Origin of the sequence: Mycoplasma bradburyae (assembly GCF_024339025.1) — a bacterium.
GTDB lineage: Bacteria > Bacillota_I > Bacilli_A > Mycoplasmatales > Mycoplasmoidaceae > Mycoplasmoides > Mycoplasmoides bradburyae.
In genome coordinates this window covers 1-57,671 of sequence record NZ_CP101415.1, presented here as the reverse complement: position 1 = coordinate 57,671, position 57,671 = coordinate 1, and the positions used below count along the sequence as shown (strand labels likewise).

41 protein-coding genes and 1 pseudogene (1 of these 42 running past the window's edge) are annotated in these 57,671 nt (G+C 28.7%); 4 read left to right on the top strand and 38 right to left on the bottom strand.

All coding sequences use genetic code 4. The features are described from left to right. The 26 genes from pstA to NMG77_RS00080 form a co-directional block, all read right to left on the bottom strand. A protein-coding gene (gene pstA, locus NMG77_RS00205) for a phosphate ABC transporter permease PstA (RefSeq protein WP_255045862.1) crosses the window boundary here: on the bottom strand, window positions 1-1,590 show its 5' portion. The gene continues 366 nt to the left of window position 1, outside the view; only the first 1,590 of its 1,956 coding nucleotides appear in the window; the start codon lies at window positions 1,588-1,590; its stop codon lies beyond the left edge, outside the window. After that, on the bottom strand, window positions 1,590-2,684 hold the full coding sequence (locus NMG77_RS00200; protein WP_255045861.1) for a substrate-binding domain-containing protein: 1,095 nt from the start codon (window positions 2,682-2,684) through the stop codon (window positions 1,590-1,592). Before NMG77_RS00200 ends, pstA begins: the two co-directional genes overlap by 1 nt. Window positions 2,685-2,793: 109 nt before the next feature. Then, window positions 2,794-4,785: an excinuclease ABC subunit UvrB gene (gene uvrB, locus NMG77_RS00195; protein ID WP_255034703.1), complete on the bottom strand. Its 1,992-nt coding sequence runs from the start codon at window positions 4,783-4,785 to the stop codon at window positions 2,794-2,796. A 112-nt stretch (window positions 4,786-4,897) separates the two neighbouring features. Beyond that, complete coding sequence (locus NMG77_RS00190) at window positions 4,898-5,866, bottom strand: DHH family phosphoesterase (RefSeq protein WP_255045860.1); 969 nt, start codon at window positions 5,864-5,866, stop codon at window positions 4,898-4,900. Window positions 5,867-6,054: 188 nt separating this feature from the next. Next, window positions 6,055-7,032: a carbohydrate ABC transporter permease gene (locus tag NMG77_RS00185; RefSeq protein ID WP_255034701.1), complete on the bottom strand. Its 978-nt coding sequence runs from the start codon at window positions 7,030-7,032 to the stop codon at window positions 6,055-6,057. Then, window positions 7,007-7,996, bottom strand: a complete 990-nt coding sequence (locus NMG77_RS00180; protein ID WP_255034700.1) for a carbohydrate ABC transporter permease — start codon at window positions 7,994-7,996, stop codon at window positions 7,007-7,009. Before NMG77_RS00180 ends, NMG77_RS00185 begins: the two co-directional genes overlap by 26 nt. Window positions 7,997-7,998: 2 nt before the next feature. Then, complete coding sequence (locus tag NMG77_RS00175) at window positions 7,999-9,735, bottom strand: ATP-binding cassette domain-containing protein (RefSeq protein WP_255034699.1); 1,737 nt, start codon at window positions 9,733-9,735, stop codon at window positions 7,999-8,001. A gap of 69 nt (window positions 9,736-9,804) precedes the next feature. Beyond that, window positions 9,805-10,632, bottom strand: a complete 828-nt coding sequence (locus NMG77_RS00170) for a thermonuclease family protein (protein WP_255045859.1) — start codon at window positions 10,630-10,632, stop codon at window positions 9,805-9,807. 90 nt (window positions 10,633-10,722) lie between these two features. Beyond that, window positions 10,723-13,176 carry a P68 family surface lipoprotein gene (locus tag NMG77_RS00165; RefSeq protein WP_255045858.1) on the bottom strand — a complete coding sequence of 818 codons (2,454 nt, stop codon included), beginning with the start codon at window positions 13,174-13,176 and terminating at the stop codon, window positions 10,723-10,725. A 273-nt stretch (window positions 13,177-13,449) separates the two neighbouring features. Then, on the bottom strand, window positions 13,450-16,023 hold the full coding sequence (secA, locus tag NMG77_RS00160) for a preprotein translocase subunit SecA (RefSeq protein ID WP_255045857.1): 2,574 nt from the start codon (window positions 16,021-16,023) through the stop codon (window positions 13,450-13,452). Next, window positions 16,013-18,007 carry a transketolase-like TK C-terminal-containing protein gene (locus tag NMG77_RS00155; RefSeq protein WP_255034695.1) on the bottom strand — a complete coding sequence of 665 codons (1,995 nt, stop codon included), beginning with the start codon at window positions 18,005-18,007 and terminating at the stop codon, window positions 16,013-16,015. The genes secA and NMG77_RS00155 overlap by 11 nt, the downstream gene beginning before the upstream one ends. 63 nt (window positions 18,008-18,070) lie before the next feature. Beyond that, a complete protein-coding gene (locus NMG77_RS00150) occupies window positions 18,071-18,337 on the bottom strand; it encodes an HPr family phosphocarrier protein (protein WP_255034694.1) in 267 nt (88 codons plus the stop codon). Window positions 18,338-18,386: 49 nt separating this feature from the next. Next, a complete protein-coding gene (locus NMG77_RS00145; protein WP_255045856.1) occupies window positions 18,387-19,292 on the bottom strand; it encodes a hypothetical protein in 906 nt (301 codons plus the stop codon). Next, entirely contained in the window at window positions 19,282-19,911 is a 630-nt protein-coding gene (locus NMG77_RS00140; RefSeq protein WP_255045854.1) for a DAK2 domain-containing protein, read from the bottom strand. Before NMG77_RS00140 ends, NMG77_RS00145 begins: the two co-directional genes overlap by 11 nt. Before the next feature lie 47 nt (window positions 19,912-19,958). Continuing rightward, window positions 19,959-22,238, bottom strand: coding sequence for an ATP-dependent zinc metalloprotease FtsH (gene ftsH / locus NMG77_RS00135; protein WP_255045853.1), 2,280 nt, complete (start codon window positions 22,236-22,238; stop codon window positions 19,959-19,961). 30 nt (window positions 22,239-22,268) lie between these two features. Next, a complete protein-coding gene (hpt, locus tag NMG77_RS00130) occupies window positions 22,269-22,808 on the bottom strand; it encodes a hypoxanthine phosphoribosyltransferase (protein WP_255034690.1) in 540 nt (179 codons plus the stop codon). Between the two features lie 14 nt (window positions 22,809-22,822). Beyond that, on the bottom strand, window positions 22,823-23,290 hold the full coding sequence (gene ispF, locus NMG77_RS00125) for a 2-C-methyl-D-erythritol 2,4-cyclodiphosphate synthase (RefSeq protein WP_255034689.1): 468 nt from the start codon (window positions 23,288-23,290) through the stop codon (window positions 22,823-22,825). A gap of 268 nt (window positions 23,291-23,558) precedes the next feature. Further along, on the bottom strand, window positions 23,559-24,428 hold the full coding sequence (locus NMG77_RS00120; protein ID WP_255034687.1) for a hypothetical protein: 870 nt from the start codon (window positions 24,426-24,428) through the stop codon (window positions 23,559-23,561). A gap of 192 nt (window positions 24,429-24,620) precedes the next feature. Beyond that, entirely contained in the window at window positions 24,621-26,114 is a 1,494-nt protein-coding gene (locus NMG77_RS00115) for an ABC transporter ATP-binding protein (RefSeq protein WP_255045852.1), read from the bottom strand. Window positions 26,115-26,434: 320 nt separating this feature from the next. After that, window positions 26,435-27,061: a hypothetical protein gene (locus NMG77_RS00110; protein WP_255045851.1), complete on the bottom strand. Its 627-nt coding sequence runs from the start codon at window positions 27,059-27,061 to the stop codon at window positions 26,435-26,437. A gap of 355 nt (window positions 27,062-27,416) precedes the next feature. Next, on the bottom strand, window positions 27,417-27,986 hold the full coding sequence (locus NMG77_RS00105) for a hypothetical protein (RefSeq protein WP_255045850.1): 570 nt from the start codon (window positions 27,984-27,986) through the stop codon (window positions 27,417-27,419). 431 nt (window positions 27,987-28,417) lie between these two features. Then, on the bottom strand, window positions 28,418-29,035 hold the full coding sequence (locus NMG77_RS00100) for a hypothetical protein (RefSeq protein WP_255045849.1): 618 nt from the start codon (window positions 29,033-29,035) through the stop codon (window positions 28,418-28,420). Between the two features lie 211 nt (window positions 29,036-29,246). Beyond that, the gene (locus tag NMG77_RS00095) at window positions 29,247-29,756 is read right to left on the bottom strand and encodes a hypothetical protein (protein WP_255045848.1); all 510 of its coding nucleotides are present in this window, start codon (window positions 29,754-29,756) and stop codon (window positions 29,247-29,249) included. A 73-nt stretch (window positions 29,757-29,829) separates the two neighbouring features. Further along, window positions 29,830-33,915: an ABC transporter permease gene (locus NMG77_RS00090; protein WP_255045847.1), complete on the bottom strand. Its 4,086-nt coding sequence runs from the start codon at window positions 33,913-33,915 to the stop codon at window positions 29,830-29,832. A 195-nt stretch (window positions 33,916-34,110) separates the two neighbouring features. After that, window positions 34,111-36,387 (bottom strand): MSC_0775 family lipoprotein, encoded by a 2,277-nt coding sequence (locus NMG77_RS00085; RefSeq protein ID WP_255045846.1) that lies wholly within the window; start codon window positions 36,385-36,387, stop codon window positions 34,111-34,113. Next, window positions 36,374-37,240, bottom strand: a complete 867-nt coding sequence (locus NMG77_RS00080; RefSeq protein WP_255045845.1) for an MAG4940 family membrane protein — start codon at window positions 37,238-37,240, stop codon at window positions 36,374-36,376. Before NMG77_RS00080 ends, NMG77_RS00085 begins: the two co-directional genes overlap by 14 nt. A 317-nt stretch (window positions 37,241-37,557) precedes the next feature. Here NMG77_RS00080 and NMG77_RS00075 point away from each other — a divergent pair, with 317 nt between their 5' ends. Continuing rightward, window positions 37,558-39,258, top strand: a complete 1,701-nt coding sequence (locus NMG77_RS00075; RefSeq protein WP_255034675.1) for a ribonuclease J — start codon at window positions 37,558-37,560, stop codon at window positions 39,256-39,258. On the opposite strand, the gene NMG77_RS00070 is transcribed toward NMG77_RS00075, so the two are convergent. Then, on the bottom strand, window positions 39,255-40,082 hold the full coding sequence (locus tag NMG77_RS00070; RefSeq protein ID WP_255034674.1) for an adenine nucleotide alpha hydrolase family protein: 828 nt from the start codon (window positions 40,080-40,082) through the stop codon (window positions 39,255-39,257). The two genes, NMG77_RS00075 and NMG77_RS00070, sit on opposite strands and share 4 nt — an antisense overlap. A gap of 119 nt (window positions 40,083-40,201) precedes the next feature. Between NMG77_RS00070 and NMG77_RS00065 the strand changes: the two genes are divergently transcribed. From NMG77_RS00065 to NMG77_RS00055, 3 genes are all read left to right on the top strand, one after another. After that, window positions 40,202-40,702, top strand: coding sequence for a ferritin-like domain-containing protein (locus NMG77_RS00065; protein ID WP_255034673.1), 501 nt, complete (start codon window positions 40,202-40,204; stop codon window positions 40,700-40,702). 1,229 nt (window positions 40,703-41,931) lie between these two features. Continuing rightward, window positions 41,932-43,977: an MIP family Ig-specific serine endopeptidase gene (locus NMG77_RS00060; RefSeq protein WP_255045844.1), complete on the top strand. Its 2,046-nt coding sequence runs from the start codon at window positions 41,932-41,934 to the stop codon at window positions 43,975-43,977. A 222-nt stretch (window positions 43,978-44,199) separates the two neighbouring features. After that, the gene (locus NMG77_RS00055) at window positions 44,200-46,413 is read left to right on the top strand and encodes an MIP family Ig-specific serine endopeptidase (protein WP_255045843.1); all 2,214 of its coding nucleotides are present in this window, start codon (window positions 44,200-44,202) and stop codon (window positions 46,411-46,413) included. Window positions 46,414-46,509: 96 nt separating this feature from the next. On the opposite strand, the gene NMG77_RS00050 is transcribed toward NMG77_RS00055, so the two are convergent. The 11 genes and pseudogenes from NMG77_RS00050 to NMG77_RS00005 all read right to left on the bottom strand — a co-directional run bounded on the left by NMG77_RS00050 (window position 46,510) and on the right by NMG77_RS00005 (window position 57,658). Continuing rightward, window positions 46,510-47,643: an MnuA family membrane nuclease gene (locus NMG77_RS00050; RefSeq protein WP_255045842.1), complete on the bottom strand. Its 1,134-nt coding sequence runs from the start codon at window positions 47,641-47,643 to the stop codon at window positions 46,510-46,512. A gap of 27 nt (window positions 47,644-47,670) precedes the next feature. Beyond that, window positions 47,671-49,320 carry an arginine--tRNA ligase gene (gene argS, locus NMG77_RS00045; protein WP_255045841.1) on the bottom strand — a complete coding sequence of 550 codons (1,650 nt, stop codon included), beginning with the start codon at window positions 49,318-49,320 and terminating at the stop codon, window positions 47,671-47,673. 25 nt (window positions 49,321-49,345) lie between these two features. Then, complete coding sequence (locus NMG77_RS00040) at window positions 49,346-50,065, bottom strand: GHMP family kinase ATP-binding protein (protein ID WP_255045840.1); 720 nt, start codon at window positions 50,063-50,065, stop codon at window positions 49,346-49,348. Then, window positions 50,049-50,846, bottom strand: coding sequence for a 16S rRNA (adenine(1518)-N(6)/adenine(1519)-N(6))-dimethyltransferase RsmA (gene rsmA / locus NMG77_RS00035; RefSeq protein WP_255034667.1), 798 nt, complete (start codon window positions 50,844-50,846; stop codon window positions 50,049-50,051). Before rsmA ends, NMG77_RS00040 begins: the two co-directional genes overlap by 17 nt. Then, a complete protein-coding gene (gene yidC / locus NMG77_RS00030; protein WP_255034666.1) occupies window positions 50,839-51,990 on the bottom strand; it encodes a membrane protein insertase YidC in 1,152 nt (383 codons plus the stop codon). Before yidC ends, rsmA begins: the two co-directional genes overlap by 8 nt. Continuing rightward, window positions 51,990-52,343: a ribonuclease P protein component gene (rnpA, locus tag NMG77_RS00025; RefSeq protein ID WP_255034665.1), complete on the bottom strand. Its 354-nt coding sequence runs from the start codon at window positions 52,341-52,343 to the stop codon at window positions 51,990-51,992. The genes yidC and rnpA overlap by 1 nt, the downstream gene beginning before the upstream one ends. A gap of 7 nt (window positions 52,344-52,350) precedes the next feature. Then, the gene (gene rpmH / locus NMG77_RS00020) at window positions 52,351-52,500 is read right to left on the bottom strand and encodes a 50S ribosomal protein L34 (RefSeq protein ID WP_255034664.1); all 150 of its coding nucleotides are present in this window, start codon (window positions 52,498-52,500) and stop codon (window positions 52,351-52,353) included. 85 nt (window positions 52,501-52,585) lie between these two features. Continuing rightward, window positions 52,586-53,266, bottom strand: a complete 681-nt coding sequence (locus tag NMG77_RS03885; protein ID WP_392391118.1) for an ABC transporter ATP-binding protein — start codon at window positions 53,264-53,266, stop codon at window positions 52,586-52,588. Between the two features lie 276 nt (window positions 53,267-53,542). Next, a pseudogene (locus NMG77_RS03880) lies at window positions 53,543-54,403 on the bottom strand (ABC transporter transmembrane domain-containing protein); the annotation flags it as partial. 76 nt (window positions 54,404-54,479) lie between these two features. Next, window positions 54,480-56,195: an ABC transporter ATP-binding protein gene (locus tag NMG77_RS00010; RefSeq protein ID WP_255045838.1), complete on the bottom strand. Its 1,716-nt coding sequence runs from the start codon at window positions 56,193-56,195 to the stop codon at window positions 54,480-54,482. A 77-nt stretch (window positions 56,196-56,272) separates the two neighbouring features. Then, window positions 56,273-57,658 carry a DnaA ATPase domain-containing protein gene (locus NMG77_RS00005; RefSeq protein WP_255045837.1) on the bottom strand — a complete coding sequence of 462 codons (1,386 nt, stop codon included), beginning with the start codon at window positions 57,656-57,658 and terminating at the stop codon, window positions 56,273-56,275. Window positions 57,659-57,671 lie beyond the last annotated feature (13 nt).

The following is a 57,671-nucleotide window of genomic DNA, read 5'->3' as shown; positions in this document are numbered from 1 at the left end:
TAATATTGTTTGTGATCTTGAGATACCTAAAGCATATGACGCTTCTCTTATCGAATTAGGAACGGATGATAGTGCTTGTTGTAACATTCTAATAAATGAAGGTATTATAACAAGAGATATTGTAAGAATTCCAGCGAAAATCGAATTCGAACTCTTACCACCAATTGCTAGTCCTAATGTTTGAATAAAGAAGGTTAAACCAAAAATACCAAATAATATTGATGGTGTGGAACCTAAAGCATCAATGAAGAATAAAATAATTCTTTTAACTTTTTTGTTTTTTGCATATTCATTAATATAAATAGCTACAAATAAGGATACAGGGAATGAAATCAATATTCCAAAAAATATTATTACTAAGGTATTTATTGTAGCTCTACCTGTAGAGTTAGCTTCGAATGAAGTTATGGTTTGTTCTGGACTAAATATAGCGATAAACCCGTGATAGAAAGTATAAATAATTATTCAAACAATGAAACTAATACAAATACCTATACATAAAAACTCTATAGCTAATTTTCATCCATCATAAATTTTTATTTTAATGTTGTTCTTATGTAATTTAAAAAAACTATCCCATCTTTTGTTTAGGCTTATGAAGTAAATAAATGATTTACTTATTCTATAAGGGATAAATAAAATAACATTAGCTAAAAAGGTTTCAATTTTTATGACTCATGGGTATTTCTTTTTGGTTGAACTTCGATTAATAAATAAAACAAAAATGTTAATTATTATCGTAAAAATGAATAAAACTATACCAAATAGATATAAAACACTCCTAAGATTTTCTGAACCATTTTCAGCAAAAAAGTTATATGAAATTATTGCTCCAATTGTTTTAAGACCTGATTGAATAAATTCACTAAAATTTGAATTACTTATTATGTTGTAATTTTGAGATGTTAATATGAAATTTAATGCCATTGATTCACTAATGGCTCTAGATAAAGCTGTTAACAACGATACATAAATACCGTTTTTTGCTTCTTTCTTAAAAATTTTATAAATTGATTTGGTTTTAGTTGTACCTAATGCTATAGATGCTGATAATAAATTTATATCAACACTTTCCAACGAATTATAGCTCATCGCCACTATCGTAGGAATAATCATAAATGTAAGCATTATTATAGCAGTTATTAGGTTTCAAGATGTTTTTGTTTTAAAAATAAATTGAACTAAAAAACCTAAAGAATTTGCGGCAAAAAGACCAAAAACCACTGAAGGAATACCAGCAAGAATATTGATAATTATTCTGAATATTTTAGTTAATTTTTTCTTTAGCCTAAATTTTATAAAAATGGCTGTATTAATGCCGATAGGAGAAGCTATTAATAACGATAAAAATGTAACAAATAATGTAACGCTTAGCGGAGCTCAAACACCGGCTTTTTCTTGAACTAGATTAAAATCAAGTTTAAAAATACTTGATCCGTATGATTGTCATCCAGGGATAGATTTATAAAATATAAATGAAAAAATTCCAACAAAAATAAAAGCAAATAATCAAGCAGTTGTAAACGCAATAATTTGAAATGTTTTGCTTCTAATATTCTTAAATTGATTAAATTTAAATGTATCTGTCATTAGAACTCAACCCCAAACCTAATAGGATTAAAAGAATAATCACTTGTTCAAAATAAATCTTCATTAGCATCTAACAATTCATTTATAGTTTTATTTTTAAGAGATTTATCAATCAAAAACATTTGTTTGATTTCATTATCAGATAGATGTATTAAACCTTGACTTTTATATACTTCATCTACCTTTTCTTTTATAGAATAATTTGAAGAAAACACGGTAAATTTGATAAATTCTTTAATTGATTTTAATTTTTCCTCATTATTATTTTTTAATGAAAAAACAATGTTATAAGGTCTAGTTCATTTATACGATGAATCTCTTACCGATTCTATAGTAGGAGTAACAACTTTATCGTTTATTTTATAGTTAAGAACTTCAAATCCATCCTTATGAATTGCATCTATATTATTAAGAATAAACCCTAAAGATAGATATGTCATAGAACCTACTTTTCTAGCATTTGTCTTAAAAAAATTATAGGTTTCAACATTCGATTCACCTGTAGTAATCGTATTTGACCCATAATCTATTAACCCTTTTAAGGTCTCAAAAGTAGTTTTATCAAGTTCATTATCTTTTATCAAACCTGAATTATGCAAAAAAGCTTCAGCAGTCCCTGAAACAGATGCTGCTCCAGATCTAGCAAACGGTATAACGCTAAAATCTTCTTTAATATTATTTCCAAAGTAAAAGTTTGATAAAGATACATTATTGTGTCCAGCAAATGCTTCATATATTTTCGATATATTATTAGCATCTACATAAAAGTTTTTTGCATCTAAATTATCAGGTTTTTTGTATATTATTGCGATTGCGTCTTTAGCAAGTGTTACAGTTTTTATTTCTTTTTCTTTTCAATCTTTAGAAAGCTTTTTACTAGATAAAACTTGTTCTCTAGGACTTCTAGAAACATTCCCTATATTTGCGGTATCATCTAGAACGCTTGTTATTCCCGATGTAGATCCACCTGCTTGTACTGATATTTCAACTGGTTCATACTTAGCATATAATGCCGATAATGCATCGATAAAAGGTTGAACCGATGATGAACCCCTTGTATTAATAACAACAAAATTTAATGAACAAGAACTCATTAAATAAGATAGTGAAACAACTGAAAAAAATACCGATATTTTCTTCCTAATAAGAGGTTTCATTTTTAGTTATAATTCCATAAGGAATTTTAACAAAAAACAATATTATTTATTTATTATTCTTATTTAATTGATTTGTTTCTAATTCAATAATTAAGTCTCTAAGACTTGCTGCTTCTTCATAGTTCTGATTTTTCGCAGCTTCTAGCATATCTTTTCGCAATTCATCAATCATTTTAATGAATTTATCACCCTTAGCTTTAGTTTTACGAATTGTTTCTTCAATTTGTTTGTGAGATGCTTTGTTTTTTAAATCATCATATATAGGTTTAACAATAGTTTTAGGTGTGATTTTATGTTTTTTATTAAATTCTATTTGAATTTCTCTTCTTCTATTAGTTTCATCTATTGCTATCTTCATAGCATTAGTCATTTCATCGGCATACATAATAACACGACCGTTTTCATTTCTTGCTGCTCTACCTATTGTTTGAATTAAAGCTTTATCACTTCTAAAATAACCAGGTTTATCTGCATCAAAAATACAAACTAAAGAAACTTCAGGAATATCTAATCCTTCACGCAACAAGTTAATCCCGATAACACAATCGTATTTTCCTCTTCTAAGATCGTTAAGAATTAATGATCTTTCTAGTGTTTTTAATTCGTTATGAATATAAGCACACTTAAAATTACGTTCTTTTAAATATTCCGTTAAATCTTCAGCCATCTTAATTGTCGTAACAGTTATAAATGTTCGTTCATTTTTGCTTTTTTGGTTTCTTAATTCATTCATTAAATCAGTAATTTGATCCAGTCTTGAACGAACTTCAATTGTTGGATCTAATAATCCAGTAGGTCTAACAATTTGTTCAATAATTTCATTATCAGATAATTCTATTTCTTCTTGATTTGGTGTAGCTGAAACAAAAATTACTTGGTCAGCTTTAGAACTAAATTCGTCATAATTTAATGGTCGATTTTCTAAGGCTGAAGGAAGTCTAAATCCATATTCAACTAATGTTGTTTTTCTAGATTTATCAGTATTATACATCCCTTTTACTTGAGGGACTGAAATATGGGATTCATCGATCACCATTAATCAATCATCACCAAAAAAATCAAATAGAGTTCAAGGCGTTGAACCTTTTTCTCTTAATTCTAAATGGAATGCATAGTTTTCTATTCCATTACAAAAACCGAATTCTTTAATTGAGTCTATATCATGTTCTGTTCTTTGTTCTATTCTTTGAGCTTCAATTAATTTTTGATCTTTCTTAAATTCTTGAATTCTAAACATTAATTCGTCTTGAATTCTTTTGATTGCAGTATCTCTTCTATCAAAATTAAGAATGTATTCATTAGCAGGACCTAGAACATAGGAATTGTATTTCTCAATAACTGTTGAATCTACAGGATGAATTTTAGCAATTTCTTCTAATTCATCACCAAAGAAACTTAATCTAATTACATGATCATTTACATAACCAGGGAATATCTCAACGACATCGCCTCTAACTCTAAATGTTCCTGGTGATCTTGCATCAGGGTTATATACATAATTTAAACGAACTAAATTTTCTTTAAGATCACCTATTTTTACCGTATTATTTACTTTTAAAATGATTCGGTAAAGATCAAAATCTGCTGGGTTAGCAGCAGGATAAATACAAGCAACCGAAGCAACCACAATTACATCATTTCTGGTTGTCAATGAATTCAACGAGGCGAGCCGCAACATTTCAATTTCATCATTTGTAACTGAACTTTTTTCAATATACATATCTGATCTAGGAATGTATGCTTCAGGTTGATAAAAATCAAAGTATGAAACGAAATATTCAACTGCATTATTAGGGAATAGTTCTTTAAATTCTAAATATAATTGCGCAGCTAAAGTTTTATTATGAGCTAGTATTAGTGTCTTTTTTTGTGTTTTTTCAATTACATTGGCGATTGTAAAAGTTTTTCCTGTTCCTGTTGCACCTAATAGTGTTTGATATTTTTTCTTGTTTTTAACACCTTCAACTAGTTTTTTAATTGCTTCTGGTTGATGACCGGCAGGTTTATTTTTTGAAACTAATTTAAATTTCTTTTCCACGTTTCGATATTTTAATTTTCTTTATTAAGAACTAAAAAATATTATAAATTACCGTTATTTTTTACGTAAATTAAGTAAATAAAAATGATAAGCAAAACGCTTATCATTTGTTTTATTTAACTAAAAATTCTTTTATTTGATCCGAACAATCATTAACAACTTTTTCGATATTTTCCTTACCTTCAATGATAGCTCCAGAAGCCATTTCGTGACCTCCTCCACCTCATTTAACAGCTACTGTTCTCACTGAAGGTCCATTAGATCTAAATTCTATTCTTCATTTTTGATCATCTTCTTCAATAAAGAATAATCAAACTCTAAAGTTTTCAATGTTAGCTAACATATTCACTCTAGCACATTCTTGCGATGTTCTATTAAGTTCTTTTTGAATTTCTTTAGAACATACAAAATAAATTACATCATCTTTTGTTTGATAGTTAGCATAAACATATTGTTGAAATTTCATATCTTTAAGCGTAACTTTTGTCAGATTTTGATTGATATAAAAGATATCGGCTTGAGCATCTGCTAGAAAACCTGCTAAACGATATGTTCTAGCAGAAGTGTTCTTAAATAAAAATCTACCAGAGTCAGTATAAATCCCTAAATATAAATATCCTGCTGCTTTAGGCGTTACTTTTCATTTAGCGGTGTATGCTATATCAGCTACCTGTTCAGCTGCAGCAATATAACTAGAATCAACAAAGAATGCTTTAGCATCTAAATCATCTTCATTTGGATGGTGGTCAATTCTTAATACAGCATCAAAAAGATTGTCATCTAATAATTGTCTTGATTCGATACGATCTTTGAAGTTAGCATCAACAACAATTCCTAAAACTTTTTTATCATTAAATCATTCTGTACTAATATTATCGTGATTCATTTCTAAAAAAGGAAAACTATCTTTTTTATCACCAACTGCTTTTACAGTTTTATCAGGATAATTTGTTTGAATTAATTCTTTTAAACCAAATTGAGATCCTAAACAATCTCCATCTGGTCTAATATGGTGAAAAATAACAATATGTTCGTATTTTTCAATAATTTTTACTGCTTGTTCTATATTACCTTTAATCATATTTTTTACCTATAAATTTATTATCAAAAAGTTCCATTTTGGAGCGCTGAAATTATTATATACACAGCACCATAAACACATAATCCAACAAATAGAATACCTACTAAAAAAGTAATTATTAATAACAAAAGCTTAATCTTGGATGTGCCTTGTTTTCAAAAATTTAAGATTTTTTTCTTCATATAAAATTACCCTTTAATAGTACTATTACCACGCTTACCTACAGCGTTAATAATTTGTTTTCTAAAAATGAAATAAACAATGAACATTGGAACAATAGCTAAAATTGTAGCTGCCATTCTTAAATTGGATAAGATGATAATCTGACCATCAGGATCGCTATTAGGATCAATTCCTTGACGAATTACTCATAAGTTAATCACATTAAAAAATTTCGATTGACTATCTAGCAATAACAATGGTCATAAATAAGAATTTCACGCCGCAAACGATGTTAAAATCGTTACAGTTCATATTGTCGGTTTTACTAAAGGGATTGCTACTTTGAAAAAGAATTTTGCACCACCACAACCATCAATTAGTGCTGATTCTTTTATTCTTCCAGGAATTGCTTCAAAAGCATTTTTAAACATATATCCCGAAAAAATTGAAGCAACATAAGGTGTTACTAATGATATTAAAATCTTAGGATCAGCACGATCATTTCATTCTAGTAATGTAATTGTTCTGAATTGACCAATTAGTAGAGCTGATTCTGGAAGAATCAAGATTGATAAATAAAATAATCAAACTACTTTTTTGAATTTTCAATTTCTTAAAGAAAAAGCATATCCAAAAGTCATTGTAAAGAATAATCTAAGGATTACTGATAACGCTGTAATAAAAGCTGTTACAAACAATGCTGATCAATAACCACCTTCATTCAATACTCTAGCAAAATTATTAAAATTAAAAGAATCAGGTCATAAAATCGGTTTTCGTTGATCTAATACTTGTTTATCCGGAGCTAGCGCTACTACTAGCATGAAATAAAACGGAAAAATAATAATTAAACCAAAGAATAACAAAATTAACGATTTGAATAAAAAACCTAAGATAATTGTTTTCCAACTAGTATCTTTAATTTCTAAACTAACTCTTTCATAGTTTTTATTAATCTTAATTTTAGAAATCCAGTTTTTAAATTTTAGCTTTAATGCGAACATTTCTAATTTTCACCTTTAAAATAATTGCTTCGAATAAATTAACTGAATTACGTAAAAACGCTCCATACAATGCACCAATAACAAACAACACAAGAGTAGCAGCACCAGCAAGACCATAGTCTGCTGATCTAATATTTTTAAAAATAAATATTAGAACAGTTGATGCACCATTAGCAGTAGCAGCATCTGGATTGTTTGAGAAAATTGCTAATGGAAAGACTTGTAATCCTCCTAGAATTCCTATAGTTAATAAAAAACTTATTGTTTTCTTAATAGAAGGAAGAGTAATTTTAAAAAACTGTTTAATTGGTGTCGCGCTGTCAATTGCTGCTGCCTTATATAATGTTTTATCAACAGATAACATAGCAGTTGATAAAATCAAAACATTGAAAGCTAGATTTCTTCAAACGCCATAAATTAAAATCCCTACTAAAGCTTTATATCCATCAATTTCGCCTGATGATAATCAAGGAATATTCTTGCCAATAATTGAGTTTAAAACACCAGTAGATGAATCTAGGATGTATATGAATGCGATCGAAATAGCAACTGATGAAGTTACATAAGGCAAGAAGAAAATTGTTTGCCAAAATCCTCTAGCTATCTTGTTATAAACAAATACAATTGCCGATGAAATAATTAAAGATATTATTAAACTAAGCGGCAAAGAAATTATTGAGTATAAGAAAGAATTTCTTAAACCGATAACAAAAGGCTTGCTTTCAAATAAGGATACAAAGTTTCCAAAACCAAAACTTTCAGAACTAAGATCAGATATATCTGCTAACGGCTTGAAAGCTTTTTCTATCACCATTAAAAATGGCAATATCGTAAATAAGAAAATAGCGATAAAACTCGGGAATAATAACGATAATGGAATTCATACCGAAACCTTTTTATCTAAGATTCCTAACTCTGTCCTTTTTGCTTTTTGTCTTCTTTTTAATAGTCAATTAAAAAACATAATTAGATCCTGTTTGTTGTTTTAGCATCAAAGTAATGTAACTTATTGGTGTCAATATCAAAATTAATTTGATCACCTAATTGGTAATCATGTTTATCAAGTTTGATATTAATTATTTGATCGTAAAAACGACATTTAGCAATGCTTATCTTACCTAAGTTTTCAATCTGTTCTATTATCCCTTTATTAATTCCATCAGGTTTAATAATCACATTATCATCCCTAAAACCAACACGGATTTCGTCATAATCTTTATCTAAGTTAGATAAAGCTATTTGATTTTCTTTCATAAAGAAAATCTTTTTATCCTTAATTGAACATGTCAAGATATTCATTTCAGGTAAACCCAAGAATTTAGCAACAAATTCATTCTTAGGTTTATTAAATAACTCATTCGGGGTTCCGATTTGTTGGATTAAACCATTAGACATACATACAATTTCATCCGAAATTGACATTGCTTCTTCTTGGTCATGGGTTACAAAAATTGTTGTTATATTTAGATCAGATTGAATCGATCTAATTCATTGTCTTGTTTGAACTCTTAGTTTAGCATCTAAGTTAGATAAAGGTTCATCCATTAATAAAATTTTAGGATGTCTTACGATACTTCTAGCGATCGCTACACGTTGTTGTTGACCACCCGAAAGTTTAGTTGGTAATTTTGCTAAATTCTTCGTGATTTCTACACGATTAGCAACTTCTAAAACCGCTTGGTTGATCGCTTCTTTTAATGAAATATTTTGTTTTTTATTTAGTTCGTATTCAGCTTTTTCGGATTCACTTAATTTATCAATATTTAACGAATATTTTTGAATTAAATTCTCTTTAACTGCTTTGAATTTTGTTAATAATTCACGGTCAATTCTGCGCATTTGAGCTTTTAAATTCTTAACTTCATTAAATTCTAAAGAAGCTTTAACTCGTTGTTTTTCTTGAGATATTTCTTGTTTGTTTGTATTAATTAATTCTCTGTATCTTTGTTTGATTTCAATTACAGTTTTTTTGTATTCTTCTTTTAATTTATTTTGTAACTGTTTATCATTAGTTTTCTTAGCTTGTTTTAATTTTTCAAAGACATCTTTAGATAATCGCGAGATCTCTATATGTTGTTTTACTGGAAGTAATTTTTGAATCGAATTTAATTCCTTAAGTTTTCTATTCAAATTAATTTCCTTGTTATCATAATCAATTCGCATTTGAATTGGAATATAATAACAGTTCTCAGCTGATTTCATTAAAGTATCAATTTCATCAACTGTTGCCCCATTAGATTTCAATACGATGCTATCAGCCCTAGTTTGCCCCATCATCGATTTGAAAATAGCTTTCTTTTTTCATGACTCATCGTTATAAAGCGGAAACGCAATATTTTCATAAACCGTTAAATGAGGATATAGCGCATAGTTTTGAAACACTAATCCTAATTTACGATCTTTAGGACTTTTATCGGTAACATCAATGCCTGAGAAGTATATCTCTCCACTGGTTGGTGTTAATAACCCAGCAATCGCATTTAATGTTGTAGTCTTACCACAACCAGATGGCCCTAAAAAGGTAACTAATTTACCTTTTTTGATTTCAAATGAAATGTTATCCAAAGCTAACGTCTCACCAAAATCAACTACTAAATTGTTAATAACGATTGCCGGTGTTTCGTTTTTATGTTTTGAATATTCTTCTAATTTGTGTTGATAATTATCAATCTGTATTTCTAATGTAGATTTAGATTGTTCCATTTTGCCTTAATAGTTTTATGACTTGTTTATTATTAATTAAAATAATATTTTATAGCTGTCGTGTTTAATTTATTCAAGGAAGTTTCATACGCTTTGAGCGTAATTTTCATCACCTTTTTTAGCGTAAATCTTATAGTTATTCGATTTAGGATTTAGAAAACTCACTCAACTAGTATCAGCTCCTCTAACTTTATAAATAGTTTCAATTGATTTGCTTAAGTTATTATCAGCCGATCAAATATTTCTTTTATTAAGAATTGCGATGTTGGCAGCAATAGCCACTGGCTTAGTAGCCACATATAACTCAGAACTAGTATCAAGCAAATCAGTAGGCGATTTAATAATGGGAATTGCTAGACCATTTAGCACCATTGTTGCACTGAAGCTAATTGCTGTTTTATTTTCTTTATTGAAGTCGTAATAAATTGTACCCACTAAACGGTCATAGCTTTTTGCATTAGCATATCAGAAATAAACATCATTACCTTCTGGTATCGTTTTTTGAGCTAATTCTGTCGCCTTCTTAGCATATGTTAATTCAGGTTCATCTGAAGGAACACGTTCTTTTTCTTGATTAACTTTAGTTTTTTCTGGGGTATCAATACTTTCAATTCTTATCGCATTAATCTGATCAGTTAATTCATCAGAATCATTATTCTCATAGAATTGAATTTCAGGTGTATCTCCGTCCCTTCATTTAAGAAGTTTAGCTTTTTTTAAGTTCTTACTAACTTGTTCATCACTAAACTTGGTAACCCCATATTGCTTATATAAATCATCTCAATAAGTAAGGCTATCAGTAGGATCGTTAGAGCTATTATTAGAAACGATATTAATATTATTACCATTATTACAAGAACTAACGATAGGAGCCATAATTCCTAACAGCCCACTCATTATCAGTATTTTATTGAATCTCATATTTTATGAATATAAAAAAACAAAATAACTAAAATATTTTAGATTATTTAGTTATTTTGTAGTGTTTTAGTTTCGTTTAACGATATCTGGAGAAGCTTTTTTAAGATTATCAAAGAATTTAGCGAAATCAGCTTTTGTTGAGTTAGCTGATACTAAAGTACTATCTATAGTTTTTCTAAAAGTACCACTTCTAAAATCAGGAACATCGTTATAAGGAACGTAATTATTGTCTGATTGAATTGACTTAAATGCATCAATTGCTATTTTTTGATATTCTGTCTTATTATCCTTAACATTAGGATTATTTAAGAATTCATTTGTAGGTAATATATACGAAGCTCGATCAACTATGAAATTTAATGGTGTTCCGGTAAATGCTGGAGTTTCAACTTTACCTTTTTTCATTACAGCAGGAACATTAATGTTACCAGTCTTAATCAATCAATTAATAAATTTCTTGGTTTGGATATCTTCTTTTTCGTTTGAATGGATACCGATTAAACTAGCACCTTGAGTCATAATAATCTCTTTAGCGTTAGCTTGGTCGAATTTCTTAGGAGCAATTCTGATATCAGCTTCTTTAGCTTGCAAGCTTTGTTCTGTAGGTACAATCTTCTTTTCAGCATCAGTATCTAATACGAAGGCTGCTTTATATTTTTTATCATAAAGATTACCAAGTTGGTGAATCTTAGGTTTAACAGCACTATTGAATTTATCTAAATCGAATCCCGTACCGATTCATCCGATTTGAATAGTAGCTTGGTTATCCATAGTTGCAAGAGATGATTCAATAGTTTTTAATCTATTAGATAAAGCCGTTTCAGCAGTGGCTCTATTCATTTCATCTGGAATAGCTTTATTAGTTTCAACTTTCTTCAATTCTTCTGTTAAGCTTTCCTTCTTATAGATAACATAACGTTTTCCTCTATTGTTGAATGCGCCAATAGCTCCTTGATCATATTCAGTTTTAGTAGGAGCATATAAATCACTTGTGAATCTAGGGAATTCATACGAAGCAACTTTCATATCAACATTTTTAAACACTAAGTTGCTACCTTCTTTATCATCTACGAAACTTTGGTAATATCCAGAAGTAGATCCTAGGAAGAATGCTAATTGATGGAATTTTTCTCAGTTAGATGAGTAGTTACCACCATTGTTTAAGAATAAACCATTAGCATCAATTAAAGGTTTAACAACATTAAATGTACTCATTAATGGTGCAGCTCTATTATTATCATTATTTAATAAAGCGTTGAAATCATAAGTTTTACCGTTAGAAGATTTTCTAACAAGGAATTCATTTCAATTACCATTAACTTGAGAAAAACTGTTAGTGTATAAGAAGTTACTTGGTGAGTCGATACCCAAAACCGCTTGAGGATCGATTTGTTGTCTATCATTAGGCGCTTTAAGTTTAGTGCTATATGATTTAGCGATTCTTACAGATAGGTCAATTAATTCTTTAGTAGTATTAAAAACATTAGCATCTAAGGTATAACCTTTTAAACCACCTTCAACTGATTTATATTCACCTCAAAGATTTTTGATGTAGTCAGATGAAACAGTTTCAGCTGCAGCTGGTTGTTCAGTTGTAGCTGCTTCTTTAGCCATAGCAGGTGTTTCAGCGCCAGCAGCTGGAGAAGTTTGAGTCATGTTTTGATCATCTCTAAGATTAGTTGAACGCGCAGTTACACCTGTGCCAGTAGAACCAGAACCACTTTGAGATCCTCCAGTAGAAGCGCCAGACCCAGCAGCACCTGATCCAGATTGACCTTGACCACCAGAAGCCATACCAGCTCCCATATTACCACTAGCTTCAGGAGCTTTTTCCATAGTTTTCTTCATTTCTTTCATCATAGTTTTAGATGAAGAACCTAAGTTGATTTTAGCTTTTTCTTTTCAGCTATCTCATAAAGCTTTAGTTTCAGGATTATCAGCTATCATTAAGTCATTAGCAGCTTTCGCCTGACTTAATAATTGATAAACAACTGGAGCATTAATAACTAATACTTCAGTTGATCTTGTTAAAGGTAAAGAGTAAATAGATCTATCATCGTTACCAGGGATACTGTAGTTTTCTTCTAAGAATTTATCAGAAAAAATAGAAGCGTCCACTGCTTGTTCACCTTTGTTAAGCTTTAAAGCTTGACCGTGACGAACAAGTTGAGCTGTAACATTTGGATAGTTAAATATTAAGTTAAAGAATTGAGTTTTGTCTTTAGAAGCAAGTTTCGTATTAACACTTTCATCACCGCCACCATATCCTCCAGCAATTGAGAATAATTCAACAGGATAATCTCCTTGAGGTTTTTGTTTGTTGTATTGATCTACAATTTCTTCTAGCGCCTTGGCGATTGGACTAGTTGAAGAATATGTATTTGCTAATACTATTTTTCCATCATCATTTTGGTCGAAACCAAGTGTCTTTGTTGAATTAAAACAACTAGCTGCAACAATAGAAGCACTAGCAAATAACCCTAATGCACCTACCATTTTCTTAAAAACTTTTCTTTTCATATTTATTCTATTTATATACGCTACATTATATTGATTTTAATCGTAATATCAACATAAAAAATTTAGCCATCCTTTTATGAACAAAACGCAAGTTAAATTTTTTAGAATTTTCTTTAAATAATTATCAGTTTTATGATATATATTTAATAAGAAGTAAATTAAGGTTTTATCTATTAATATCCTATATATCTAAGTAATAATAATAAATAACCTAGCAACAAATTATGCTAGGTTATTTTTATCTTATGTTTTGGGGTTGAAAAATTTTTTTATTTAGTTATTAGGAGTGTTAGATTTGTTGTTTTCCTTCTTTTCTTGTTGATCAACAAGTTCTATTAGATTATCAGCGCTAATTTCTTTTTCAATAATATTACCAGCTGAATCAGTTACCTGAACAACAACATTTGTATCAACACCTTGGCGTTTTAATTCTTCAAGTTTCTTGATTTCTTCAAGACGCTTAATAGCATCTAATTTACGTTGCTCTTGTTCTGTATTGATATCAACATTTCTTGTTGGATTAACAATCGAACATACAGCTAGAATTACTGACTTAGCAATGTTGTTTAGCATTGAGTCAAACAGTTTTTTACCCTCTTCAACATAAATGTTAAGCGGAGAAGTTTGTTCTAAAGAACGTAATGATACACCTTCACGCAATTTATTCATCTGATCAAGGTGATGAATTCAAGCATCATCAATTTGTTGAATGATGATATCTTTAAAGACATTATTAGCAATAACAGGAGTCATCACATTAATTTTTTTAGTGATCGCTTCTTTTAGCAGCTTTAATAATGTTTCTTTAGCCGCTGTTAATGTTTGGTTATAAAACACTGAAGCAGATACTTCTTCGTCTTGAATTAATTGTTTTTGAACAGCTAATGCTAACTCAACAGGGTTTACCATTGTTTGGTTAGCTTGATCTTTGAATGTATCAACAAAACCTTCTACGAAGTTTTGTGCCATCTTATCAATTACTTCGGCTAAATCATTCGCAATTAAAATCTTATCACGTTGTTTATAGATTAATTCACGTTGATTGGCTAATACATGGTCGTAATCAATAAGGTTTTTACGCATATCAAAGTTTACAGATTCAACTTTCTTTTGCGTCATCGATAAGAATCTTGAAAAGAATTTAGAATCGAAGTAATCTGAAGCAAGTTTTTCTTGAGCTTTGATAATGCGATCTTGCGCAAAGCGTTTGAACAATGGATCAGCAAAACTAATGAAGAAACGACTTTCACCAACGTCACCTTGACGACCACTACGACCACGTAATTGGTTATCAATACGTCTTGATTCATGACGTTCTGTACCAATTACATACAATCCACCAAGTTCTTTAGCACCTTGACCTAATTTAATGTCAGTACCACGACCTGCCATATTAGTTGAAATTGTAACAGAACCTACTTCACCAGCTTTAGCTACAATTTGCGCTTCCCTTGCGTGGTTTTTAGCATTAAGCACTTCGTGCATAATGTTTTTTTCATTTAACATTTGGTGAAGCAATTCGGAATCTTCTACACTTCCTGTACCAACAAGAATCGGTTGGCCTTTTTTATGGATCTTTTCAATTTCATTAACTACCGCTTCTCATTTAGTCTTAAGATTACCAAACATATAGTCTGGGTGATCTTTTCTAATCACTGGACGATTCGTAGGAACCGGCACAACTACCATGTTGTAAATTTTCAAGAATTCTTCAGATTCAGTTAAAGCGGTCCCTGAAACAGCCGCTAACTTCTTATAAAGTCTAAAGAACGATTGGTAAGTAACAGTTGCCACAACAATGTTTTCTGGTTCAATCGGAACCCGTTCTTTAGCTTGTACTGCTTGGTGTAAGCCGCCATTGTAACTACGACCTTCTAAGATTCTTCCTGTAAAGTGGTCAACAATAAGAATCTTATCTTCTCTTACAATGTATTCTTTTCCGTTTTCAAAGATTTTTCTAGCAGTTAGTGCGTTACCAATCTTATGGAATAAATCAGAATTCTCAAGATCAAAAAGGTTTTTTAACTTAAAGTGTTTTTCAGCTTTATCAATCCCTTTTTCAGTTAATGAAGGACTGCGAGATTCTTGATCGATTTTGAAATCTTCATCTGTAAGTTTTTCTACAAATTTATCAGCTTCAAAATAAAGCTTAAAATCCTTCTTAGGTTGACCTGAGATGATTAATGGTGTTCTTGCTTCATCAATAAGAATTGAGTCACCTTCATCGACAATGGCAAAGTGTAACCCACGGATTTTTTTATCCTTGTAGTTTCTTACCATGTTGTCTCTTAAGTAATCAAACCCTAGTTCTGAGTTAGTTGTATAAGTTAGATCGCAGTCGAATGCCTCTTTTTTAAGATGAGGAGCTAAATTAGCTTTGTTACAACCTACTGTAAGATTTAAACGTTTGAAAATCTTAGCAGCTTGTTCAGCATCACGTTCAGCTAAGTATTCATTAACCGTAACAATATGAACACCTTTTTTCTCAAGCATATTTAGGTATGCTGCTAATACTAGAGTAAGGGTTTTACCTTCCCCGGTCATCATTTCACTGAAATCACCTTGGTGAACTACATAAGCACCGATTAATTGCACCAAGTAAGCAAAATTACCAGTTTCACGATAGATCGCTTCACGAATAACAGCAAAAGCTTCTACTAAAATATCATCAGTAGTCTTGTTATTGTTAGTAAGCTCGTTGATAAAATAATCTGTTTTAGCAAATAACTGTTCATCACTTAAAGCGCGCATTTCGTCTTTAAGTAAATCTACTTGTTTAGCAGCTATTGTAGCTCTTTTTAGGATTCTATTTTTTGGTGAAATTAATTTAAATCAATTAATTAGCATTTTTTATTAATTCTTCAATTTCTTCTTGTGTGTATACTTTTTTCAGATTTAGTATGGTAGATACTGATTTTACTAATGATTCTAGATCCATACTGAAGTAAGTAGCCACTTCATTTGGATTTCCTGACATCCCGAAATCATTAACACCAATTACTAAATTAACAAACTCAAATCAAATATTACTTACACCAGATTCAATAACAATGTTCTTACATTTTTTGAACTCTTGTAAAGTATCAAAATCAGCCAGTTTATCTTTTAACTTCTTAACAGAAGGAACTGATATTACATCGATTTCAATTTTTTCTTTTTTGAAGATCTTAGCTAATTTCATAGCTGTATCAGTATCTGATCCTGTTGCTATTAATCTAAGTTTAGGACTCTTTGTTTTGTTAAGGTAGTAATAACCTTGGTCAAATTCTTCAGGATCAACTTTATATTGATTAAATTCACTTCTAGAAGTCGAGATAACAATTGGTTTGTTATTATCTTTATCAAACGCAGTTTTAAGCGCAGTGTATAACTCATAAAAGTTAGCAGGACGATAAACCAATACTTCAGGTATTAATCTTAAAGATGATAGTTGCTCAATAGGTTGGTGAGTTGGACCGTCTTCACCAACATTGAATGAGTCATGTGAAAACACATATAAAGAACTTAAAGAATTAATAGCTCCAAGTCTGATTGCTGGCTTATTGTAATCACTAAAAGCCATAAAGGTTGAACATACAGCTTTAAGACCTTTATGAGCAGTAATTCCATTAACAATACAACCAGCTAAGAATTCTCTTACCCCAACATCAATTAGTTGTTGATCGTAACTATTAATATCAAATCGTTTGTTATTATGGGTTACAACTTTAGTAGAACCTGATAGATCACAATTGACTACTAAAATATTGTCATTTACTTCGGTTAATTTCTTAAAGAATTTTCCAAAAAGATTTCTAGTCGAATCATAGCAATCGACATTGAATTCATTTATTCAACTTTCTTCAAAGATAATTTTCTCATCTTCTACTTGGCTAATGAATTTTTCACGTAACTCAAGGCTTGCTACACCCAAACGTTCAATGAATGCTTTAGAATGTTCTTTACCACGGTTAATCGCAGATTCAAAGTGTTCTTTAACTTCTGAAGAAACTGTAAAAGGTTTGTTTTTATAATCAAATTTAGCTCGAATCTTTTTGATTTCATCACCACTAAATGGTGATCCGTGAGCTTTGTTAGAATCTTCTACAGAACTCGCATAACCCAATTTAGTTTTAACTTCAATAAAAGTTGGTCTGTCAGATTTCTTAGCTTGACTTATCGCTTGAGAAATGGCTTCATAATCATTACCATCTTTAACTAAGATGTAATTTCATTTATATGATTTAACAAGCATCTCAACATCAAAATTAGTTGAATTACTAACTCTACCGTCTAATTGAACATCGTTAGAATCATATAATCAAATTAATTTGTTAAGTTGATATCTACCTGCTACTGCTAGCGCTTCTTGACAAACTCCTTCTTGCATATCGCCATCACCAATTAAGCAGTAAGTGTAATGGTCAATAATATTGTTAAATCTAGCATTAAGGTTAGCTTCAGCCATCGCAAAACCAACTGAAGTAGCCGCTCCCTGACCTAAAGGACCTGTCCCGAAATCAACACCATCTAACATTGTTGATTCTGGGTGCCCAGGAGTTTTAGAAGAGAACTTTCTAAAATTCTTTAAATCTTTTGAATTTAACGACTTATATCCAGCAACATACATTGTTGCATATAATAGAGCACTTCCATGACCAGCACTTAAAATAAAACGATCGCGATTAACATAATTAAGATCAGCTATATCATAGTTTAAGTGATCATGGAATAAAGCATACATCATAGGAGCTGCTGACATCACAATACCAGGGTGTCCAGATTTGGCATTGTTAATCATCTCAATTCCAAGAACGCGAATTGTGTTTATCGATTGTTGTTGTATGTTCATATTAAAAATAAGATTGATCACTATCTCAATCAATCTATGTAAAAAAAATTAAATAAAACTAAATTAAATTAGTTTGTTTTCTTTTAAAACTTTTTCAAGTTCAGCAATCGCTGCTTCTTCATCTTCACCTTCAACAGTGATTTCAATTGGAGTGTTTTGCTTGATTGCTAAAGACATTAAATTAATAATAGACTTAACATCAGCAGTAGCTCCTCCAGTAATCTTAAGCATAACTTTAGATTTGTAGTTAGCCATCTTAGAAGAAAGAACAGTTGCTGTTCTTACGTGTAATCCGAATGGATCAATAATAGTTGCTTTAAAGCTTTTCATAGTTTTGATATATCCTTATTTTAGACCTTATATTAATTATAAGTAATTATTAATTATTTGCTAAATCATTAAAACATTCTCTAAGAGAATATAATAGGTCAGAAACCATTTTTATGTTCTCAATTCGTTGAATAACTAATTCATTATAAATAAGCTCATTCGTATAATCCGAACCATAATAAAGATTAAACAAATTAAAGCTCATTCTTAATAATAAAAATGTTTTTTGGTTTTTATTAACTAAGTTAACATTCATAGTTTCTTTTTTAAAAAGCAAATCATTAAGGATTTGATCTTTAAAAATTTTGTTTAAATCGAAGTTATTATTCTTGCAATACAAAAAGAATTTTTCTTTTTGTTCTTTATGTAAATTATTAGTTAAATATTTAGTAAAACCAAGGGCGTTTGTTTCTTTGTTATTAAGAAGAACAAAATCGTCTCCTGATAAATTTTTTAGTTCTATTCAGTAGTAACAATCATAATTATAAGGATAGTTTAAAGATCTCTTAGGTTTACAGAATTCCAAGCAAGATATTTTTATTTCTTCATTGTTTTCATTTGTTAAATCATATTCTTGATAAAAATCCTTTTGATCAAATTTTTTATCAAGGTTTTCAATCCCATCATCTGATGATTTAATTATCGATTTAATCGTTTGTTTATTTATAAAATCATCTGACGTTTTTTTAATTTTAAGTTTTTTTGTTTTTTTGAGCCCAGTAGCTATCGCGCTAAATGAATACTCGCTATTTAATTTATCTCGAGCTTTGATATGTAATATGTAATGAACTAAGTAGATAATAAAACTCAAAATATAGCATATTACATACATAGCTATTAACACATACTTATAATTTAACAAGAAATAAGTTGATATTAATGGTGTTACTAATAAAAACCAACAGATATAAAGAATAATTCTTTTAAGCTTAGGATTTAAAATTTTAGGTACCATAAATTTTAATTACTCCTTCAAGTACCAAGTAAATAAAAACAGTCCCTGGATCATACATACCAATTGATCGTTTTCCATGATAAGAGGCTCTACCAACTTTAGATTTTAATAATAATGACTTATTAAAATTCTCGTTTAAGATCATTTTAATCTCATACATCAATTCTTTTGTTGGTCGATTTTTATTGCTATAAAGATATTTTAAAACTGGGTATAAGATATCAAAAAAACTTTTACTTCCAATCTTTAGTTTATACTTATTTTTACAATCAAGTAAAGAACGATAAAAACATTCAATAACATTATCCCTTGTTAGTTTAACAGTTTTAATATAACTAGCCGCTTGATATGTTAAATCATATAAGATATCACCCAAAGTGGTTTTAATTGATTCTTTAATATATGTCGAAATAATAATCAATGATTCGTATAGATCGGTATTGTTATCTTCTTGGTTAGCAAATCTAGATATCTTATTGATAAACGGAGTTAATGAATAACCAAAATTACCATTTGACCCTTTTTTATCAATTAGATTTAAGAATTGTTCAGAGTATGTAAAATTATCAATAACACGAATCAATACGTTAATAAAATCAGGAGTAGTTTCCATTTTCATCTATTAAATACAAAAAACAGATTAGTTAAGCTAATCTGTTTAAATTTTTATTCCGCTTTTGGTTGTGATTCTGGTTCTTTTTGTGAATCGGAATCGGTTGGTTTGTTATCTGAATCTTCTTTAGATTCTTCTTTAGGTTTATCAGCTTTTTCTTGTTCTGCTTTTATTTTAAGAATTGCTTCAGGCAATTTTAAATGCTCATGAATATAATCAATATCGTTCTTAACGATAGTTTCTTGAAGTAATAAAGCCTCAACAATTAACTTAAGTTCTTGTTCGTTGTTCTTAATGATTTCATAAGCAACTTTATATTGATTTTCAAGAATCTTAGAAATTTCAACATCAATTCTTCTAGCAGTGTCTTCTGAATAATATTTAGCATTAGGATTAACACCACCTTCAGAAGGTAAGAATTGAGTAATACCTAATTCTGACATACCTAACTGAGTAACCATTGATTTAGCGATATTAGTAGCTTTATAGAAGTCATTAGAAGCACCAGTTGATATAGCATCTTTACCAAAGAAGTATTCTTCTGAAGCTCGACCACCTAAAGCGCCAGCGATCATATTTAATAAATCAGTTTTTTTCTTCAGATTAAGTTCAGCATTTTTAGGAGTTGATAAAGTGTATCCACCTGCTTGACCACGAGGAATAATCGTAATTTTTTGAACTTCGTCAGCACCTTTTAAGTGTAATCCAACTAAAGCATGACCTGCTTCGTGGTGAGCTACTTGATTCTTTTCAAATTCACTGATAACTCTAGATTTTTTCGCAGGACCAGCTATAACACGGTCAATTGCTTCATCAATGTCAGAAATCGTAATACTTGTACGATCAGCTCTAACTGCTAATAAAGTAGCTTCATTTAAAACGTTTTCAAGTTGAGCACCGCTAAATCCAGGAGTTCTTCTAGCGATATCTTGTAAATTAACTTTAGAAGAAATGTTTTTATTTTTAGAGTGAATTTTTAAGATTGCTTCACGTTCTTTAATATCAGGAAGATTTACTTGAATATGGCGATCAAATCTACCTGGACGTAATAACGCATCATCTAATACGTCTAAACGGTTAGTAGCAGCCATTACAATGATTCCAGTTCTGGTACTAAAACCATCCATTTCTGCTAGTAATTGGTTTAGTGTTTGATCAGTAGCTGATCCAGCTGATATTTCATATTTACCACGCTTAGAACCTACTGAATCAATTTCATCAATAAAGATAATACAAGGAGCAGCTTTCTTAGCTTTTGCAAATAGGTTTCTTACTCTTTTAGCACCAACCCCTACTAACATATCTTCGAATGCTGAACCTGTTACTTGAAAGAAAGGAACGCCAGCTTCTCCAGCTACTGCTTTAGCTAATAATGTTTTACCAGTTCCTGGAGGTCCATATAAAACAACCCCTCTAGGAGTTCTAGCTCCCATTTGAACATATTTAGCAGGTCTTTTTAGGTAATCTACTAATTCAATAAGTTCTGATTTTTCTTCTTCAATACCAGCTACATCACTGAATTTGTAAGTAGATTTAGCTAACTTAGCTTGAGACTTACCAATAGTGAAAACGTTTTCACCTTCTTCACCAATTCCGCCAGCTCCCATTGATCTACTAAATCTTCTAGCTAGGAAAATGTAAATGAATAATAGGATTAAAAACGGAACAATACTTACTAAAAATTGAGTAAGAATTGCTGCACTTTGGTCAGGTAATTGAACATTACCTGCTGATAATAATTTTTCAATACCTTTAACACGACCAGCTGATAAGTATGATGACATCTCTGCAGTATCAATATTAAAGTTACTAGGCAAGAACATCATACCTTCTTTAGGTAATGCTGTTAGATTATTAGTTAATACCGCACTATATGACCCACCTTCAGTCACTAATGTAGCTATACCTCTAGTTTGGTTAATTGAAAGGTTAGCTATATTAAATACAGTTTCATTTGTGCTAGCATCAGTTGGTCTAATTGCTGAAATAAAGAATGATTGACCGTTAGAATTAGTAGTATTTCTTAAAAAGATACTAACAGATAAAGATAATCCTGAAGTATAGTTTGTTTGAAAACTAGAATTCTCTAAATCAATAATAAACTGACCGCTTCGTCCATTAATTGTTGCAGCAGCTACTAAATTACCATCTAAATATTTAATATTTGAAATATTAGCTATTACATTTCTTGGTAAAGTATAGAAAAGAATCAAACCGATAAGAATCGACATAACGATAATTATTCCTATCGTTTTCCAAATAATCGATTTAACGTTTTTTGGCTGCTTGGCGTTTTCTGTTAAGCGTTCATTAAGATTTGATGTATTTGACATATTAAATAATTATATATTTTAAATGTTATTTTAATCTTTCAAAACCATATGACCTACAAAGGGTAAGTTTCTTAACTTATCCTTATAGTCTAATCCAAAACCTACTAAGAAACCGTGTGGAACTTCAAAGCAAACATAGTCTGCTTTGATATCAACCTTACGTCCTGAAGGCTTGTCTAAGAAGGTTAATAGTTTAACTGATTTAGCCCCTCTTTGTTTTAGAAGATCTAAAACAATCTTAATCGTGTTACCACTATCAATAATATCTTCAACTAATAAGACATTTTTATCCCTAACATCATAGGCTAAGTCCATTACAATCTTAGGTGCGCCTTGTGATTTTGTTTCCCCCTTAAATGAACTTAATGTCATAAAGTCTAGGATTACTTCACAATCAATTTTATCAATAATTTTTCCAATAAAAGGAATGCAACCTTTTAAGATTCCCACTAAGACGATTTCATCGTCTTTGTAGGTTTCATTAATTCATTTAGCTGCTTTGATGGCAGCTTCATTTATCTGTTCATTGGTAATTAGAACTTTTTCAATTTCGTAGTTTAATTTAGCCATATATCCCAATCTTTCTATTTATTACTACTCATTAAAACAACACATGAACATGCTATTTCATTTCTAGGTTCTTCGTAACTTTTAGCCTTTACATTTACTTGTTTACAACCAGTTAGTTTCATTAAAGAACTTTTAATTTCCAGTCTAACTGGATCAATTCTTATATCTTGAGCAAAAATTGTTAAATCAATGTTTACAAAATCCAATTTAAGCTTTTTAATTAGTTTTAAGCAGTAGTTTAAAATAGTTTTAGAATCCAAACCTTTATTAGTTGGATCATTTTCATTGAAATACATTCCGATGTCACCAAAAGCACCGCAACCTAAAACAGCATCGCTTAATGCGTGGATGACTACATCACCATCTGAATTTGCTATTACTTGTTGGTCTGCTTTAATAGGAATTCCACCCAAAAAAATCTGGTTGTTTTTCTTATTTTTTAGTTTGTGACTATCAAAACCTTGACCGATTCTTATTTCCATAAATTTTATTATAATTATATAATTATAATTTTTAATTTATAAATTAAGACTAACTTTTATTAGGTTAGCGAAAACAGATATTTTATTAAAAAATATTAATTATGTTTTTATACACCATTAAATTATATATATATATATATATATGATTATTTTGATATGAAAATAAACTTTCGAACGACATTCGAAAGTTTATTTATATGCTAGTTATATAACTTAGTAGTTTTAGTTAAATTTGATTCTTCATATAAAACTAATATGCTAAATGTTCTTATTTTTGTTTTGGTTGAAAGTTTTTTATAGATTTAGATAGTAACATACCCAAATCATCATTGGCTACATACAAAGCTCTAAATAAGCTTTCCTTTGTGTTTTGCGAAATGAAACTACCTTCGAAATATTTTTTACTAAATATATCATTTAAATTAATTTTTGTTGCTGATACATTTTTAATATCATACTTATCTAAAATAGTTTCAACTTTTTTATTTTCTTTGGTTTCGCTTCCATCTTGAACCATCTTATTGGTTTCAGATTTTTCAGCATTATCCTCTTTTTTCTTTACGATAGATTCTGATTTTAAAAGAATGTTTAATAAATCTTTATCTTCTTTAATTTGATCCAAAGTTTTTGCACTTATTACGTCATTAGTATATTTTGCGAGACCATATTTTCCATTTTGATTTTTCTTTATAGTTCAAGCTTGCGTATAAATGGTTATTTCTTCTTTATTATTAGCCTTGCTTACTAGTCTTCAACTTAAAAGAACATTTTTTAAATTATCTCAAAAACTTTTAAGCGAAGGGCTAGTGCTGGCAGCTTTATCAAAAATTAGATCATATTTCTTAGTTACATTATCATTAATAAAACCGATATAAGCAGCATATTCCCCTCTAAGTTTGAACATATCAACCTTAGCATCTACATCTTGTGCTTTATTTTTGTAATCTAATTGTTTGTTTTCGTTTTCTAAAGAATCTAATTTAGTTTTAGTGTTTTCAATAGTTGAATTTAGTTCAGATACTTTAGCTCTTAATAAATCGTTTTCAGAACTTAAGTTAGTACAAGAACTGAAAGCTATAGGAAGGATCGGTAATGTAGCAAGGGTACCGATTGCTAACATTTTCTTTGATAATTTCATATCCTATATATATGATTTCTATTGATATATTAACTTACTTTAATAACAGCAAATCTTTAATTATACATTAAATATATATTAAAAAAATAGTAAATAAAGAAAAATTTGATGATTTTTTAAAATTTTGTCCGAAAAACAATTATCAAATTTTTGTTTATAAATAAAAATCGCTAATTTCTTAATTTTAACTAATTAGCTTCAATTAATTTCTCTTACAGTCTTAGGATTTTCATTTCTAACAACTGATTTAATTGTTCCGTCACCTACTCTTATAACCATTGTTGCTATATCGGCAATCAATGGGTTATGAGTAACTATTATTAAAGTTGTTTTATTTTTCTTATTAATATTTACAAACTCTTCTAGAACTACTTGAGTCATTTCTTCATCCAATGCTCCAGTAGGTTCATCACCAAAGATTATTGTAGGGTTTTTAGCGATCGCTCTAGCGATCGACACTCTTTGTTGTTGTCCGCCAGATAGTTCAGTAGGCAACTTATTACGTTGCTCATACATCCCAATACTTTTAAGTAATTGGTCAATATCAGCTCTTTTAGAAGCATCTCTTTGCAGGAACGAACCAATCTCAATGTTTTCTTTAACATTAAGATTGGGTAATAATCCATATTGTTGGAAAATATAACCGATGTTTTCTTGTCTAAATTTGGTTAGTTGGGTATCGCTAAAACCAATAAGGTTCTTATTAGCCACAAAAGTAGTTCCACTGCTAGCTCGATCCATTCCTGAGATAATATTTAATAATGTTGTTTTACCACTACCAGAAGGACCTAGGATAACTACAAATTCTCCTCAAGGAATTTGTAGGTTTACATTCTTTAATACCTTAGTAGTAGTTACGCCATTTGAATAATATTTAGTTACATTCTTAAGATCTATAACATAATCACTCTTAGTAGGAATTACCTCTTTTACTTTATGAGGTTTATTAAGAATTGATACTTTACTTACTTCTAGGTTCCAAAAAGCTGTTTCTAAGTTCTGTTTGAACTTATCTATTTTTTTATAAATATTAGGTAAATTTACAGTCTCATATTTTTTAAGATTTAAGATCTTAAAAAAGTCTTTTATCTTTTGTTCTCTTTGTTTGATTGATACTTCGGTTTTCTTGATTCAATTATCCCCTAGATAAGCATCGTCTGAAACGTTGTTTTCTAGTTTCTTGAAATAATTAATCATGATTGAAGATTCTTCATTAAGAATACTTTCGTATTCTTCTTGAGAATTAGCTTGTTTTTTTCTTTCAACCGTTCGGTTCTTTTGTTTAAGTTCGTAGATATAATCATTAATCATAAAGATTAATTGATTAGTTATCTCATTAACATGGTCTACGAATTTCTTAATAAGGTATTGTTCTTGCTTGGTTTGGAAATTGTAGAAATAAAACATCTTCCCATAAGTTTGGTCAAGGTTTTGTTTTAAATACTGTAAGTTATTACAAAAACTATTAACATTAACTTTAAAGTTAGGACGCAAAGAACAGATTTTTTCTGTTCTTTGTCTTATGTAGTAGATGACATTTCCAATATAAGAATTATAGATATTGTTAAATTCACCAAAGTTATAAACAACATATACTACTGGTTGTTCCCAGTCGATTTTAAGGTATTCTAGATCGTTAGCAATAGTTGCTTCTTTAATATGTTTGGTTATTTGTAAATTTGACATATAACTATATAATTATAAATTTAGCACAATAAGATTGCTAATAATCCTTGATCATAAGATCTATAAGGATTATTAGCTTTATTGTTACTTATCTAATAAGATTGAGTGTTTTGTTTGCTTTTGTTTTGTGATAATGGTTTATCAAGCAATAAAGCATTATCGCAATAGATACTTACATAAAAGTTAATTTTTATAAGAAAAATTATAAATTAATCTCATTAATTTATTACTTAACCAAGTTGGGTATAGGGTACAAAAAATAAAAAAGCATTAATTTCGTTAGGAGAAATTAATGCTTGTAATTAGATTAATAATTGTGTTTATTTATTAATGCTAGCGTTTATTGAACTATCAGTATTCATTTCAAATTTAGAAACACTAAGACTGTTTAGACGTGCTGTTTTGTAATCTGATGATGTTATGATAATAATAAATGAAATTACTGATCAGCATGTAATGATAAGAAATGCATAACTAATCATAGTTAGAACGTAGTATTTATTAACATCAGCTGTAAAGTTTAAGAATGGTTGAAAACCTGATATTGGCAAAATAGACAAGATTATAAAAGTGTAAAGAGTTCAATAAGAACCAGACTTCATTTTATAAGCAAAAGTAGTAGATGTCTTTAAATCTTTAAAACAGAATGGGAATAGACTAGCTAATCATGTATTATTGTTTTTTCTTAAATAAATTAAGTTGTAAATTATAAAAAATAAAGATATTACTAAGGTACCAATGTAATTCTTTACAAAACTAATTACATGTAAATTAGTGCTTGAATAGGTTCAGTTTTTTATACGTTCTGGAGCAGTTTCATGGAATTTCCTAACAACATTTAGCGGACCGAGAATAATAATATATGAAGGCAATACAGCGCATAAAGAAAGTATGATAGCCGCATACGCCAAAAAGGATGAAATTTTTAAAAATTTAGCGCGATCCATGGTTAAGATAACCTAAATTGATTTTTTATTATTATTTTTATTATACGCCTATTTTATTTTTTAATTAATGTACATTTTGTCATACATAGAATTTTTAATCTACAATAATTAGTTTCATAAATATCATTAACTAAATGAAACATAATTTTTATCTATCAACATTAAAACCAAAGAACAATAAAGATAAATTATGATTTTTTACAATCTTCATATAAATCAAACTTAATTAATAAAATAAAAACATAATTTTTAACAACCTCATTAATATATCTAAAAGTTAAGTTAAGACAAACAACAAAAAAGCATTAATTTCGTTACGAGAAATTAATGCTTATAGTGATATTAATAATTATCTTTATTTATTGATACCAGCATTTACCGAACAATTAGATTCGGTTTTAATTTCAATATCAGTTTTCATTTCAATAAAAGTAGACTTGTTCAATTTTGCTGTTTTGTAATCTGAGGTTGTTATAATAACAATTAACGAGAATAATGATCAAGAAGTAACGATTAGAAAAATAATATTAATCATCATCGGAATAATTAATCTATAGTCAACCGCAATGACTGTGAATAGTTGGAAACCCATTAAAGCTAAAATAAATAAGATTATAAAAGTGTAAAGAGTTCAATAAGAACCAGGCTTCATCTTATAAGCAAAAGTATTAGAAGTTTTTAATTCTTTAAAACAGAACGGGAAAAAACTTGCTAATCAAGTATTCTTGTTTTTTCTTAAATAAATTAAGTTGTAAATTATGAAAAATAAAGATATTACTAAAGTACCAACGTAATTTTCTATAAATCTAGCTATAAGTAAATTATCACCTGATAAACCTTTGTTTATATATTCTGGAGTATCTATGCTGAATATCGCTGAAACCTTTGTTCAATCTAGAATAATATTGATATACAAAGGTACCATAACAATTAAGAAAAATACAATTAGCGTGTATGCTAAAAAAGACGAACATTTTAAAAATTTAGCGCGATCCATCGTTAAGATAACCTCAATTGTTTTTTATTATTATTTTTATTATACGCCTATTTTATTTCTAATTAAGGTAAATTTTGTCATACATAAAATTTTTAATCTAAAATAATTAATTTTTCTATAAATATTATTAATTAAATAAAACATAAATTTTAGACTATCAGCATTAAAATCGATCGGCAATAAAAGATAAATTATGACTTTTTATAAGTTTCATATTAATCAAGCTTAATTATCAGAATAAAAAAGATAAAGCCATAACAACCTCATTAAAATATCTAAAAGTTGGTTACTATAAACAACAAAAAAGCATTAATTTCGTAATTAGAAATTAATGCTTATAGCGCGATTAATAATTGTCTTTATTTGTTATTATTAACGTTCATAGAACGATCGTTAGTTTTTGTTTCAATGGAATTAGATTTGTTTAATTTGGCTGTTTTGTAATCTGAGGTTGTTATGATAATAATAAACGAAATTAATGGGCAGCAAATAACGACAAGAAAAATAATATTAATCATAGTTACAACAATTAAATTAGAACTAGTTGCAACGTTTCAGTGTAGTTGATATAATGCTATCGCTAAAATAGATAAGATTAAAAAAGTGTAAAGAGTTCAATAAGAACCAGGCTTCATTTTATAAGCAAAAGTGCTAGAAGTTTTTAATTCTTTAAAACAGAATGGGAAAAAACTTGCTAATCAAGTATTCTTGTTTTTTCTTAAATAAATTAAGTTGTAAATTATGAAAAATAAAGATATTACTAAGGTGGCAACGTAATTATCTATAAAACTAGTTAAACGTAACTTAGTAATTGAAACAGTAGTAAGAGTTGAAAAAAAATCATCAACAAATAGATTATTAACTTTTATTAAATTGAAGATAATACTAAGATACACAGGCATAACAACAAACAAGAAAAGTATAATAACCGCATATCCCATAAAGGATGAAATTTTTAAAAATTTAGCACGATCCATGGTTAAGATAACCTCAATTAATCTTTATTAGTATTTTTATTATAAACCTATTTTATTTCTAATTAAGGTAAATTTTGTCATACATAAAATTTTTGATCTAAAATAATTAGTTTCTTATAAAACTAACCAATTTTAGATATTAACCAAATATGAAAAATGTTTTGAATAAACCTTTTGGTTTTATTCAAAACAATAGATAAATAATTATTCCTTATTCATTAATTTGGTTTTCTATAACCTTAATAGATAAACTAATGTTTTTATTACATTTACTTTTAGTGTTAGGTTTGGTTTTTATTCGATAAACAGATCTTAATCCTTGATTATTTAATCTTTGGATTAAATAATGGTATGAGATCTTGGTTTTGTAATCAGAACCAAGATATAAGTTATAGTATTCCAGGATATTTAAGTTTTTAGTTGATTGCTTAGAATTACTTAATTGCTTGCAGCAATTAAGATAATCTTTATAGATCTTTTGGATCTCTTGATCGGTTATCTTTTTAGTTCTGTTTTGGTTCTTATTTCCATGTGATATTTTGAAATGCAAACCATTATTTTGTTTAATATGTTTTTTATATCTTTGAACTGTTCTGATATTCAACCCAGTATGATCACTTAGTTTTTGGTTGGTAAGTTCTAAGTTAGAAGCTATGAATTCTAACTTAGCTTTTTTATTAAATTCATATCTAGATAATGGTTTTAAATTGTTATTCTTCAAGCCTGTATTTTCCTGTATATATAAAAATTATTATTAATAAATAAGTAAAAGTAATGAATGATAAAAGCTAATGCTAATAGTTTTTTATCTCTTGAGCTATTTTCATTTTCTTAAGGGTAAATCAATTCGTAAAGAATGATATTGAGAAAATCCCCATAACACCTAATAAAGCACCTATAACATGTCCAAAGTTAATGGTTGTAAACAATGCTATCGAGGCGGATTTCAAGATAATTAAATTATATATATTAACCAGAATTAATGAAAGTGGACCACTTACTAGTAACCCAAAGATAAACACAGGGATATAAATTGATAAGAATGATAAGATGATTGAGCGATCAGAAAACCCTAGGGCTTTCATTCTGATCGCGATCTTCTTAAGTTCATCAATCAACATATTAGAAATCAAGATAACAATCAAGGTAACAATCGGTACAATCATAGATATAATTACATTTTGAATTGTTAATGATGTCTTAGATATGTTTTCAAATATCGTCTTGTTAGAGCTACTATTATACAAGTAATTAATCATCGTGTTGTATGGTAAAGAACCATAAACATTAACTAATTTCTTGATGTATTTAACAACATCTTGATCGGTGTCTTTTAACAACGTCCATTTATGGAAGTTGTTATCATCAATATTCTTAACTTCACCTAAGGCAACCAACAAAGCCTTATAATCTTTTACATGTGCTTTTTTACTAGATGATAGATCTTCATAACGAACAACTGGTTTAAGACTTGATTCAAAATTCTTAATACTGTTCTTAATAATTTTTTGTAATTGCTTATTATCATCTGAAAAATTAGAAGTAGATGGGAACAATCCTGATTCCGAAAACAATGGAGTCGATTTTTCAAACGCATCTAGATCATCTGAATAATAACCATTAAAAGGCAATTGCTGTTGTATTTCAAAGTCACTAAATCCAAGGAGTTTATTTGCTAAATCATAAGAAGTATATATTTCATTATCTCTAGCAGAGCTAGAAATCCCGATTATTTTAAATTTTACATTTTGATTCTTAACATATTGATCATGATCAATAATGTTTAGTTTATCTGATATTCGATCAACGCGGTTGGTAATCATAAACTCGATTTCATCTCCAACATATCAATCATTACTTTTAGCTACATAAGAATTAATGATTATTGGATTAAAATCATATTTCTTAAACAACTCTTGATTAATGATGACTTTATCATCATTATACAGAATCGGTCCTAGGTAGTTTTGTTTATCAACTTCTTTGATATCTGTGGTGTTAATTCAATTCTTAATTCCTTTGATTTCTAATTTTTTATCATCCTTGGTCCTTACATCAATTCTTGTGTATGCATATTTAGGCGATTGTTTGTTTTTGCTATCACCAATAGTTTTTTGATCTAAACCTATAAGGTTATAAGTAATCTTGTAATCGATCAAATCATAGGTATTGTTAGCTATGTTTTCAAATTGTTGAATTAAGAAATGAATAAACTCAGGTTTCAACACACCACCACTTAAAGCTTGCTTTTCATTTATTGCATAAACAGCCCTATTAAGTTGAGGGTTATACACCAACTTAATGTAATAGCTAGGATCGTTGTCATCCAAAGTTTTTAACTTTGGATACTCATGATTAGCTATTGTTCTTAAAAAAATCTGATTAGATTTTTCTGAAGCGGCCGCCTGATTAGAAGGCATTAATGAACTTGATAAACTTCAAGGGTTGGCACTTAATATTCCGATCCCTATTAAGTAGTCCAAACCTATTTTGGATTGAACATAGTTCTTAAGGTATGTAATTTTAGAATTCTGATCAATAATATCACTCAAACCAACAATATGTAGGTTAGCTCAACCCGCTTGATTCTTATCAGTTCTAGAATTTGCTAAGAAGTAATCTGATTGATTTTCCCAACCTGGTAAGATTTCATCAGTTTTACCTAGATCTTTAAATTCTTGATATTTTATTAAACCTGATTGTTGAGTTGGCGTAGCCAAATCAACATAATATTTATAGTTATTAGCATCAAACGTGTTGTTTTTAGCTTTTTCATAAACATTAATAGTTGATAATGAAAAAATTAATACAAGCATAGTGGCTGATGATAATAAACATAATATAAATAGCTTTCACATTGAGTTAAAAGCTATGGATATTCTGAACCGATCCATTACAGACATCATGCTTATCGGTTTTTTAATATAAACCGATAACTTACTTACTTTGTATTCACTATCATTCTTAAGTGAATCAACAACATTTTTACGCATTAAGTAAGCTGACACTAAAAAACTAGTAATACCAAAAATTAATACTGGTAAGAAGAAAGCTGTTAATAGTGCTGTCGCACTAAACTTTCTTAGTTCTACTGGTATAAATCAGAAACTACTAAAAGCATTAATAGCTACTTGCTGTAAGATGTATCCTAAAGTATAACCAACGATACCACCGATTAAAGATGGAATAAAACTAAAGATCGCCATTGATAAATTGATCTTAGTTTTATTAAATCCATTGGCTAACAAAATCCCTAGCGTTTGTCGGTTTTTTTCAATATAGTTTTTAACTATTAAGATACCTACCATTAATGCTAACAATATGATAATAGCTGTTAGCATTAATGATGTTTTTTGAATCGTATTTAATAATGAAGGAATGAAATTAGTTCTAGCTGCTGATAAGTTTAAAATATTAGATAGATCATCTGAAAAGTATGCCGCCTTTAAGTTAGGTGGCCATGACATGTTAATTGAAGCTCATTGATTGATTTCATCAAGAATGACTTTTTGTTGTTCTCTTGTTAGATCACGATCGGCAAATCGTGCAACAATATTAGTTTCTATCGGGTTAGTACTAAAAGCTTCTCTTAATCTAGAATATCCAAGATCATTAACATAATACAATCTCTGATTGGCAGGGTTAGGGATAAAATTCGTAAAACTATAAATTGGATAAATTAAATCAGGCGTAATACCTACTCCTAGGATTAGATATTTTGTCTGATCTATTTGGATCTTGTATTTATCTTCAATCTTATTGAATTTATTAATGAAAGCTTCACCATTAAGAGATAACAATTCTTGAATAACATTTTGATTAGTAAAGATCTGTTTATGATCTTTTAATTGATCAAACTTTCAGTTACCAGGAGCTGCGATCGCAAAGTAACTTGTTGGATTAATTAATCTAATACTTAATGGAACTATCTGATATTTCCATTGAAAATTTAAGCTTCAATTATTGTTTATTGGGTTGGTTTCTGTATCAATAAATTCTTCTATTCTAGCATAATCGCTATCATCAAGTTTATTGTTACCGCTTACTTTTTTAGCTGCTTGAACAAACTTTAATAAGTTGGCATCAGCGCTTTGCTCATCAACACCTTTTAATAATGTTTCCAAGATCTTTTTAAGATCTTGGTTGGTAGTTATTAATTTTCTTTTTTCATTGTTGGGAAGTTTATTAAATTCATTTTTTAATTTAATAAACTTATCAACGATTTCATAATAATCATACCTAAAGTCACTAATCTTTTGACCTTCGTATAATACAAGTTTATTTACTTTGTAGTTATTGTTGTTGCGAATAATCTTTTTTTGAAGATTACCTTCACTTACATCTAAAGATTCATAGCGCTCAAAATTGATATTCTTATCGTTTAAGAGTTTGTCAATCTTGGCATTTGGATCGGTTTCTAGTTTTTGTCTTAAACGATTAGAAGCGGCTAGTAGTTCGCTTTGCACAATCCCGATTTTTTGTTCGTTGTTAAGGTTGCTGCTTAAGTTAAGTTCGTAATTAATTAACTTAGAATAAGTATTATCCTTATCATTCTTAATAATGTTGTTTAAATAAGGAGTTATTGATTCCTGGGATAAATAGATTCTTACTTTACTGGTATTTGAAAGATCTGGATTTTGACCGATTACCGATGGTTCTGAATCGTATTGTAATGTACCAAAATCATACTTTTCATTAATCACTAAGTCAGCAGCATCCCCTTGTTGATTAACAAGGGCATATGAACTTTCTAAATTCTTATTTGTGTTATCAAGTAAAGAATAAGTTAACGATGATAAAAAGATTAAAAACGTTAAGCTTATTAAAGCTACTTTAGCTTTCTTAAATGATCTAATAACACTCTTAATTAAATTAAACACTAAATCTAAGTAACTAAAAGTAAATTACTATTAATGGATTATAACAAATTCTATTTTCAAGACTTTTTAAAGATATTAATCCGAGATTAATAAAGGTTTGATTATATCTATTAGTTTTATAAGAATAGCAATATAAAAAGAAGTTGTTGGGATGGCAACAACTTCTTTGTTTATATCTTATATTTTTATGTTTTATTAATCTTGTAGATCTAATTCTGTTGGGTATGAGTCTTTAAAAAAGTCTCTTAATCTAGCAATATATGTGTTTTCGTCTTTGAAAGCGAATAATAAGCTTGGGTCTAGTAGACCTCTAGTTTCATATTCTTCTATATTGATGTTTTGGTTGATGAATTCATCGCCTTTGACAAGAACTTTAGATTGTTTATTTTCTACTTTTTCAGTTATTTCATTACCATTAGCATCCGTTTTGTAGTATGCTGTATCTTTAGCTTTTAATACAACACCTGGAACTTGTATGAATGGTTTAGTAGAAGGACTGTTTATTCTATCAATATTTCTTTCTGAAAAATAGTGATTTGTATCGTTAGAATAAACATAACCATTAGGATCAGCAATCAACATGCTATCTCTCAAAAGATCAATGTGAGCATGCGGCATTCATCCACCGTTATTGTCAGATTCGGCAACCACTGCAAAAGTATCATTAGGTTCTAATGGAATTGGATTTGACGGGCTAATATCAAGGTATCAATCTCTATTACCAGTTTTAGGAGTTCAAGTTAATTGCCTATTAACTTCACCTCGCTTGTTAAGGATATTATTTAATTGTTGTCTTGTTAATTCAGCATCTAAGTGAATTATTTCTACATAGATGTATTTAGATGATGCAAAATAGTCTTCGTAAGTATTTTTATCAACAGCATTTTTTAAATCTTCAGATTTTATTCTAAGGATAACAGATGTACCAACACCTTCACCAACTTTATTAGTTCTTCTTTCAAACACGTTGATTACTTCAGATTTAACTGGTGCTTTTAATAATGAATGCGCTTTAACTAGTACGTCTTCACCAAGGTGAAGTTGTGCAGGAGTTTTCTTACCAGCATAAAATCCTCTGATTTCACCATAACCTCCACTGATTACACTAGTATTATTTAAGTAAGTATATAGATCAGTAGTTATTTTAGAAAGTTGGTTTTGTGTAAGTAAGCCAATATGTAAGTTATATGTTTTATTAGAATTAGTAATCTCTGGATCTGCAAATATATTTACGTGTTTTTTAACACCATAAGTTGTATCTAAATCTAGATTGTTAAGCTGATCAATAGAAGAAGTTGTTTTAAGTCTAAACTCAGCATTTTTGTTTTCAATTGAAACATTACTTGCTTCATTAATCTTAAAACTAATTAGATCTTTATTTTTAGAAAAAGGATAGAAATCTTTAGCATCAAAATTAACAAAATCATAGTTAGTTACTGGTGAAAAATCCCTAAGATTTATATCTAAATAACTTAAGGCGATTTTCTTATAATCATCACTAGTTAATGTTTTAGTAATATCTTGATCAAAACTAATATCTTCTCCGTAAGAATTAAAGTCATTGCTTCATTGATAAGAACTAAAACCATAAGCTAATCTAACTACAAAGTGCAGTTTTTTAAGGTCGTTAGAGATACTTACACTTTTAACAAATGCGCTGTATACAGATTCTGCTTTTTTAGTTGATCTGTATTTATTAGCCTTACTTATCTTCTCTTCATCAGATATTTTTTGATAAAGCCCCCTTTCTTCAAAATCCTTAAAATCAATTGACAACTTCTTAAGTGCAGCTTCTGACGCAAACAATAAATCCCCAATACTTGTTTCACCAATATTGATCGAAACTATCGGATGAGCTGTTTTGAATTCTTGAAGTTTAGCTTTGTAACCTTCAAATCTCTCATACTTCTTATCGTGCTTAAACCCTTCCATAACAAACTTATAAACATGCCCTTGGTATAATGTTAGTTTGTTATTGATAACAACTTCTTTTAAAAGCTGAATCGGAACGATCAATCGATCTGGATCGTTACGATCATAAAAAACTTCATTATATTTAATTGAGAAACTATATTTATCTAGATCACTTTGATCTACCTTATAGTCCTTCATTAAGATATTCTTAATATCATCAACTTTGATTTCTAGATTATTCTCAAGAAATTTGTTCTTGAGAATATTGCCTATTTCCATTTCAGAAGTTTTAGATTCAGGATTCTTTCATTTTAATAAGTTAGTAGCATTATCTAGTTTGCTAAAACTAGCTAGGTTGATACCAAACTTTTGATTAACTGGTGTAACTGGTTGGCTATCAGAAGGATTATTATCATCCATAGATGATACAGGGGTTGATATAACCTTTGTTTTTTCGTTATAACAACTATTTAAAGCAATGGTTGTAATTGGAATGAATGCAAGCACACCAATTCTTAATGCTTTGAATAGTTTCTTAAATTTTCTAGATGGTGACACGGTGTTTTCCTTGAATAAATATTTGATAAATAATAAATGCAATAGCGATTGCTACTACAAACGTGATTACAAAAGAGATAGCAAAATGTAATCACGTTTTCTTAAGTTCTTTTTTAACTTCTTGTTTATCTTGAGTTTTATCCATTAATAAAAAGATTGTTGAAAATAAAGAAAACCCAAATGATAAGAAAATATCAAACGTATAAAAGTTAAAGAAAGAAGATAAATAAATGATGACAAACAGCACTAACGTCGTAATTAATAAATAATCAATTCTTCTAAGTCCTGAAGAGACTGGATTAATCACAACAATCAACGGAATAACTGAAGTATAGATAACTATAAACAATAGATCCTTGAAAGCATAATGACTAGTTTTTTCTTCAGAATTCTTGAAAAGAATTTGATTAAAAGCTACATTGGTAAGATATGTTTGCTTGCTTTTTGTAACAATCAAATAAAAGATAAAAAAGCAAACAAAACCAGCTAAGATTCCAGCAAGTTGCATAGGCAATATATAACCTAGCCCAGTTAATGAATCGCTTCAATTGCTTGTCTTAGAATTCTTCAAGTTGATCATTTGCACGATTGCGTCAAACACAACATTTACTGGATTCAAATACACAATTGGAAAAGAATCTGTAAGGATTCTAGATCATGCTCAGGTAGCTATCACGCTAATGAATACCACCAAAACAAACATGGTAGAAACAACTAACTTATTTTCAATCTTCTTGCTCTTAATAATTAAAAAGACAAATAAAATCAAAAAACTTAAAACAAAATTTGCTCCAAATTCAGTAATGGCTGTTCCATAATCCCATGACTTTGTAAGAATATTTAAACTTCTCATTTTAGTCCCTTTAAAAGGTGTTTTTAGATATGAAACAACATAATATTTATATATATATAAATTTATGTTGAGCTATATTATATACCTTTATTGATAAAAGACAGGTATTTTAAACCAATATTTAAAAAATCTGGTTGCGCTATCAATTATCCTTATTTTGTTCAATTATTAAGGATATTAATTAACTTATTAGTTCAATCCAAAACATATAATTTTTCTCAAAAGATAAAAATATATTTATAATTAAATTAATTCTATAAATGTAGAACCACAAGTATTTAATTACTTATTAAAAACAACATAAATAATAAATAAAAATGATTAAGGATTTTAAAGATATTGATCCTAATAAAAAACCCACTAAAATCTTCGCTTTTGGTGGGTTAGAAGAAGTAGGAAAAAATATGTATGGTATCGAGTACGATGACGAGTTAGTTATCGTGGATTGCGGTATCAAATTTTCGTCTGTTGAGATGTTAGGAATTGATGGAATTGTTCCTAATTTTGCTTATGCAAAAGCTAATCAACATAAGATTAAAGCACTAATTATTACTCACGGACACGAAGATCACATTGGAGGAATCCCTTACTTATTAAAAGAAGTAAGTGTTCCTGTAATTTACGCGCCATTAATGGCTACTAAATTAATTGAAAAGAAACTTCATGAACACCACAATCTTAATAAATATAAGATTGTTACTTATAATGACGATTCTCAGTTTAGTACTAAGCACTTTAAAATAGATTTTTATCGAGTATGTCACTCGATACCTGATGCTTTTGGTGTTTGTATCCAAACTCCAAATGGGAATGTTGTAGAAAGTGGTGATTATCGTTTCGATTTCAATGCTGGTAATGAAGAATTAGATATTCATAAAGTAGTTGAAATGAGCAGAAGAGGTATTGATGTGTTTATGACTGAAACCACTAACGCAGAAGTACCAGGATTTTCAAGTTCTGAAAAAGAGATTTACGATAATATTAAAAATATTATTAAGAATGCTAATGGTAGAGTTATTTTATCAACGTTTGCATCTAATGTTACTAGAATAAGTGAAGTTATTGAGATAGCCATCCAACACGGTCGTAAGATTTGTTTATTAGGTAAATCAATGGATAATAACGTTTCTATTTCTAGAGATGTTGGTTATATTAATCTTAAAGATGATGACATTGTAGAATCTCGATATGTTGAGAAGCACCCAGATAATGAAATTATGATTTTCTGTACTGGTTCTCAAGGTGAAGAATTAGCTGCTTTAAACATGCTTGCAAGCGGAAGACACCCTTGAATTCAATTAAAGAAGACTGATTCAATCATTATGTCTTCTAACCCGATTCCAGGTAACTATGCTGCTGTTGAAAGATTGCTTAATGAGTTATCTAAAGAAGAAGGTATTTCAATTTATGAAAACTCACCTTCTTTAAAACTTCATGCTTCAGGTCACGCTACAATGCAAGAGATTCAATTAATGTTATCTTTATTAAGACCTAAATACCTTTTCCCAATCCACGGGGAATACAAGATGTTTGCATCATTAAAACGGTTAGCTAAAAAATGTGGTTTTGACCCTGAAAATGTAGCATTACATAAAAATGGTCAAATGGTTTATTTAATTGATCGACAATTATATTACACAAATGAAACATTAGATGCCGAACCATCATTTATTGAAGGTAAAAGTGTTTCGCCTAATGTAAAAAGAATTATGAATACTCGACAGGTGTTGTCTGAAGAAGGAATCTTTGCTATTACTGTCGTAATTGATAAAGCTACCAAAACAATTAAAACTCAACCTGATTTAAAATCTAGTGGATGTTTTTATCTTAAAGAAAGCCATGGTTTAATGACGAAGATTGCTTACGAAATTAAATCTAAAGGTAATGAATACTTAGCTAAAAACCAAAATTATTCTTTAGCTGAGCTTAAAAAAATCATACACGAAAGCTGTCGCTTCTATGTATGACGGAATAAACATCGTAACCCTTTAATTGTTTCCCAAATTAGAGAAATCTAGATTTTAATAAAAATCTTCTTAACATTAGGTAAAAGACCATTAATTTGGTCTTTTATTTTTTTTATTGTCGCTTCAGCAACTTGTTCTTTAGTTTCAATATAAAGATTAAATCGATCCTTAGTTTCAAAATCATCCCTGATTTTGATATCAAAACTAGATTGTGCCTTCTCACCTAATATTGTATTGATTAAATAATAAACCTTCTTAAGGATTAAAATCTTTTCTTCTCTTATTTCATCTTCGACCATTAAACCAAATCCAGATAATGGGAATAATTCTTCGTTCAAGAAGTTTTGATCGATATTCAACAAGTTTCCTATCTCTATAACTTGTTGTAATGTTAATTGTTTTAATGGTTCAAAGATTAAAACCTTATTATCTAACGCTTTAGATATATTTAACCCTTGATTAGGGTCATCAAAAGATGTCCCTAATAAAGCAAAATCAATTTGCTGATTAATATCAATAATTGTCTGTTTAGAAACTTCTAGAAAGGTATCATTGATAACCTTTTGTTTTTCTTCATAACCATAAACATCTTTTAGGTTATTTAAAAACAATTCTTTAGCATCAATGTGTCATACTTCAAGATCAAGTTTTTCTCTAAAAAAATTGATCTTATTAGCAACTTCATTATGACGCATCATTCCATTATCAATGTAAATACATATTAAATTCTTACCAATTGCGATTTTAGTTATTTTCGCTAATACAAAAGCAAAAACGCCACCATTTAGTGGTAAAATGGCTTTTTTATTCTTGATTGTATCTCTTAGTAAGGTTGTAGAACTTATTAAAAACTCTTGTAATTTTCTTGTTTGCATTTGAAAATGACGCTATTTTAATTAATTTTAATATTAAATAACTTTATTTTATTTTCTCTTTTAATAATTGATAATTTATAATTAATTAATAATGTTTCTTGCTATCTTAGGATAAATAAATGAATAATAACGTTTGAAAATTATTAAACAACCAATATAATAAAGAGTTAGCGACAGCTGCATTAATGTTTGAATATTCAGCTCGTATTGATGAATATGGGATGGATCATTTTAGTTCATTATTGTATGAATGAGCTAAAGAAGAATTAGAGCACGCTCAAACAATCGAAAAATATTTAAGAAAAAGACAAGCTTGAATAAGAACTAATGAATTAATGGTTCCTAAGGTTGTTGATTCTAATGAACCTTTACAAATTCTAGAAGCTATTTCTGAATATCAAAGAAATGTAAGCGCTGCTGTTAATGAAATTGCTGAAGTAGCATTTATGAACAAAGACTTTGCTACTTACAACTTCATTGAATACTTCATTGAAGACCAAATAGCAGAAGAAAAGAAATGTGCAGATCTTCTTAACGCCTTTAAGATGTCTGAAGATTTATTAGTAATCGATAAAAAGATTGAAGAAATCAAAAACGAACACTATTCTAAATCAGAATAGCATCTAACCTTAAAAAGTTTGTTAAATATTGAGGTAATGCCTCAATATTTTTTTATTTACTAGTTAATTGTTCGATAGATAAAATAAAAAGCTGTTTTATTGTCGATTGATCTTAATCAACAATAAAACAGTAATTAGAATATAAAAATAAGAATTATTGATTTGCAATACTTTAGGTATCTGAGATTAGAGAAATCTATTTAGAACATTAAATTTTATATCGTAAGTTAACTATTAAGATTTTTATTTCTAAATATTTCCTATTAATACTGATTGCAATTTATTTTGAAAATAATTTTAGCAATATAGTTGCTATTCTTTTAAAAATTCGAGATAAACACTTACTACTTATTGTAAGTAACACTTATTTATTTATCAGTTGATTAAGTTGCACCTTATCAACTTAATTAACAAGCATTTTAAATCTTAGTAAGCAAAAATATAAGATCTTTTTCTTAGATACAGGACGATAGAAAATTATATTCAATCAATTTTCTATCGACATTATTAATATTTTTAATGACGATATTTTTAATCTTGCTAAGAAGTTTAGTTAAGTTATGTGTCTTTTTATCGTAATAAATATGATATCTATTTACCTCTATAGAACTAGATATAGCCATACTATTTCTATAAACAGATAAGAATTTAATTAATTTCGTCATTTATTTTAGCCCCTTTTATCAAACCAAATACCTGATTTGACTAAAACAATTTTAGCAAGATTTTAAAAAGTAAAAAAGCTTCAATTTTTAATTTCAGTAAGTGATGATAAGCTTAAATAAGTTTAAAACCCTTTTATTTAGTTGTAATTTTGAGAAGAAAAATATATGAAGATTTTTTTCAAATTTTTAAATGAATATTATTTTTTTATTTTCAAAGTTTATTTAAGCTATAAATTTAATCTAAATAAATCTAATTATATTTAGATATGGATACACCTAGACAATAGTAATAATAATTACTATTAAATATTGTTATTGATGGTAGGTTGGTGACTATTTTATTCTTATAATCTATAATTAATTAATTTAAACATATTAGGTAATACAATAAATGTCATCAAAAAATACCTGATTTAAGTTATTATGTGGATTAAGTGCTATTAGTTTTGTTGTTTCGTCTTGTAGGATGGAATATGCTTCATCTTCAAAAACAGCAATTGATGCTTTTAGTACTCTTAAAAAGAAGATATTATTATTGACTTTAAAGTTAGTAAAAGCAAAACTTTGCCAAGTCAAATTAATAAAAAGAATTACTATAATTATATAAATTTCAGTATTGTTGATGTTAATAGTGATATTGAACTGAATAAATTTAATTTTGATGCTTCAGAGTTCCAAGCTAACGATCAAAGAGGTGAGTTAAGCTTTAAATTAAATGTTTCATTAATTAATGATGCAGATGGAACCAATTCTGAACCAAAAGAATTTAATTTAAAAATAACCGAATTAAAAGCTACAGGAACAAGTTCTAATACCGATACAAGACCAACTGACAATAACCCAAGTAGAGATGAATCTTCATTAAATAATAATAATCTAGAAGATGCAAACCCTAGCACAGAAACAGGCAATAACCCAGGGTTAACACCATCAATAACTCCCGGTGGTGGGGGTGGTGTTCCGCCAACGTTTCCAGGGTTTCCAAACGGTTTTCCGATAGGACCTACTAGAAGTTCAGTTTTAGAAAAAAACAGTTATCCTTCATATGTAGATAGATTTACTGTGGTAGATAAGAAGAAAATATATGAAGAGATTTATGATAGAACGTTTTCTATTAAACCTGGAACATTAATAAAATCTGGACAAAGCGATTTACTTTTGGTGGATCAGGGTACAGGTTGAGTTTTAGACTATGCAAAAAATCAAAGCAACAATAATCAATTGAAACTATTTATAGCAACCAACCTACATGTTATTGGTAACTATGGAAACACAAATGACAAGAGCTTTGATGAAGAATTATCATACAGTGACCCAACAGGTGTAAAACCTGGTGGTTTTGCGATAGGTAAATCAAGCAAAACTCCTTCATTTGAAGATCAACATAATAAATTGCCTGCAAGCGAGTTAAAAGAAAAAGTAGGTAACATGATTTATTACGCTAATGTGGATAAAGAAGATTATGCAACATCTAATAAGAAAGGCGATATTGAAAACCGACAAACTACTGCTTTCTCTAACCCTAAAATAGTTTTTGCTGCTGTTGATTATCTAGATGACACTGCTTTAAATCAATATAAACCTCAAATCGATAGAGCTTGAGAGTCTTGAAAAGAGCAAACTAGAAATAAAATAAATAACGCAAATGGAGCTTCTAGCTCAGGTACATCGATTGCTCAAGAAGAAATTGACAGACTTAATAAATTAATGAGTTACAGCGGTAAAATATCATTTTATACAGATTTCGGTATTTTAGAACTTAATGTTGATTTATCTAAAGCTGACGAAACCTTAAAGGGTTGAATCAACAAATCTACAACTGCTGTTGATAATTATGTAAATAGAATAAAGATGTCTCCTGGAAAAATTCCTAATTACGACTCAGCAAAAGGTAACTTTTTCCCAACTCTAGATTACATGAGTAAAAATTTAGGACTTGCTCCTAAAGATGATGTAGGAAATTATGGATTAGATACTGCTAAAAATATTTACATAGCAGGTTATCCATTTGATAACGGTTCTAACTCATCTTACTGAATGCAAAATAATCCTATCGAAAGATATGGAGAAGATAAAACATCAAAATCAAATAGATGATTAGCTGAAAAAGACAAAATTGCAAACAAGGATTTATTTGCAGTAGAAAAAGGCGGAATAAACACTAAAACCTATTACGATATAAATAATTTACAGATATATACTAAATTGTGAAATAGACCATTTATAGATCGTTATGGAATTGACTATCAATCTAAGTTCTCTTCATTATATTTTGGAGCTTCAGGATCTGTAGCATATAATGAATTTGGTCAAATAGTCGGAATATATCATAGTCTTGATGTTTCATCGATATCATATGGAGATGTGTTGGGTGGCGGAGCTTTTGCTTCGTTTGTACAAGCTGCTGATATTCCTACATTAAGTAATCCATCAATCATTAATTATGGTTATAACTTAATTGATAAAAAAGGTTTTCCTCACCAAACTAGATCATATAGAAGCAACTTGAAAAAAATGTATCCAAACGGATTTACATGACCTTCAACATCAGGAACAGGCGTAACTACTAGCACCAATAAAACAACAGCAATCTTCCCTAGCGGTTATTAATCAATAAAAAAAGGTTAATCTTAGAATTAACCTTTTTTTATTCTTTCTTAAACATAAAACTATCTTTTAAAAACATCAACTAAATTTTTGGATATAAATATCTTGATTTTTAAATATTAGTTATCTTATCTTAATCTTTATTATATTTTAAGCATGCTAAGAATACTTTATTATTAATTAATCTATAATTAATTAATTTAAACATATTAGGTAATACAATAAATGTCATCAAAAAATACCTGATTTAAGTTATTATGTGGATTAAGTGCTATTAGTTTTGTTGTTTCGTCTTGTAGGATGGAATATGCTTCATCTTCAAAAACAGCAATTGATGCTTTTAGTACTCTTAAAAAAGAAGATATTATTATTGACTTTAAAGTTAGTAAAAGCAAAACTTTGCCAAGTCAAATTAATAAAAATAATTACTATAATTATATAAATTTCAGTATTGTTGATGTTAATAGTGATATTGAACTGAATAAATTTAATTTTGATGCTACAGAGTTCCAAGCTAACGATCAAAGAGGTGAGTTAAGCTTTAAATTAAATGTTTCATTAATCAATGATGCAGATGGAACCAATTCTGAACCAAAAGAATTTAATTTAAAAATAACCGAATTAAAAGCTACAGGAACAAGTTCTAATACCGATACAAGACCAACTGACAATAACCCAAGTAGAGATGAATCTTCATTAAATAATAATAATCTAGAAGATGCAAACCCTAGCACAGAAACAGGCAATAACCCAGGGTTAACACCATCAATAACTCCCGGTGGTGGGGGTGGTGTTCCGCCAACGTTTCCAGGAAATTTCCCATTCTTTGGTCCAACAAGAGAATCTTTCTTGAAGAAAAACGAATATCCTGCTTATGCAAATGATAAGTATAAAGTTGTTGATAGAAAAACAATTTTTAAAGAAATTTATGACAGAACTTTTTCTATTAAACCAGGTGCATTAATAAAAGATGAAGAAGAAAATAAAGAATTATTGGTAGTAGATCAAGGAACAGGTTGAGTTTTAGACTACGCAAAAAATCCTAAAAATAATAATCAATTAAAACTTTTTATAGCTACTAATTTACACGTTATTGGTAATTATGCAAATACGAATGACGATAGTTTAGATAAAATGCTTTCTTACAAAGATCCAACTGGGGTAAGACCTGGCGGATTTGCAATCGGTAAATCAAGTAAAACTCCTTCATTTGAAGATGAACGAAATAATTTACCTTCAAAAGAATTAAGTGAAAAATACGGTCACATGGTTTATTATGCAAATAGCAATGAATCTGATTATTCAAATTCAACTGGAGGACTTGTAAACCATAAAACAGAGGCATTCTCAAATCCTAAAATAGTGTTTGCGGCAGTTGACTATTTAGATGATCATGCTTTAAATCAATATAAATCTAAAATAGATGAATCTTGATCTAGAACAAAAGAAGATATTCGACAAAAAATAGCTGCTGCTAAATCTAATAGTTCAGGTTCTGCTTTATATGCTCCAGAAGAAATAAAACGCTTAGAAAAATTCATTAGTTATGAGGGTAATATTTCATTTTATACTGATTTCGGAATTCTAGAACTAAATGTTGATTTATCTAAAGCAGATACAACTCTTCAAGGTTGAATAAACAATGCAACTGGTGCTGTTGATTCTTATGTTAAGAGAATCAAAGAAACTCCTAATATCCCTAATTATGATTCAACTAAAGGTAATTATTTCCCTACATTAGATTACATGTCTAAACATTTAGGTTTAGCTAAAAATAGACCTGAAAATGAATTTGGATTAGATAACGCAAGAAACATTTATATTGCAGGATATCCTTATAATAGCAACGCAAAAACATCTTATTGAATGCAAAATAACCCTATTGAAAGATATGGTGATGAAAAATCACAAGATGCTAATCCTAGATTAAGAAGAGAAGATTGAATAGCTAACAAAGATTTATTTAATGTAGAAAAAGAATCTTTTAATACTAAAACTTACTGAGATATAAACAACTTAAGTATTTATACTAAGTTATGAAATAGACCTTTTATTGATCGTTATGGATTTGATTATTCTACAAGATTTTCTTCTCTTTATTTCGGAGCATCAGGATCTGTAGCGTACAATGAATTCGGACAAATAGTCGGAATTTATGATAGTGTATCTAGTAGAGTTAATTTTGGTGATAATTTATCCAACGGTGCTTTTGCTTCATTAGTTCAAGCAGCTGATATTCCAACATTAAGCGATCCAACTATTATCAATTATGGATATAACTTAATTGATAAAAATGGTTATGAACACCAAAAAACTTCATATCGCAGTAATCTAAAACTATTTTATCCTAATGGATTTACTTGACCTAATTCGACAACAAATTCAATTGATTCATCTCCTGAAAATAAAAAGACGGCAATCTTCCCTAACGGATATTAGTTCAATACAAAAATAAAAACTCATTCTTTTAGATGAGTTTTTATTTTTTTAATAAAGATTAATATCTATCAAATATTTATAATAGTTAAAACAAAACTACATATTATTCTTATAATTTAGATCTAGAATAATAGGTGCATGATCCGATACATTTAATACTAATTGAATATCGGTTGGTTTAGGATATTTTTTAGCTTTATCAGATGATAACCAAGCATTAAGTGTTTTTTCTTTATCCCAAATCTTATCATTAAACGCATTAATGACATCTACCTTATAAGGAATATTTTTATCTTTTAAGATATTAGATTTGTTAGCGTCATATACGAACCATTTATCATAAGAATTAGCATAATAATTATTATTGCTTATTGTGGTTCTATAATATTCTTTATTATCATTAAAATCAATATAGTTTAATGAATATTCATTTGAATCAAATACGCTATTGTTAGCTTCTTTAATATTTGTATCAGCAGCACCGATTATGTCAGTGTTTGGATAAGTTGCTTTAAGTGAAGTAAATACTGTAGCAATTGCTTTTGCTTCACTTATTTCTTGTCCACCTTGACCTCTATAGCCTTTAGCATTAGCTTCGTTATTCTTAGAATTAGCTCCAGGAGCATCAAAATGACCAAAGAAAGTTATAAAACTGTAATCATAGCCTACAGTTTTAAACTTAGTGTATCAAAGCGGTCTAGTATAAGTATCATTAGGATTAATTGAATTAGATGTTTCTGGTTGAACTACATTATTTTTATAAAGAATAGCAACAGATTCTTTAGATCTACTAAAATTGACATTAAAATTATTTCCACTAAAGGTGTAGCTTCAAGAAGCACCTAAAGAATTAGCGACATTTCTTACAATGTCTTCGTTGTTGTAATTAATTTCAGTTAAACCTACAACATCAGCATTAGATTCTTGAATAGTTTTAACAATATTCATGAACTTATTAGTGCTAGGTGTGTATTTATTACCAAAATTAAGGACATTTCAACTAAGTAATCGTAAATCGCCTACTTTTTTATATTTATTATTGTTTGAAACATTACCATTGGTAGGTTGTGTTTTATCATCTAATTTAGTGGTATTTTCTGATTTGTTTTTATAAAAATTCGTATAAACATAATACCCACCAAACCCTAGAATAAGTATTAGTAACAGTAATATTATGCCTGTTACTACTAATTTATTATTAGTTTTATTAACCCTATTATTATTTTTCATAATCTGATGCTAATTATCTTGTTTTTTTTACATTTGCTCTGGAGCACTAATTCCAAATAATTTTAAAAGATAGTTTATTAATATTTTAATTGATTTAGCTAATGCTAATCTTGTATATTTAATATTATCTTCTTGGTTTAGAATTTCATGAGAGTTATATCAGCTATGGAAGTTCTTAGCTAATGTATAAACAAAGGTTAATAACTTATTAACATCATAAGTTGTAGCTACATTATGAACATAATATTCAAAACTAGCTAAATGGTTGATTAATGTTCTTTCAATATCAGAATTTAATAAACTTAAATCAACTTTAGAAAAATCGATTTGATCGATCTTTGTTAATAGTTTATGAATTCTTGCGTGAGCGTATTGAACATAATAAACAGGATTCGAACTATCTTTTTTATTCGAGATATCAACATCAATATTAATACCGCTAGTTCAGGATTGGTTAAGCATAAACCATCTAGCAGCATCTTTAGATAAGAATTCCAACATATCAGGAATACTAATAGCATTACCTAAACGTTTAGAGAACTTAATTTCTTTATTGTTTTGCAATAGTTTAACCATTTCAATAAGAACAACAATAAAATTACCTTTTGGTACTCCTGATAATTCGGCTGCATATGTTGTTCTTAATACGTGTCCGAAATGGTCAGCTCCTCAAACATTTATTAAACGGTTAAAACCTCTTTTATATTTTAGATAGTGATTAGCAATATCCGTACCAAAATAAGTAGGCGCTTTATTTTCTTTAAAAATAACTCTATCCTTATCATCACCACCATCAGTTGTTTTTAATCAAACAGCACCGTCTTTGTTATAAATATGATCTTTTAGTTGGTTATCTAATAGTGCTTGTAATGTGTTAGATTGATATACAACTTTCTCGCTAGTTCAAGCATCCATATTAACACCAATTAACGCTAAGTCTTGTTTAATAAAATGAAGCATTTTATTAGTACAATATTCGATTAGTTCGTTAGCGATTTTTTGGTCAACTATCTTGTTATCAACAATCTCAATATCCTTGTATTTATCGCCAAAATCTTTGATAATTTCATCCGCCACAAAAATAGGTTCTTTTCCGTGGTAAGAATCTTCTGGCATAGCGTATTTAGTTACACCCAATTTTTCTAAATAACGAATTATTGAAGATAGGGCAAATAAATTAACTTGGTTACCTAAATCATTAATCCAATATTCCTTGGTTACATTATGTCCAACTGCTTTTAAAATATTACCTAAAACATCACCAGTAAAAGCATTTCTTACATGTCCTAGATGTAAAAATCCAGTAGGATTAGCTGATACAAATTCAATATTAATTGAATCTCTCTCATTTTCTGGTAATTTGTTAATCTCGTAATCTTGGTTTTGTAACTCTTTAATTATTGATAGTTTATCAGTATTGCTTAAAAAGAAGTTAATAAATCCTGGTTTTGAAAAAGTAATTTTTTCAAATTCATCTGGATTGATTTTTCCAATGATTTGATTCGCAATTTCTTCTGGGTTTTTATTATCAATTTTTGATAATACCATAGCAATATTACTACTAAAATCACCAAACTTAATATTTTTTGTTTGTTGAATTAAATATTCAACATTACTAGGTAGGTTTAATTCTTCTAATGCTTGATTAACGCACTTTTTAATTTTTGTAAAAATCATATTTATTTAGATATTTTTATTATATTTACTTTAACTTTTTAAAAACAACAAAACTACTACCAGCCCCTGATAGTAATACATGGTTATTATGTTTTTTTAGTTCTTTAAAGGGTTGATATAACTCCGGAAACAAACTAAAAAAAGGTTTTTCTAAATCGTTTAAATCATTTGGGTTAATTTTTGAATGATCTAACAATTCAAAAATTCTTTTTGTGCTTGGTTTTTTATTGTTAAAGATAATCTGATCGATTTCATAACCGTCAATGTTAGAATCAATAACTACGTCACCAAAGTTTTTTATAATCGCACATTCTTTTAATGATATGAAAAAAGGAATGTCACTACCTAATTCTGTGGCTATATCGTAATAAGGGATTTGGTTTTTTATATTTCATTCTTGATATATTCAATTGATTAAAACAGCAGCATTACTAGAAGCCGAACCCATACCAGCAAGGGTTGGTATTTTCTTAATTACTTTAACCTTGAAATTAAATTCTTGGTTAAGTTTTTTTTCTAAATATTTTTTAGTTCTTAATAAGATATCATGACTAAAAACTAAGGGTTGGTTTTGTTCGTCAAAATATTCAATCTGCGTATCTTTAGATCTTTGCAAATAAATATCATCGTAATAATCCTTAGTAATGATTATTTTAGAATCTAAAGTATGTTTTTTTATTTCAGGGTGGTAAGTTTTTATTTTTAAATAAAAATTGACCTTACCATAGCTACGATAATAATTCATACAACCTGAACAATTGTTCTTTTGATAACTCTTGAGCTCTTGAACTTTCTTTAAGTTCTAACCTATTAAGGCTTTGTCTAATTAGTTCTGGATTGTAATTATTTTTTAAGTTGTTTAAAATTGTTTTTCTTCTTTGTAAAAAAATCAATTTTAAAAACTTCTCATATCCCTCATTAAAATCTATATCTTTTTTTTCTAAAAGTAATAAAGTTGATTTAATTTTTGGCTTGGGAATAAATGAATTTTCATTTATTTCAATAACTTTCTTAACGTCTAAATGATATTGACATAATACACTAAAAGATGAATAGTCTTTAGAATTGATTTTAGCTAATAACCTTAAAGCCATTTCTTTTTGAACCATAATAATGGCTGTTCGATAACTTGATAAAATAAATTTCTTAATTAACTTAGAAGAAATATTGTAAGGTAAATTACCTACCATTGCAGGGTTGTTACCAAGTTCATCAAATATTACATCTCATTCAATCTTTAAAGCATCGTTATGGGTTATTTGATCTTTAAGTAAATCATTGTTAAGGTAATTAAATAATTTCTTATCTAATTCAATCGCATGATAATTAGTTTTATGTTGTTTGATTAATTGTTCACTAATAGCTCCTAATCCTGGACCTATTTCCAATACTTTTGAAGGATTAGTGTCATTAACTGTTTGCACAATTTTATTAATGATATTAGTGTCAATTAAAAAATTTTGCCCTCTTTCTTTAGAAGGCGAAAATTCATTATTTTTTAAGAAATTATTAATTTTGTTAATCAAGTTCACGATTCAGAATTTGATCTAGTTTAGATAATGTTTTAGTTTTTTGTCTACGTTTAATAATGAAAACGTGAGTAATGTAAGATTGCAGAATTGTAAATATTGAGTTTAGGAACCAATATAATCCTACAGCAGAAGGAGTAATAACTGGGAAGAACGCAAAGACACAAATCATGATTCATTGAATTCTTCTTGTTTTCTTAAGTTGTTCTAAACCTTTTTGTGAAGTTGTTTTAGCATTTCTATTTCTCTTAGTAGCTCAACGTTGTGGTAATCATTGCGAAATAATTTGCATCGGAACAACTAATAAAACGAAGAAAATGTAAACCCAATTATGTGAAATATCTGAGATGATTTGCGAACCAGGTGTCACTGATAAATCTCAAATACTAAATAAAACTGTCGCTTTAATTGGTCTTGTTAAAGAAACCATTTTAAAGACAATTAAGAAAATTGGTATAGTAATGAATGCTTGAACGAATAATGCTGCAGGTTTAATCTTGTGTTTACGATAAAGTTGCATCATTTCGATTTGCTTCATCTTCTTAGATTGCGAATCATTAGCATTCTTATACTTAGCATTAATCTCAGCTATCTTACCTTGAACTTCACCCATTCTTTCAGTATTTAATGTAGAGTTTAAGGTAATACCGATCGTAATTAATCTAATGATAAACAGTAAAACTAAGATCCCTAGAATTGTATTAAAACCGTAATCAATTCCCTGATTAAGAGGAACTCTAGTTTGATAAATAATAGGTAAAACAATTTGGGTAGCCGGTCACACAAACCAAGCTAAAAACGGACCATATGATAGTTCGTAATCTGAAAAAGTAAAATAAGGACCTGAGTTGCTTGTCATTAAATCATAACGATAATCTCCGGTAGTCCCATAACTATAACCCACTTCTAAACCTACACCTAATTTCGGATTGGTTACAGTTCAACTTTCAGAATAGTTTTGAGTACACCCTCAAAGTCCAACTACGGTAATAAATAAAAATAAACAAATCTTAAAAAACTTTCATAAATAGTTAAAAGTTTTCTTAACATTTGGATTTATTTTTGATCGTTCTTTAACTGTCGCAGCACTCCAGAAAGGATTAAACGACTGAGTTACAATCTCAGAATGTATTTTACTCATTAAATTAAATTTGCTTTGAATTTTTGAATTAATCTTTTATAAGTATCAAAGAGATCTTTTTTGTTTTCTAGATAAGTGTTATCTAAATAACGACAATTATTAACCTTGATTAAAAGATTTAAACTCTTATTTCAATCAGTAAAATCAGACAAGAAACTTCTTACTTGTCGCTTTATTTTGTTTCTTGTTACTGCTTTACTAAAAAGTTTTTTAGGCACAACGATTCCAATTTTAGCCTTGGATTCGTTGTTTTTTTTAGCAAATATTACATAAGTATTTGAGTAATATTTGCTTTTTGTTTTAACTATTTCTAGAAAATTAGTTGTTTTCTTTAAACTATTTTCTCTTTTCATTTAAAGATTATCTTGCTTGATCAGAAACAGTTAGAATGTGTCTACCTTTTCTTTTTCTAGCAGCTAATACAGCTCTACCTGAAGCAGTAGCCATTCTTGCTCTAAATCCGTGAGTTTTAGCTCGTTTTCTTTTATTTGGTTGGTATGTTCTTTTCATAGCTATTTACAAATATACATTAATAAAAATACCAAGCAACGCTTGATATTATTTAATTTATTATAACGAAAATAATTATTTTTTGCTAACTGATCTCTTCATTAAATGAAGAATTGTAGAAAGATTCGTATAAACCTTTTTTAGCTATTAATGTTTCATGGTTGCCTTCTTCAACAATTTCACCTTCTTGAATTACCAAGATTTTATTAGAATTTTTGATTGTTGATAATCTATGAGCTATCGCAAATGTTGTTCGATTATTCATTAATTTATCCATCGATTCCTTAATGACTTTCTCTGTTCTACTATCAATATTTGAAGTAGCTTCATCGAGCACCATGATTGCTGGATTCATTAAACTTACTCTAGCAATTGCTAACAATTGTTTTTGACCTTGAGATAAACCTTCACCATTGTTTGTAATATGCGTATCATATTCATTAGGTAAATTCATAATAAAGTCATGAGCATTTGCTAATTTAGCAGCTTCAATAATATCTTCTAGCTTAGCATCTTTATTACCATAAGCAATATTCTCGCGAATAGTGCCTGTAAATAATTCAGTCGATTGTAAAACAATACCTACTGTTTTACGGATTGAATTAATATCTACTAAAGTAATTGGATAATCATCAAAGAAGATTTGACCATCGCTAACATCATAGAAACGATTAATAAGGTTAGCAATCGTAGTTTTACCTGAACCAGTTTTACCTATTAAAGCGATCTTTTCGCCTGGCTTAGCATCAATATTAATATTTTTTAATACTTGCTTTTTACCATCATAAGAAAAACTTACATTCTTAAATTCAACTTTGCCTTTAAATGGTTCAATAACATCATTAACAATTCAACCTAATTGTTTAGTTCATTTGTTAGCTTTAACTCATTCACCTTTTTCGTTCTTTTCAATGTAATCTAGAATAATCTTACCTTGATTAACTTCAATAGGTTCATTAAGCATAGAATAGATTCTTTCAGCACCAGCTTTAGATTTAGCAAAGAAATTAACATTTTGAGAAATGTTTGCTAGTGGACCTATGAACGCTCTAACTAATGCAATAAATGAAACAATAACACCAATTGTTAGTTCTTGACCAAGAAGTTTGTTATCAGCATATTTTTCATGTAATGCAACACTAATGATGGCAATGATAATGTAGATAACATTTGAATAGTTAAACATCACCGGAAATACGATAGAAGCTAAAACATTAGCTTTTTTCATAATAGTTGCTTGTTTAATATTAGCTTTCTTGAATTTATTGATAACTGTATCTGAATAATTAAATAAATTAGATACTGTTTGGTTTTCAATGTATTCTTGAATTACTCCGTTAAGATTAGCGATCTCTGTTTGATTAGCAATAAAGTTCATTTTTGTTTTCTTACCAAAGAAAGCAAAAAACACCATCATAGGTAATAATAAAACCAAAGTAATCAATGTAAGCACCACGCTAGTACTCAACATAAACGCTAAGATTGTTATGATCTGAACAACGGCTTGGAAACTTTGAGGAATTATTTGAACAATTAAACTTCTTATTGTATCAACATCATTCGTGTAATAACTCATGATATCGCCATGTTTAGTAGTATCAAAATACTTAATTGGCAATTGTTGCATATGAGCATACATGTTGTTTCTTAATTTAAATAAAGTTACATGTGTTGCTTTAGCCATTATCTGACCCGAGATAATGGTTGATATTGTCCCGATTAAGAAGACTGATCCAATAATAGATAAGTATTTTATTAGATTGCTAAAATCTAGTTCTTCATTTTTGCTTTGTTGTTCTAATAAAGGAACTATATATTCATCTACTAAACCTTTAATAAAGTTACTTACTAATACTAGTGATACTGATGAAATAATTATGAAGAAGAATGAAATTAACAACATTCATTTGTTGTTTTTTCAGATAAAACGAAGCAATTCGTTAAAGTATTTTTTCTTATTAGTTTTGTTACTCATATGATTATTGCTCGGTTTGAGATATGTTGATTTCGCGATATAATTCACAATTTTGAATTAAGTAATCGTGGGTACCATTAGCCACAACTTTACCGTTGTTTAAAACATAGATTTCATCAGCATTTTTAATAGATGAAATTCTTTGTGAAATTAAAATTTTGCTTGATTCTTTGAAATCATTATTGAAACTTTCTTGAATCAGGGCATCTGTTTTAGTGTCTAGTGCAGAAGTTGAGTCATCAAAAACAAGAATTTTAGGTTTTTTGATCATTGCTCTAGCAATGCAAATTCTTTGTTTTTGTCCACCTGAAAAATTGGCTCCGTTTTGTTCTACTTCTGAATCAACATTATTAGGTAATTTATTAATAAATTCTTTAGCTTGCGCTTGAGAAATTGCTTTATTAATATCATCATCTGAGTAGTCCTTACCCATCAAAATATTTTCTTTAATCGTTCCTGAATAAAGAATGTTCTTTTGTGGAACAATTCCGATTGTTTCTCTTAATGTTTCAAGACTGTACTCATTAACTGGAATATTGTTAATTAACACTTGACCTTCATTAGATTCATAAAGTCTTGATAATAAATTAACAATACTAGTTTTACCTGAACCAGTAGGTCCGATAATTCCGATTGTTTGACCCTGTTTTATTTTGATATTGATATTTTCGAGGTTATAGTGTGGATTATCATCAATATATTTAAAACTAACGTTTTTAAATTCAACATCAAAATTCTCAATAGTTTTAATAGGGTTTTGTTTATTTTTGATATCAATCTTTTCAGTTAGTATCTCAATAATACGATCTTTAGATGGTTTAGCAGTGATAATCGTTACATAAACAAATGTTAATAATAATAAGTTTATTAGCATTTGGAAAGCATAAGCTAAAACAGATGTTAGATCACCGATATTAAGACTACCAGCAAGAATATCCTTGGTTCCGAATCAAGCGATAGCTATTGATAAAGAATAAATACACAGTAATACAATAGGTTGAATTAAAGCACTGATTTTTTCAATTTTTGTAAAGTTTTTATAGATAAAGTTAGTAACTCTATTAAACTTTTTAATTTCGCTATCTTGTTGGTGATACGACTTAACAACTCTCATACCTGAGATCGATTCTTTGGCTAAATTATTTAGTTCGTCATATTCTCTAAACACTTTTTTGTAATCGCCGATGATCAAGCGATAAACAATAGCTATACCTAATAAAATAATCGGAATAACTACTAATGAAGATACTCCTAGTTTTCAACTAGTTATAAACATTAAAATTAAAGCACATAAGAAAACTGAAAATCCTCTTATTGCCATTCTAAATGATTCAATACTTGTTTGAATATAGTTAATATCTGTTGTCGTTCTAGTAAGAACACTAGCTTTATCAAACTTGTCAATGTTTTTAGCTGAAAAGCTTTGGAATCTTGTAAAAATATTAACACGTAATTGCTTAGCAAATTCTACAGAAGCAACAGTAATAGATCTACCCCCAATAAAACCAGAGATAAATCCTACTACTGCTATTCCAAGTAATATTAATGAATATTTTGTTAATGCTTCTTTGTCGTTTGCTATAATTCCGTAATTGATCAAATCCGAAATGAAGTAAGGCACTAATACCGTTGTTAAGCTTTCTATAAGAAGAAAGAACGGCACAATCGATATGTGAAATTTAAAAGATTTAGTAGCCTTATATAACAATATTTTAAGCATATTTATTAAATCTATTTAACACTTTAATAATTATATTATTAATATAGTTTAGTACTTTTTTTAAATTTTTCTATATCTTAATTTTTAAAGATATCTATAAAACTCTTCATATTTGGATCGTTTTCGATCCCTTCTTCAACCTTTTCAATAGCGTGTTTTACCGTGGTGTGATCTTTTTTAAGTAGCTTGCCGATTTGGCTTAAATTTTGGTTGTAAATATTCTTTAAGATATACATACAGATATGACGTGCTTGTACGATATCTTTTTTACGCTTAGAAGATTTTAGAGCGTCTTCGTCAATATTAAAATGGTATTTGATTTTTTCAAATACATATTTTGGATCTTTAGATAAGATTAGATCACGTCTGTCGGTTACTTTTTCAATAAAGCTTTTAAGGATCTCTTCTTTTGTTTTTGTAGAACCATACATTTGGTTCATAAAAACAAGTTTAGCAACTGATCCTTCTATTTTGCGAATATCACCTTCATCGAAGTCAGATATTTCTTCGATCAAGTGGTCGTCAATATAATTATCTAAATTATTTTCTTTAAATTTTTGTTTAAAGATTTGAATGATTTCTTTTTTATCAGGTTTATTAATTTTTACATTAACACCTCTTTGGAATCTTGAAATCATTCGGGCGTTTAGTTTATCTTGAATTTCTTCAATCTTACAGTCAAGGGTTATAACTATGTTTTTCTTTTGATCCACTAAAGAGTTAAAGATTGTAAAGAAAGTTTCATTGGTTTTTGGACGATTAGATATTATCTGAACATCATCAATCATTAAAAGATCGTAATCTTTATATTTAGATTTGAAAGATTCTATATGAGTAGGATCTTGAGCGATTATTGATTTTAAAAATTCAGAACCAAAATCATCTGAAGATAAAACACAGATTTTTTCTTCAGGGAATAATCGTTGTCTTTCGTTTGCTATAGCTTGGAGTAAGTGACTTTTACCACAACCAGGCTTACCTTCAATTATTATCGGGTTTCAGTTCATGTCTGCAGTTTTGTCCGCAACCTTCTTAGCAAGATAAACTGCTTCTTCATTAAATTCGAATACTAAATAGTTATCAAAAGTGAGCTTATCTTTAATTCCTCTAGATAAAGGATTGATTTTGTATTTTTCTTGCTTTTTTAAATGTTCTAGCTTTTCTTTTAATATCTCAGCTTCTTTTTTATCTAATAAATTAATACGCTTTGTTTCTTTAATGTATTTTTTTCATTCTAAAGATAAAAAATCATTAAAAACAACGGTATTTTCGACATTTATTAGGTGGCCAAACTTATTTTTAAATTCATTGAAAAAATATTGACTTTCAAAACATAAATAAATGTTGTCATTCTCTTCAGAAATAAATTCGATAGATTTAATGAATGCATCCAAAAGTTCGGAATTCATTTCATTAAAATTCATCGATATTTTTTCTAAAAATGTTCGTAGTTTATCTTTCATAGAATTTTTACCC